Annotated in this window: 48 protein-coding genes and 9 pseudogenes (1 of these 57 running past the window's edge); 39 read left to right on the forward strand and 18 right to left on the reverse strand. The window is 41.5% G+C overall.

The genetic code is table 11. From position 1 onward, the window contains the following. Both R3X26_RS09120 and R3X26_RS09125 read left to right on the forward strand, forming a co-directional pair. Positions 1–121: pseudogene (locus R3X26_RS09120) on the forward strand (IS5/IS1182 family transposase); the annotation flags it as partial. Positions 122–844: 723 nt separating this feature from the next. Next, a complete protein-coding gene (locus R3X26_RS09125; protein WP_317716997.1) occupies positions 845–2,278 on the forward strand; it encodes a DUF1566 domain-containing protein in 1,434 nt (477 codons plus the stop codon). A gap of 258 nt (positions 2,279–2,536) precedes the next feature. Here R3X26_RS09125 and R3X26_RS09130 read toward each other — a convergent pair whose 3' ends face one another. Continuing rightward, entirely contained in the window at positions 2,537–3,481 is a 945-nt protein-coding gene (locus tag R3X26_RS09130) for an SDR family NAD(P)-dependent oxidoreductase (RefSeq protein ID WP_317716998.1), read from the reverse strand. Between the two features lie 59 nt (positions 3,482–3,540). Beyond that, positions 3,541–4,245 (reverse strand): fibrobacter succinogenes major paralogous domain-containing protein, encoded by a 705-nt coding sequence (locus R3X26_RS09135; protein WP_317716999.1) that lies wholly within the window; start codon positions 4,243–4,245, stop codon positions 3,541–3,543. 259 nt (positions 4,246–4,504) lie between these two features. Here R3X26_RS09135 and R3X26_RS09140 point away from each other — a divergent pair, with 259 nt between their 5' ends. From R3X26_RS09140 to R3X26_RS09155, 4 genes and pseudogenes are all read left to right on the forward strand, one after another. Then, complete coding sequence (locus R3X26_RS09140) at positions 4,505–5,677, forward strand: alpha/beta hydrolase (protein WP_317717000.1); 1,173 nt, start codon at positions 4,505–4,507, stop codon at positions 5,675–5,677. Between the two features lie 31 nt (positions 5,678–5,708). Next, on the forward strand, positions 5,709–6,626 hold the full coding sequence (locus R3X26_RS09145) for a helix-turn-helix domain-containing protein (protein WP_317717001.1): 918 nt from the start codon (positions 5,709–5,711) through the stop codon (positions 6,624–6,626). Positions 6,627–6,859: 233 nt separating this feature from the next. Beyond that, positions 6,860–7,537: pseudogene (locus tag R3X26_RS09150) on the forward strand (haloacid dehalogenase type II). 574 nt (positions 7,538–8,111) lie between these two features. Then, the gene (locus R3X26_RS09155; protein ID WP_317717002.1) at positions 8,112–8,408 is read left to right on the forward strand and encodes a hypothetical protein; all 297 of its coding nucleotides are present in this window, start codon (positions 8,112–8,114) and stop codon (positions 8,406–8,408) included. Positions 8,409–8,415: 7 nt separating this feature from the next. Here the strand turns inward: R3X26_RS09155 and R3X26_RS09160 are convergent. Beyond that, positions 8,416–9,201, reverse strand: a pseudogene (locus tag R3X26_RS09160) (IS3 family transposase); the annotation flags it as partial. Between the two features lie 81 nt (positions 9,202–9,282). Further along, positions 9,283–9,384 (reverse strand): annotated as a pseudogene (locus R3X26_RS09165) (type II toxin-antitoxin system YoeB family toxin); the annotation flags it as partial. On the opposite strand from R3X26_RS09165, the pseudogene R3X26_RS09170 reads away from it, so the two are divergent. The 7 genes and pseudogenes from R3X26_RS09170 to R3X26_RS09200 all read left to right on the forward strand — a co-directional run. Beyond that, a pseudogene (locus R3X26_RS09170) lies at positions 9,376–9,486 on the forward strand (IS200/IS605 family transposase); the annotation flags it as partial. The pseudogenes R3X26_RS09165 and R3X26_RS09170 sit on opposite strands and share 9 nt — an antisense overlap. 553 nt (positions 9,487–10,039) lie before the next feature. Further along, the gene (locus tag R3X26_RS09175; protein ID WP_317717003.1) at positions 10,040–11,116 is read left to right on the forward strand and encodes an efflux RND transporter periplasmic adaptor subunit; all 1,077 of its coding nucleotides are present in this window, start codon (positions 10,040–10,042) and stop codon (positions 11,114–11,116) included. 1 nt (position 11,117) lies between these two features. Continuing rightward, entirely contained in the window at positions 11,118–12,173 is a 1,056-nt protein-coding gene (locus tag R3X26_RS09180) for an efflux RND transporter periplasmic adaptor subunit (protein WP_317717004.1), read from the forward strand. After that, positions 12,170–15,232 carry an efflux RND transporter permease subunit gene (locus R3X26_RS09185; protein WP_317717005.1) on the forward strand — a complete coding sequence of 1,021 codons (3,063 nt, stop codon included), beginning with the start codon at positions 12,170–12,172 and terminating at the stop codon, positions 15,230–15,232. The genes R3X26_RS09180 and R3X26_RS09185 overlap by 4 nt, the downstream gene beginning before the upstream one ends. 627 nt (positions 15,233–15,859) lie before the next feature. Continuing rightward, positions 15,860–16,108, forward strand: a complete 249-nt coding sequence (locus R3X26_RS09190) for a type II toxin-antitoxin system Phd/YefM family antitoxin (RefSeq protein WP_317717006.1) — start codon at positions 15,860–15,862, stop codon at positions 16,106–16,108. 58 nt (positions 16,109–16,166) lie between these two features. Continuing rightward, positions 16,167–17,264: an RNA-guided endonuclease IscB gene (iscB, locus tag R3X26_RS09195; RefSeq protein ID WP_317717007.1), complete on the forward strand. Its 1,098-nt coding sequence runs from the start codon at positions 16,167–16,169 to the stop codon at positions 17,262–17,264. Positions 17,265–17,272: 8 nt separating this feature from the next. Then, on the forward strand, positions 17,273–17,596 hold the full coding sequence (locus tag R3X26_RS09200) for a type II toxin-antitoxin system RelE/ParE family toxin (RefSeq protein ID WP_317717008.1): 324 nt from the start codon (positions 17,273–17,275) through the stop codon (positions 17,594–17,596). Positions 17,597–17,650: 54 nt separating this feature from the next. Here the strand turns inward: R3X26_RS09200 and R3X26_RS09205 are convergent, their stop codons facing one another. The 4 genes from R3X26_RS09205 to R3X26_RS09220 form a co-directional block, all read right to left on the reverse strand. Further along, the gene (locus R3X26_RS09205; RefSeq protein ID WP_317717009.1) at positions 17,651–17,917 is read right to left on the reverse strand and encodes a hypothetical protein; all 267 of its coding nucleotides are present in this window, start codon (positions 17,915–17,917) and stop codon (positions 17,651–17,653) included. 223 nt (positions 17,918–18,140) lie between these two features. Continuing rightward, positions 18,141–18,440, reverse strand: a complete 300-nt coding sequence (locus tag R3X26_RS09210; protein WP_317717010.1) for a type II toxin-antitoxin system RelE/ParE family toxin — start codon at positions 18,438–18,440, stop codon at positions 18,141–18,143. Then, on the reverse strand, positions 18,428–18,685 hold the full coding sequence (locus R3X26_RS09215; protein WP_317717011.1) for a type II toxin-antitoxin system Phd/YefM family antitoxin: 258 nt from the start codon (positions 18,683–18,685) through the stop codon (positions 18,428–18,430). Before R3X26_RS09215 ends, R3X26_RS09210 begins: the two co-directional genes overlap by 13 nt. A 289-nt stretch (positions 18,686–18,974) precedes the next feature. Further along, a complete protein-coding gene (locus R3X26_RS09220) occupies positions 18,975–19,850 on the reverse strand; it encodes a LysR family transcriptional regulator (RefSeq protein WP_317717012.1) in 876 nt (291 codons plus the stop codon). 104 nt (positions 19,851–19,954) lie between these two features. Between R3X26_RS09220 and R3X26_RS09225 the strand changes: the two genes are divergently transcribed. Together R3X26_RS09225 and R3X26_RS09230 are read left to right on the forward strand one after the other, a co-directional pair. Continuing rightward, on the forward strand, positions 19,955–20,257 hold the full coding sequence (locus R3X26_RS09225; protein ID WP_317717013.1) for a putative quinol monooxygenase: 303 nt from the start codon (positions 19,955–19,957) through the stop codon (positions 20,255–20,257). After that, complete coding sequence (locus R3X26_RS09230; RefSeq protein WP_317717014.1) at positions 20,254–21,228, forward strand: Gfo/Idh/MocA family oxidoreductase; 975 nt, start codon at positions 20,254–20,256, stop codon at positions 21,226–21,228. The genes R3X26_RS09225 and R3X26_RS09230 overlap by 4 nt, the downstream gene beginning before the upstream one ends. Positions 21,229–21,382: 154 nt before the next feature. Here R3X26_RS09230 and R3X26_RS09235 read toward each other — a convergent pair whose 3' ends face one another. Then, positions 21,383–22,192, reverse strand: coding sequence for an SDR family NAD(P)-dependent oxidoreductase (locus tag R3X26_RS09235; protein ID WP_317717015.1), 810 nt, complete (start codon positions 22,190–22,192; stop codon positions 21,383–21,385). Positions 22,193–22,352: 160 nt separating this feature from the next. Then, positions 22,353–22,544 (reverse strand): 4Fe-4S binding protein, encoded by a 192-nt coding sequence (locus R3X26_RS09240; protein ID WP_317717016.1) that lies wholly within the window; start codon positions 22,542–22,544, stop codon positions 22,353–22,355. Between R3X26_RS09240 and R3X26_RS09245 the strand changes: the two genes are divergently transcribed. Then, positions 22,528–23,274, forward strand: a complete 747-nt coding sequence (locus R3X26_RS09245; protein ID WP_317717017.1) for an RNA-guided endonuclease TnpB family protein — start codon at positions 22,528–22,530, stop codon at positions 23,272–23,274. The genes R3X26_RS09240 and R3X26_RS09245 overlap by 17 nt on opposite strands. 220 nt (positions 23,275–23,494) lie before the next feature. Here R3X26_RS09245 and R3X26_RS09250 read toward each other — a convergent pair whose 3' ends face one another. Beyond that, a complete protein-coding gene (locus R3X26_RS09250; RefSeq protein ID WP_317717018.1) occupies positions 23,495–24,235 on the reverse strand; it encodes a PEP-CTERM sorting domain-containing protein in 741 nt (246 codons plus the stop codon). A 620-nt stretch (positions 24,236–24,855) separates the two neighbouring features. Next, entirely contained in the window at positions 24,856–27,126 is a 2,271-nt protein-coding gene (locus R3X26_RS09255; RefSeq protein ID WP_317717019.1) for an EAL domain-containing protein, read from the reverse strand. Positions 27,127–27,452: 326 nt separating this feature from the next. Here R3X26_RS09255 and R3X26_RS09260 point away from each other — a divergent pair, with 326 nt between their 5' ends. From R3X26_RS09260 to R3X26_RS09295, 8 genes and pseudogenes are all read left to right on the forward strand, one after another. Beyond that, positions 27,453–27,632: a hypothetical protein gene (locus R3X26_RS09260; protein WP_317717020.1), complete on the forward strand. Its 180-nt coding sequence runs from the start codon at positions 27,453–27,455 to the stop codon at positions 27,630–27,632. A gap of 56 nt (positions 27,633–27,688) precedes the next feature. Then, a pseudogene (locus R3X26_RS09265) lies at positions 27,689–28,072 on the forward strand (PfkB family carbohydrate kinase); the annotation flags it as partial. 9 nt (positions 28,073–28,081) lie between these two features. Beyond that, complete coding sequence (locus R3X26_RS09270; protein WP_317717021.1) at positions 28,082–28,711, forward strand: bifunctional 4-hydroxy-2-oxoglutarate aldolase/2-dehydro-3-deoxy-phosphogluconate aldolase; 630 nt, start codon at positions 28,082–28,084, stop codon at positions 28,709–28,711. Next, positions 28,708–29,115 carry a hypothetical protein gene (locus R3X26_RS09275; protein ID WP_317717022.1) on the forward strand — a complete coding sequence of 136 codons (408 nt, stop codon included), beginning with the start codon at positions 28,708–28,710 and terminating at the stop codon, positions 29,113–29,115. Before R3X26_RS09270 ends, R3X26_RS09275 begins: the two co-directional genes overlap by 4 nt. An 80-nt stretch (positions 29,116–29,195) precedes the next feature. Then, positions 29,196–29,333, forward strand: a pseudogene (locus R3X26_RS09280) (zinc ribbon domain-containing protein); the annotation flags it as partial. A gap of 176 nt (positions 29,334–29,509) precedes the next feature. Beyond that, positions 29,510–30,718: a J domain-containing protein gene (locus R3X26_RS09285; protein WP_317717023.1), complete on the forward strand. Its 1,209-nt coding sequence runs from the start codon at positions 29,510–29,512 to the stop codon at positions 30,716–30,718. Positions 30,719–31,392: 674 nt separating this feature from the next. Beyond that, positions 31,393–32,508, forward strand: coding sequence for an efflux RND transporter periplasmic adaptor subunit (locus R3X26_RS09290; protein ID WP_317717024.1), 1,116 nt, complete (start codon positions 31,393–31,395; stop codon positions 32,506–32,508). Further along, positions 32,505–35,594 (forward strand): efflux RND transporter permease subunit, encoded by a 3,090-nt coding sequence (locus R3X26_RS09295; protein ID WP_317717025.1) that lies wholly within the window; start codon positions 32,505–32,507, stop codon positions 35,592–35,594. Before R3X26_RS09290 ends, R3X26_RS09295 begins: the two co-directional genes overlap by 4 nt. A gap of 151 nt (positions 35,595–35,745) precedes the next feature. Here the strand turns inward: R3X26_RS09295 and R3X26_RS09300 are convergent, their stop codons facing one another. Further along, positions 35,746–37,023 carry a hypothetical protein gene (locus tag R3X26_RS09300; protein ID WP_317717026.1) on the reverse strand — a complete coding sequence of 426 codons (1,278 nt, stop codon included), beginning with the start codon at positions 37,021–37,023 and terminating at the stop codon, positions 35,746–35,748. A gap of 437 nt (positions 37,024–37,460) precedes the next feature. On the opposite strand from R3X26_RS09300, the gene R3X26_RS09305 reads away from it, so the two are divergent. The 5 genes and pseudogenes from R3X26_RS09305 to R3X26_RS09320 all read left to right on the forward strand — a co-directional run bounded on the left by R3X26_RS09305 (position 37,461) and on the right by R3X26_RS09320 (position 40,149). Beyond that, positions 37,461–37,703 (forward strand): type II toxin-antitoxin system ParD family antitoxin, encoded by a 243-nt coding sequence (locus tag R3X26_RS09305; RefSeq protein ID WP_317717027.1) that lies wholly within the window; start codon positions 37,461–37,463, stop codon positions 37,701–37,703. A 143-nt stretch (positions 37,704–37,846) separates the two neighbouring features. Continuing rightward, a complete protein-coding gene (locus tag R3X26_RS09310) occupies positions 37,847–38,455 on the forward strand; it encodes a transposase (RefSeq protein WP_317717028.1) in 609 nt (202 codons plus the stop codon). A 1-nt stretch (position 38,456) separates the two neighbouring features. Beyond that, complete coding sequence (locus R3X26_RS09315; protein ID WP_317717029.1) at positions 38,457–39,011, forward strand: RNA-guided endonuclease TnpB family protein; 555 nt, start codon at positions 38,457–38,459, stop codon at positions 39,009–39,011. A 311-nt stretch (positions 39,012–39,322) separates the two neighbouring features. Further along, positions 39,323–39,460: pseudogene (locus tag R3X26_RS19065) on the forward strand (hypothetical protein); the annotation flags it as partial. Positions 39,461–39,528: 68 nt separating this feature from the next. Then, complete coding sequence (locus R3X26_RS09320) at positions 39,529–40,149, forward strand: C39 family peptidase (RefSeq protein ID WP_317717030.1); 621 nt, start codon at positions 39,529–39,531, stop codon at positions 40,147–40,149. A 100-nt stretch (positions 40,150–40,249) separates the two neighbouring features. Here the strand turns inward: R3X26_RS09320 and R3X26_RS19070 are convergent, their stop codons facing one another. Then, positions 40,250–40,609, reverse strand: a complete 360-nt coding sequence (locus tag R3X26_RS19070) for a transposase domain-containing protein (protein WP_411572407.1) — start codon at positions 40,607–40,609, stop codon at positions 40,250–40,252. A 484-nt stretch (positions 40,610–41,093) separates the two neighbouring features. Continuing rightward, a complete protein-coding gene (locus R3X26_RS09335; RefSeq protein WP_317717031.1) occupies positions 41,094–43,493 on the reverse strand; it encodes a hypothetical protein in 2,400 nt (799 codons plus the stop codon). Between the two features lie 385 nt (positions 43,494–43,878). Here R3X26_RS09335 and R3X26_RS09340 point away from each other — a divergent pair, with 385 nt between their 5' ends. Beyond that, a complete protein-coding gene (locus R3X26_RS09340; protein ID WP_317717032.1) occupies positions 43,879–44,013 on the forward strand; it encodes a helix-turn-helix domain-containing protein in 135 nt (44 codons plus the stop codon). 309 nt (positions 44,014–44,322) lie between these two features. Here the strand turns inward: R3X26_RS09340 and R3X26_RS09345 are convergent, their stop codons facing one another. Further along, complete coding sequence (locus R3X26_RS09345; RefSeq protein WP_317717033.1) at positions 44,323–44,709, reverse strand: hypothetical protein; 387 nt, start codon at positions 44,707–44,709, stop codon at positions 44,323–44,325. A gap of 327 nt (positions 44,710–45,036) precedes the next feature. Between R3X26_RS09345 and R3X26_RS09350 the strand changes: the two are divergent. Next, positions 45,037–45,247: pseudogene (locus R3X26_RS09350) on the forward strand (LysR substrate-binding domain-containing protein); the annotation flags it as partial. Between the two features lie 233 nt (positions 45,248–45,480). Continuing rightward, positions 45,481–46,575 (forward strand): UDP-N-acetylglucosamine--undecaprenyl-phosphate N-acetylglucosaminephosphotransferase, encoded by a 1,095-nt coding sequence (gene wecA, locus R3X26_RS09355; protein WP_317717034.1) that lies wholly within the window; start codon positions 45,481–45,483, stop codon positions 46,573–46,575. Between the two features lie 407 nt (positions 46,576–46,982). Here the strand turns inward: wecA and R3X26_RS09360 are convergent, their stop codons facing one another. Beyond that, positions 46,983–47,279 (reverse strand): hypothetical protein, encoded by a 297-nt coding sequence (locus tag R3X26_RS09360; RefSeq protein ID WP_317717035.1) that lies wholly within the window; start codon positions 47,277–47,279, stop codon positions 46,983–46,985. A gap of 657 nt (positions 47,280–47,936) precedes the next feature. Between R3X26_RS09360 and R3X26_RS09365 the strand changes: the two genes are divergently transcribed. The 4 genes from R3X26_RS09365 to R3X26_RS09380 all read left to right on the forward strand — a co-directional run bounded on the left by R3X26_RS09365 (position 47,937) and on the right by R3X26_RS09380 (position 54,413). After that, positions 47,937–49,304, forward strand: a complete 1,368-nt coding sequence (locus R3X26_RS09365) for an L-cystine transporter (RefSeq protein WP_317717036.1) — start codon at positions 47,937–47,939, stop codon at positions 49,302–49,304. A gap of 144 nt (positions 49,305–49,448) precedes the next feature. Next, entirely contained in the window at positions 49,449–49,766 is a 318-nt protein-coding gene (locus tag R3X26_RS09370; protein ID WP_317717037.1) for an antibiotic biosynthesis monooxygenase, read from the forward strand. A gap of 292 nt (positions 49,767–50,058) precedes the next feature. Next, on the forward strand, positions 50,059–51,321 hold the full coding sequence (locus R3X26_RS09375; protein WP_317717038.1) for an MFP transporter: 1,263 nt from the start codon (positions 50,059–50,061) through the stop codon (positions 51,319–51,321). Continuing rightward, complete coding sequence (locus R3X26_RS09380) at positions 51,318–54,413, forward strand: efflux RND transporter permease subunit (protein ID WP_317717039.1); 3,096 nt, start codon at positions 51,318–51,320, stop codon at positions 54,411–54,413. The genes R3X26_RS09375 and R3X26_RS09380 overlap by 4 nt, the downstream gene beginning before the upstream one ends. A 73-nt stretch (positions 54,414–54,486) precedes the next feature. On the opposite strand, the gene R3X26_RS09385 is transcribed toward R3X26_RS09380, so the two are convergent. After that, positions 54,487–55,500 (reverse strand): SLAC1 anion channel family protein, encoded by a 1,014-nt coding sequence (locus R3X26_RS09385; protein ID WP_317717040.1) that lies wholly within the window; start codon positions 55,498–55,500, stop codon positions 54,487–54,489. Between the two features lie 215 nt (positions 55,501–55,715). Here R3X26_RS09385 and R3X26_RS09390 point away from each other — a divergent pair, with 215 nt between their 5' ends. From R3X26_RS09390 to R3X26_RS09400, 3 genes are all read left to right on the forward strand, one after another. Beyond that, positions 55,716–56,189: a Dps family protein gene (locus tag R3X26_RS09390; protein ID WP_317717041.1), complete on the forward strand. Its 474-nt coding sequence runs from the start codon at positions 55,716–55,718 to the stop codon at positions 56,187–56,189. Between the two features lie 150 nt (positions 56,190–56,339). Further along, complete coding sequence (locus R3X26_RS09395) at positions 56,340–57,140, forward strand: helix-turn-helix transcriptional regulator (RefSeq protein ID WP_317717042.1); 801 nt, start codon at positions 56,340–56,342, stop codon at positions 57,138–57,140. A gap of 421 nt (positions 57,141–57,561) precedes the next feature. Further along, positions 57,562–57,671 carry the 5' portion of a lipase family protein gene (locus R3X26_RS09400; RefSeq protein ID WP_317717043.1) on the forward strand. Its footprint extends 709 nt past the window's final position, so only the first 110 of its 819 coding nucleotides appear in the window; it begins with the start codon at positions 57,562–57,564; the stop codon falls past the right edge of the window.

Raw genomic sequence — 57,671 nt, forward strand, 5'->3', positions numbered from 1 at the left:
TACCTTTGCGAGAATTAAGCATTATCGAGCTATTTCAAGTAGATATGACAAATTAGAAAGGAACTATGCCAGCATGTTATCGCTGGCATTCATGTTGATGTGGCTACCGATGTATTGTTGAACGCGAAATGTACAGCAAAGATCAACAGGCCCTAGCTACTATTCTGACAAGCTGTTGCCCCTTTGTGTTTTGGTGATATTTTTAGCAGATACATTTCGTCATCAACCTTCCTAACTTTCCTACATGGCAGCAAGTTAAATCGTGGTGCTCGGAAACTCCCAATTTCCTTTAAAAACAGGCTCCCTAACCAGTAAATGCAGATTGCATCATTTATGCCCTTTTTCTGAAAAGCATAGCTCGGGATAGAACAAAAGCGAATTTGGAGTGGCTATCAACCCAAGACTTCTTCCACCCAAGTTGGTTACTTTGATACCAGCTCTTTGGTCTTGAGCACTGCACACATTGAATGGGTTGCTTTATCGTGTGTTGTTTGTTTTCCTGCTAAAGTTTATGAAAATTGTTTGTTCAATTTAGCCAGAAGCAACGGAAACTTCACCCCGCTCTTTAACTCAACAAGAACAATTTGTCTTATGTAGTTAGTTTTAGGGTATTCCCATTTAGAACCTGATGTTCAAAAATCGCATCAAATAATCATGGATGCTTAACGACTACGTGTTGGGATACAGGCAGGGGTGATAACTCTGTGGTAAATATCACAAGTCGAAGCCCTATTTCCTGCTAGGATTCGTCGCGTTAACATCTACGAAAGCCTAAAAAAAATGTTAAAGCGAATAATGTTGCGCACTACATTAAATGCCTAACATCCACCTCACAGGAGAAAACATGATTAAAAATCACTTAGCTTTATTGGTAATACCTATCGGAGTTATTGCCATCACGACTGGTTGTCAGAGCACTGTTACTGAGGCTACTGTTGAAACTCCTAAGGTACGTTTTGCTGTTACTGATGCCATGCAGACGAAATTTTATGACGTTAATGGCAACGTAATTGATGCGCCTGAACTAGGTGATACGCTCTATGGTCAGGATGCGCAATATCAGGGCCTTCAACCGTCTTATACCGATAATGGCGACGGTACAGTAACAGATAATAACACTGGCCTTATGTGGCAACAAACACCCCCTTCAGGCAAAATGTCATATGATGAAGCCAAAGCCTATGTTGAAAGTCTTAATATTGGTGGTTATACCGATTGGCGCCTGCCAACTATTAAAGAGTCTTTCTCTATTGCCAATCTGGGAGGGAGCTTAAACGTAGCCGATATTACAAAAGCTGTCCCTTATCTCGACACTGAGTATTTCGATTTTTTCTATGATGAAAAAAAACCTTATACTGGTTCTTACTGGACGAGTACGGTTACAAAAATGCTGCCACAGAACGAATATGAAAAACAAGAACTGAATTACGGCTTTAACTGGGCCGATGGTCACCTAAAAGCGTACGGTGACGGCTATTATCGCGATGGTACTTCTATGAACAACTCCATTCCGGCAGGTGTACGTGCTGTTCGCGGAGAGGAAGGCGTTTACGGCGTTAACGACTACGTCGATAACGCAGACGGAACCGTCACCGACCGAGCAACCGGATTTATGTGGTCTAAGCAAGACAGTGGTTACATCAACGATGATGCTTCAGTTCGACTGCCAGATGACAAAAACTTTGGCTTCGGTCGAACCTGGGTCGATACGTTAGCTTGGGTTCAAAAAATGAACAAAGCCAATTACTTAGGGTATAGTGATTGGCGTTTACCTGATGCAAAAGAACTACAAAGTATTGTTCAATACGGTAAAACTATGTTGCCTGCAACTGATGCTAATACCTTCGACCTAAGCCGTAAAGATGTCTATATGTGGACTAGTACAACCTGCGGTGATTTCCCGGATACAGCGCTGTATCTGGCATTTGGTAAAGCCTGGGGAATTAATTTAATGTCTGATGGTCCTGTTGGCGCTGATTCAGACGGTGAAAAATCTGAAAGCACATCGTCATTAGCAGCCGCTACTGCAACGGTTGATGATTTCGTCGACACTCACGGTCCAGGTGCCATGCGTAACGATTACAAAGACTTGACTGGCGTCGCGACCCAAACACCTAAACTTGCCCGTGAACTTTGGGCTCGTATTAATGGTCAAGAATTCCCTTACGAGTTCGACGTAAATGATACAACGACTATCTTTGATTTAAGCGCATCAGAGAATGCCGCTGATTATACTGTTCTGTTCAATCACGCTATGCTTGTGCGCGATGCAGACTAAGATTGAGGCAGGCTCTTAGCAGTCTGCCTCTTTTTTTGGGAATACGTGGGGAAATTGATCAGATATTTTTAATTGAGAGCAAGCGTAGTAGGGGAACTAATTTGGCCACGTCACTAGAGGTTTTTGCAATACTCTCAATTGTTGTTTAGGCTCTTTTTTCTAGACATTTGTTAAACTCAATGTAGCTATTCAAATGTATTTATTTGGTTTTGTACCTTTGGTGTATGTGTTATGAGAAAAACAAAGAGAACAACATTACTAGTCTGTTAGAAATTGATTGATGACAGTGTTAGCGTTGTTTTGGGCGGATTGGCTACCTATAATTTCAGGCCAGTGGTTTACCTGATTCGCCAATGTACCAGTCAACCCTTTCTTACTTCCCCACCAAGCACCTGTCTTAAATTCATCGCTGTTTAGTAGCACATCAACATAACGCTTAGCACCGACATCTACAGAGTGCGCCTTTCCAAGCTTTTGCATTACCCACATTGCAGATTCCATGACCCATCTTTGATGCCAAGGTAGTGACGCTGTACCGGAAGTGCCACGCGCCATACCAGGATCAACCGTGATAAATCTTTTATCTGTATGCTGTCGCGCCATGCTCATTGTCCATAATGCGCCCATGAGCTTCACCGAGCCATAAATATCCGTATAGTTTTTGTTTTCAGCAAACTTTTCACCATTAACTACGCTGATCCACTCTTCAATTGAACCCTGTTCAATAGGAGGGCGGCCTGCTCCCACTTCTGATGCCCCCCTTGCCGCAAAGCTTGCGACATACATAATTGAGCCATCAGTAGAGAGTTTATTGTTTTTAATCAGGTGATTAGTAAATTGGACATGTCCCAACACATTGACCGCAAAGATAAACATGACCCCATCTTTAGTCAGTTGAGTTGGCGTTGTTCCTCCGCCCCCTCCGGCGTTTAAAATGACCGCATCCACTGGCGTATCAAGGTTGTCGGCAGCTTGACGGCATGATTCAACGTCGCCAACATCAACAAGTAAAATCTCAAAAATGTCCTGACCTGTTGAATCTTCTAATTGGTGGCGCGCCTCTTCAGCACGTTTTTTATCACGGCATGCCAATACGATTCTCGAAATGCCGTCTTTTTCAGCGAATTGTCGTGCTGCTTCAAACCCAAGTCCCGAGTTTGCACCTGTAATTAAAACTGATGAATAGTTCATAGTGTTTACCATTATTAAAAAGTGTAAAGGTGGCGCAAGGCCATGAATTAATCGTTACAACGCTCTAAAAATCAGTCTTCAATTTTTACGCAACGAACAGAAAACATATAATCCTTAGTGCTTGTAGCTCGTCGGATCTCACCTTTATGAGCATTCCACCAAGAATAAGCAAGAGTTCGAATAATGGCCTTTTTATCAGTCGAAGCGGTTGCGGTCCAAAACTCAGTGTAAGCACCTTGAGTGATGTAAAATCCATTCCACTTCACTCCAGCAGGGCGAGCAAAAAAGCGATGTTTATTGACGATTGATGGTTCAAATTTCTTAAACAAGCCATTGCTTTGGGACTCTTTGAGTTGAGCGCCAAGGTTTTGCTCACCACCTCGCCAACCATCTTGGTCAACTTCCTCTTCTGGCATACCTATATTACGCTCTAACTGTTTCCAATCATCATCGGTTGCCATACGCCAACCCACAGGGCAGAGTTTTCGCTCATCAGAAACATCATGCCAATCGTATAGCCTGCCATACTTCAATAAGTTATCTGGTTCATCTTCAGGGATTACCCCTGTCCTTACAGCAGAGCCGTCTTGAAATGCAGTACTTCTAAGCCCCTCAGCTAACCAAGTTTGTTCGCCTATTGTGACGGTACGGTAGATATTCCCTTCGACATCTTGCACCATCTCTTCAAGTTGGTATAACTCTCTATTAACGTCGCTCGCTAATGAAGCTGTTGCAACAATCATGCAGACTCCTATGGATAATATGTACTGTTTCATTAATTACTCCTTGAGTATCAACTTTATACTTCAAGCGGCTGTAAAGATGGGATAAGTTTAATTGGTCGGCTTCAGATAAACTTATACATTTCTATAATTGTTAATATGGACGTGTAAATTTAATTTAATCAATGGCTTATTGGGGTTTTCTCTATTTCAACGCTCATTATTTTTTGAGATATGAATAAGTTTTTCTTGGCTGTTTTACTTAGAATTCCTTTAAGCGTAGTAAACAAGACCAGCAAAGGAATCCCTAGCATTGAAAGCCATAAAATCTTCATTGACGTTATTATTATCGACCTTAATCATGATTATCAGTGGCTGTGCCAACAACGATATATCTCGTGTGCCAATGTATGAATCAGAGCAGTACTACAATTATTTACAGCTTACTTTTGACCAATATGTGGAAACGACAACAGAATGGTTACGGGAGAATCGATCTTTTATTACTGAACATGACCAGCATGAAATAGAGTTAGCGATGAATGCACCTTACAGTAAGGGAGATCTTAGCTCAGAAAAAGCGATCTTACTCGCACATGGTCTTGGCGACTCACCTTTCAGTTTCAGTGATATCTCAGACTCTCTTGCTGAGCAGGGCTTTTATGTGCAGGTGGTACTTTTGCCTGGTCACGGCAGTAACCCTAGACATATGAAAATGGTGAACTATCAGGATTGGCAAATAATGATTGATCACTATGCCCAGCAGCTAAAACAGCAATACGATGAAGTTTGGCTAGGAGGCTTTTCGACGGGCGGCAACTTGGTTTCTATTCATGCATTAGATAATCAGGGTGTGGATGGCTTAATGTTATTTTCACCAGGTTTTCAAACCAGGACGCCAGTACTAGAAAAATTAACGCCGTTAGCAGCAATCTTTACTGAAGGGTGGTTTACAGAAGAGAACAACCTTGCCAAATATAACTCTGGGCTTCTAGTTAGTGCATTAGCCTATTCAGAAAGTGCTAAGGTTTTTCGCAATAAAATCGCAGATCAAAAACTGGACATTCCTGTTATGTTAGTTGTTTCCGAGGCTGATAGCGTGATTGATGCGCATGCTCTAAATAAATACTTTGAGCAACATTTTACTCATCCCAAAAGTAGGTTGGTGTGGTACGGGGAGAAAACAGAATTTAAACTTCCTGGCAAAGTAGAGCGTTACTCGATGAAAATAGACGATCTTAGAATTAGCACAGCTTCTCACATGAGCCCTTTATTTGCACCTGATAATAGCTACTATGGACAGGGTGGAGACAAAATAATCTGTGAAAACAGCCTGAGCTCTTCTGCTGTCGAGGCATGCAATCAGGGTGAGGAAATTTGGTTTTCAGCATGGGGTTACACTGAAGTCGATCGCATTCACGCTCGACTTACTTGGAACCCATATTATGCCGAATTGGAAAAAACGATGAAAGCTATCGCCCTATAGGCCAATTAGATAAATTATTTGAGAGTAGAAAATGACCAACACACTGCACATAAATTCTATTTCGGACCTACATACTGCGTTAGGGCTGGGTGCCCCAACTCATCCACTAGTGAGTTTTTTCAAACCATCTAAGGTTAAACAGGGAGTTAAGGAAGATATCAAAATCTGTTTTGACCTCTTTCTTATTTCTTTGAAGGATTCTGTTCATTGTAAGGTTGGATATGGTCACACGACCTATGATTTTGATGAAGGAACGATGACCTTTATCGCTCCCGGTCAAGAATTGATGATTGAAGCAACGGAGCCATTGGAAGATTCGTTGGGGTGGACCATTGCTTTTCACCCTCAACTGATAGCAAAGAGCGACCTTAGTCACAAGATGTCTGATTATTCTTTCTTCGAATATCAGACAAATGAGGGTTTACACCTTTCAGAGCGTGAGCGTGTGATGGTCACTGATATCGCTTCTAGTGTTGGAAATGAGACAGAAATGAATATGGATAAACATACTCAATCGTTAATCTGCTCAAGCATTGAGTTGTTGTTGAAGTATTGTACTCGATTTTATGATCGTCAATTTATTGTGCGCTCTGATTTAAACCACGATTACATGAGACGTTTTAATCAGTTCTTATACTCATATTACCAAAGCGACAAGCCTTTTGAAGAAGGAATACCTACGGTTCAATACTGTGGTAAAGAGGTTGGTTTATCGCCTTATTACTTAAGTGATCTACTGAAGAAAGAGACAGGAAAAAATGCATTAGAGCATATTCATCTATTTTTAATAGAGCGAGCAAAGCGTCAGATTTTACAAACGAATGACAGCATTACTGAGATAGCTTATGACCTGGGTTTTGAATACCCACAACACTTTTCAAAGCTTTTTAAATCAAAAACAGGAGTAAGCCCTCGGCAGTTTCGAAATGATCCAACGTCAACACACTAGTGATGTTTAAGCTAAGGGCGTTTGAGGGGCGGTAGGAGCTGTTTTTGATAGCTCAACCTCAGGTTTTACATAATAGAATAAGGAACACTGATTTATTGTTTGTATTTACTATTCACTTTACACAAACAAATCATGACCTATAATTGAACGACTGTTCAAGTTGGTCTCGCTTATTTAATTGCGTTAATAAAATCGATTACCATCGCCTTGTGAATAATTAATAGGAAAATATTATGACTACTCAAACTATTTTATTTGATATTAACGAAACAGTACTTGATTTGAGTCCGCTTAAACCTAAGTTCCTACAATATTTTGGCAACGAAATTCATACGAGCACTTGATTCTCAATTCTATTGCATTCATCTACTGTTTGTTTGATTACTGAAACAAACAGTGAGTTTAAAAGCCTTGCTTTAGCTGCATTGAAAACGTTAGCTGGTCGCCTTGATAAAACTATTACAGATGAAGGTTTCCAAGATATTTTAAGTACATTTGCACATTTACCTGCCCATGATGATATTAAGCCTGCACTGAAAATGCTAAAGCAGGCTGGTTGTAAAGTGGTTGCGTTATCAAATTCTTCATCTGAGCTTCTCAAATCTCAGTTGTCTTTTGCTGGTTTAGATGATTATTTTGATGCTGCAATTTCTGTCGAAGAGGCGAGTACCTTTAAGCCTGCTAAGGTTGCATATCAATACGCATTGCAGCAACTTCAAATTTCACCGATTCAAGCTCGACTCGTTGCTACTCATGACTGGGATACTCATGGTGCGCTTAGTTCTGGTCTGAAAGCTGCTCATATTGATCGTTCTAGTGGGCAATACAACGCGCATTATTTGATGCCTGATATATTAAGCAACAGCATGGCTGATATTGCTAAGCAAATTATAATTAAGGAAAATTTATAATTTTCATTAGGTTATAAAGAATAGCTATTAGGCAGAATGAAAAATCCTAATTTAGTAAAGGCGCTGGCACGTTTATGCCCCATTCCAATTCAGCGAGATTTTTCGCTGATAAATTTCGTCCCTACCTTCTCGACCATCCTAGCCTGAAAGTAAGCCGAGATGCGATGGAGAAGGTTTCTCCTATTTTCTTGCAAAGACGTAGCCCCTAATCTGAAATTATTTCCTGAGTTTCTGACAGACAAATTGGCATTGTTTTGCGAATTTTCACTACTAAAGATTTTAGGTATTACCATATAGCTTGTTTCACGGTGATTTGTCACACTATATAGTTATTTCTTGACCCTTCTTGATCTGGATCAAATCTATAAAACCATGTTTTTTTAATTAAGTTTCAGCCTCTTCAGAAATATGTTACATATGACAATCAAACATCAAAACACTGTGAAATTTAACCTATATCGGGCTCCTTTTTTTAATGTCAGCGCGATTAACTCTTGTTTGTCATGCTTCACCTCGTTAATTAAAATGTAACCCCCCCAAAATCAAAATTTTAATATTATGAAGGACTTTTTATATGAAACAACTAGGGCTGAAGAGATTACTCCTTATTTCAGTGGTTTTACTGGTCGGTTTTTCAGTCTCTATCTCAAGCTACATATCTTATGTTGAAGAAGAAGTTGCCATCAAGGACATCATTACTACTTCAACGAAAGAGTACGTTGCTAGCAAAGCACAGATGGTAGAAGTCTATCTAAAAGAAAAAGTTGATGGAGTTGGTGAGTTGGGGGAGCTGTACAAGAATAAAGAGTTTACAGGAAACAATGACGATGATTACATAGCGGTGATTTTCAAGCTACTTGTCGCCTGTTAGTTAATTTTTAAGCTGCTATAAAACCTTTATCCTCAGCTTTTACGTTCGATGGATTTAAGTAAACTGAACCCACCGGTTCCATATTCTTTATGTCGCCACTCCAGCGTTCTGGATGTCGTTTTTGTGCCTTTTTATAGACGATAACTCGGGCGGATAAAATCTCAATATCTTTGCCTGTATGACGTTCTTCTGGCGTCACTAACTTTATACCGCTATGTCTGTGTTCAGTATTATACCAACTCACAAATCCTTCTACCCAGCACCGCGCTGCGGTGATATTTTCAAACGCTCTTTCTGGGTATTCTGGTCGATATTTTAAAGTTTTAAATAGCGACTCTGAATACGGGTTATCGTTGCTTACAGAAGGACGACTTAACGAAGGCATTATCCCTAACTCCTGTAGTGTCGCCAACATAGTCGCCCCTTTCATTGGACTGCCGTTATCTGAATGAAGGACAACTTGCCCATACTCGATACCCTCTCGTTGGCAGATATCTGTCATCAAATCGGCCGCTAGGGCACTGGATTCATTGTCATGTACTTGCCACCCAACGATTTTTCTACTGTAAATATCCATTACCATGTAAAGGTAAAAAAAGAGTCCTTTTATACGTGTGGGAAGATACGTTATATCCCAGGTGTACACTTGATTAGGACCTGTGGCAACCAAAGGTTGCGGACGAGCAACTTTTCTACGTGGCTTATCGGCATTCCGATGAATTAACAAATTTTTCTCTTTTAAAATCCTATAAAATGTCGATTCAGATGCAAGGTAAATGCCTAAGTCGGCTAACGGATAAGCTCCAAATTGACTTAAAGCTGAACTCATGTGGCCAGCTAACACCCAATTAAATGCTAGATCGCTGAATCTGATTTAGTAGTGATAACGACACGAAATTATCGTTATCGCTTGATCATCGACTGCGTAAACAAGCCTATTAGTGTCATCAATACGACGAGACCAAAACGAGGTTATTTCGTTGATTCGGTAGGAGTAGGAGCGAATGAGGGAATAACCTGCAGGTATGCCAGGCATCAAGAACGTGTGGTAAAGGAAGATGCAGAGCATCAGATGTAACTTGGGTTAGAAAACTAGTAGTAGCCCTCTTTTAGAGGCAGTGTCAAAGCTACCTGCTACTGCAAGTAGTTTTTTACTACGTAACGTTTATGTAGAAACCTAAAGTCGTTACGTATAGCCACAGTACTCCTCAAACGAAACTTCCATTCCCCTGTAACGAAATCGTCCGGTAACGGTTCGGTCGTTGCTCTTTGACGGACCCCTTACCCCCATCAGAAACACCAACTACTTTTTTCAAATACGACCCAAGCTTGATTCCAATATTTGTCAAAATTTTTTCTATAGTGGGTTTATTACGATATTTAGTTCTTCAGCTTGTTTGGTTGGTCAATTGTCGTTTAAATTTCGCGGCTTTTAAGGCGATATTTTCCTCTTTGGCTAGAATTGGTGCATTTCACTGTAGATTTACGATGGCAATAATTCTGAATTTTTCATTATTTTTCAGTAGATTAGAGTTGATATAAAGTTATTGTACAAGTGGAAAATAAATATTGCGTTCAATTTTTTTTTCATTATACTGCACGAATGGATAATATAGTAAAATGTGAAGAATATGAATGTATCTCTCGTCAGAATAAAATTAGTTTCAAGGGCATTAGCAATTATCGCAATGGTATTGACTGTCTCTGGTTGCGATAAAGCCAATTCAGAGATAGTAGAAACGGTTATTAAACCCGTGAAGCTATTCGAAATATCAAATTCCGCTTCTAGTCAATACGACTCCTTCATTGCGAATATTGATGCCACTGATAGAGCAACGCTCTCATTCCAAGTAGCAGGAGAGATTGAAACCATTAGCGTGAAAATGGGCAGTATGGTGAAGCAGGGGGAGGTTATTGCTTCGCTAGATCCTACAGACTACCAACTGGCTTATGAGGCAAGACTTGCTGAATATAATTTGGCGAAAACGGCATACACACGTGCTAAGCAACTCAACAACAAGAAGTTGATTAGTGTGGATACATTTGATCAAACAGAAACTCAGTATAAAGCCACTGAAGCAGCATTAGAACAAGCGAAGGCCGATCTTCGTTACACACATATTAAGGCACCGTTTGACGGGGTAGTATCCCTTACTTTTAGTAAAGAAAATCAATTTATTGGTGCCAACCAACCGGTGTTGAACGTTATTAATAATCATATTTTAGATGTGCAGCTTACTATCCCTGTCAGCTACGCTGAACGTTATGGACTCGACCATATAGAGAATTCAGAGTTTTCTGTTGTTATGGATAATCATCGTGAGATGAGTATTCCTGCTGAGTTTAAGGAGATCTCAACCTCTCCTAATACTGACACCAATAGTTATTCGGCAAGTCTTACCATTGTGCGTCCTACTCTAGTGAATTTACTTCCGGGGATGACGGGTCAGGTACGCTTGCACAATCCCGTCAACGGTGATTCTGTATCCATCATGACTACAGCATGGGTAACAAAAGAACAGAATAAAGGTCAGTTATTTCGATTTGATGCTGCAACACAAACCATTTCATTAGTGGATGTTGAGCTCAATGAGCAAGGGCGAATCATATCAGGCATTGCTTATGGTGATCTTATTGTAGAAGCCGGAGTTGAGCAGTTAGTTCCGGGCCAACACGTAAAAGCATGGACGAAAGAGGGGGGTATCTAACATGCGGTTTCAACATTTAACAATCGCGGTACTTTTGACTGCCACACTTACAGCGTGTCTCCCTGAAGCGACATATCGTCAACAAAACTCTTTGATGGTTGATACATTTACGGTTCAATCTGCTGCTGACACTCAATTTCGCACGTTTAACGGACAAGTCATCCCCGCCGAACTCACAATGCTTTCATTTCGTCTAGATGGTGAACTTTCAGCAGTGTTGGTCAAGGAAGGTGATTCTGTCTCTAAAGGTGAAACATTAGCTTTGTTGGATGAAACTAAAGTAAAACAAAATTTAGCTGATGCGCAAGCGAAATATGAATTAGCATTGAAACAAGTGCAACGTGGTAAAGACTTACGTAATAGAAAAATGGTTTCTAATGCAGAATTTGATGAATTGACTGCTAACTTTGAACTTGCACAAGCGACTTTGGGGGCAGCACAGGCCCGTATGCGTTATACACGGCTTAAAGCGCCATTCGATGGCGTTATCTCATCGGTAAATAAGAAAAAATATGAGAATGTTACACCCGGAGAGGAAGTACTCAGTATATATCAAGATGATCAAGTATATGTAAAGATCGAATTGTCAGATTCGGTACTTGCGATGCTTAATCCAGAATCAGGCTCTGCTGATTACTCACCGCAGGCCACGTTTTCTGGTCACGTAGGGAGCTACCCTCTTACTTACTTGGAACATACGAGTGAACTTCACCCACAAAGCCAAACTTATGAATTTTGGTTAGAGATGGCTCAAATTGAACCTAGAGTATTACCTGGTACAAGTGCAAAGGTATCGGTTGACCTTGTTAAAGCAGGGCTCCACTCATTAAAAGCGTATCAATTGCCTATGACTGCGATTGATGCGGGTAAGCATCGCCAAGGTTTCTATGTATGGAAGCTCGAAAATGGTAGCGCTAATCGCTACCCAGTGAACATCGATCAAGTAACAGGTAATGGCGTATTAGTTGTCAGTGGAATAAAAGAGGGTGATGTATTGATCAATTCGAACTTACGCAAGCTTCGTGATGGCATGAATATTAAAGGAGCGGAGCTGTGAATATTGCTGAATACTCAATGAAAAACAAAGTCATTAGTTGGTTATTTTTAATTATACTGGCTGTTGGTGGTTTCACTTCTTTTATGGATCTCGGTCGCTTGGAGGATCCTGCTTTTACCATCAAAGATGCAATGATTATCTCAACCTACCCAGGTGCAACGTCACAAGAGGTAGAAGAGGAGGTCACTTACCCATTAGAAAAAGAGATACGTAAGCTGCCTTATTTAGATAAGATCACCTCAACCTCTTCTGATGGTATGTCTCAAATTATGGTGAGTATGGACATGATCTATGGGCCTGATGAATTGCCGCAAATTTGGGATGAAATGCGCCGTAAGATCAATGATCTGCAACCAAACCTACCTAGCGGTGTAAGTTCTATTCAAATCATTGATGATTTTGGTGATGTATACGGCATCATGCTTATGATCACTGGAGAAGGTTTTGATTTTGTTGAACTAAAACGTTACGCAGATTACTTGAGTCGTGAGTTAGAGCTTATCGATGGCGTCGGTAAAGTCGCCATTTCTGGAGACCAGCAAGAGCAACTGTTTGTTGAAGTCTCGCTTGAGCGTTTAGCCGCACTGAATCTAGACATGAACACCGTTGTCGGCTTGCTTAGTCAGCAAAACAGCGTTCAGTCGTCAGGAGAGGTGATGGTTAATGGACAATCCTTAATGATTCGTCCTAACGGAACAATGAGTTCTGAGCAAGAATTGGAAGAGTTGATTATTCATGGCCGTGATACAGGTAATCTTATTCGCCTTAAAGATGTGGCGACGATTAGCCGTGGTATTCAAGAAAAACCATCTAATGTGCTTATGTTTAATGGTGAGCCCGCCATTAACTTAGCGATTTCATTTAGCTCTGGTGTGAACGTAGTTGAAGTTGGTAAAGCACTTGACGCCGAACTTGAGGCATTAGAGCGTATCAAACCAGCCGGTATCAATATCAACTACTTCTATAATCAATCTGCGGAAGTTGAAAAATCGGTGAATGATTTTATTGTCAGCTTAGGCCAAGCAGTCGCGATTGTTATCATTGTGCTTCTATTTACTATGGGTTTACGTAGCGGCATTATCATTGGTGCGGTTTTATTGCTGACCGTTTTTGGTACGTTTATTTTGATGCAGAGAAACGGTATCGAGTTACATCGAATCTCGTTGGGTGCCTTGATCATTGCACTTGGTATGTTAGTTGATAATGCTATTGTTGTCGTTGAAGGGATCTTGGTTGGTTTGAAGCGTGGTAAAACAAAAATGCAGGCAGCTTTAGATATTACCAAGCAGACACAATGGCCTCTATTGGGCGCGACCGTTATTGCAATCACTGCATTTGCACCTATTGGTTTATCGAAAGATGCAACGGGTGAATTTATGGGCTCGTTGTTCTGGGTACTGTGTTATTCCTTGTTTTTAAGTTGGGTCACCGCATTAACTTTAACGCCTTTCCTTTCAGAACTGCTGTTGAAAGAAGAAACGAAAACCGAAGGACAGCAAGAAATTGATCCATATAAAGGTATGCTATTTTCGGTATTTGGTGCAAGTCTCAAATTTGCTCTGCGTTTTCGCTGGTTAACTATAGCAAGCATGGTGGGGTTATTAGTGGTTGCTGTGGCAGGTTTTGGAATGGTTAAACAGCAGTTCTTTCCACCATCAAATACACCCATGTTCTATATCGATATGTGGATGCCGGAGGGAACGGATATACGTGAGACCTTACAAGAGACTAAGAAGGTAGAGAAATACATCCGCTCTAAGGACAACGTCGAGTTTGTTTCTACCACAACAGGTCAAGGGCTTCAGCGTTTTGCTTTAACCTACCAACCCGAGAAGAGTTACGAGGCTTATTCACAACTTCAGGTTCGAACTGAAAGTCGTGAGACAATGTTTGCCTTGCTGGAAGAGCTTGATCGTACGCTTGCGGTTCAGTTTAACAAACCAACATTCCAGTTCAAATTGATAGAGTTTGGTCCGTCCCCGGCATCGAAAATTGAAGCGCGAATTATGGGGCCAGATCCACAAGTTTTACGTGATATTGCGATTGAAGTAGAAGATGTTCTACTTCAAGATCTGGGCGCTCGTAATGTTCGTCATGATTGGCGTGAGCGAACTAAAGAGCTCATTCCTCAATTCAATGAATCAAAAGCTCGTCGTTTAGGTATTTCTAAGGCTGATGTGGCGAATACGCTTCAAATGGCTTTTGGTGGTACATCAATTGGTTTGTTGCGTGATGGTACACACATGTTGCCTATTATTGCACGCCTTCCAGAGCAAGAGCGTGTTGATTTTGAGTCATTAGCCAATGTAAAAATTTGGAGTCCATCTTTACAGACATATATTCCAGTAGATCAAGTTATTGATGGTGTTGCGTTGGATTGGCAAGAACCATTGATACAGCGTCGTGACAGAAAACGCACGTTAACCGTTTTGGCCGACCACGACATTTTAAGTAATGAAACACCAGCTAGCCTATTCAGTCGTGTGCAGCCTAAAATTGACGCGATTGAGTTACCCGAAGGTTATCGTATATCTTGGGGGGGTGAGTATGAATCGTCGAAAGATGCTCAAGCAATGTTGTTCGCGTCGCTGCCAATGGGCTACTTGTTTATGTTTATCATCACAATGCTGTTGTTTAATTCCGTTCGTAAGCCTTTAATTATCTGGTTCACTGTACCATTGTCTATTATTGGTGTTTCGGTTGGTTTGTTGGCAACCGATATGCCATTTAGTTTTACCGCTTTTTTAGGTCTGTTGAGCCTAAGCGGTATGATATTGAAGAACGGTATTGTTCTGCTTGATCAGATTAATATTGAGCTCGCATCAGGTAAGGATAAATATCAAGCGGTGTTTGATAGTGCAATCTCAAGGGTACGTCCTGTGAGTATGGCTGCTGTCACGACCATACTTGGTATGATCCCACTTGTATTCGATGCTTTTTTTGGGTCGATGGCAATAACAATTATGGCTGGGCTTGGCTTTGCTACGGTTCTTACACTTATAATTGTACCGGTGTTGTTTGCTATCTTCTACCGAATCAAACCTTCTACCGAAGGATGATCCACTGCCGGATTAATTCAAGGAATGAATAACGATTCGTTTAAACCCTGCCTAGATTCGTCTGGGCTTTTTTATTTTTGATTTACTGAGGATTACTGTTGACAATCGGGAGCCCACATAAAATGCCTACTATAGTGCGAAGAGTATTTTGATCACGAAAGGACAATGTCCAACCCCTTTCCAACTCTCATTGCAATTTTGGCCACAGTGTATTAGCCACTTCCGATGCTTCATGAGTAAAAATTATACTAATTGGTAAGTTGTGCATTTGTTGAAGATTGTAGGAACGGTTAACTGCCGCCTTTCACTTGTAGATGCTGAGGTAGTATGAAACTTTATTACTCTACTTGATCTGTTTTTGGCAGGGATGACAGTTTCAGTATGATAGTTTATTTTTCTGAGGCGCTTTTCATTAACAAAAAAATCAATGAGTTAGCCGAATTTTATTATGATGCTGTTTTACTCATGTGCAGCTTTCTACACGGAAACTATCCGGATTTTGTGTTTTCAAAATAACGTTTTTCATGGCTATGTTAACGTTAGATGAAACTCTATAGTTAAACTTGACCGAATCGTTCGATTCGTTAATTTTAAAATGCATGTTAACGGTTAGATTGAGTGAAACCTATGCAAACTTTAAACGCCAATGAAGCAAAAAACAAATTTGGAACAATGCTTATTAATATTCAGAGCGAACCTGTTGAAATTTTGAAAAATGGTACGTCTGTCGCTGTAGTTATGTCTTCTAAAGATTACAAGGTAATTGAAGAACTAAAAATGGAACTTGTTAAACTCCGTTTTGCTAATATCGATGAAGATGATTTGGTCGATGGTGATACCTTTTTTGAAGAGCTAGAATCAGGTAAGTACGATTAGTCAACTACTCACCCCTAAAGGGGCGAGCTTGTAAAGAGCTCTGGTTGACCAGAATGGTATGGATACAGGCAGTCAGCATGTCGGCTGCGCCATTATCGGACTTGGTAAAGTGATTTACCAAAGCCAAATTGCCTTGCGCCAAGACGTGTCTAAAAAGATGCAGCAACGCGCCATGTATCGCAGAAGCCGTAGAGGGCGTAAGTGCCGCTATCGACCCGCCAGATGGCGTAATCGCGCTTCTATGCGTAAAGAAGGTCGGATTGCATCAAGCATTAAAAGCAAACTGGACGCACATTTAAAAGAAAGACGATTTGTCGGATCCATACTGCCTGTTGCACGCTGGAAGGTGGAGCTTGCCAGTTTTGATATTCACAAACAAAACTTACCTGATGTGAGTGGTTCAGGCTATCAACAAGGCCAGCAAAAAGACTTTTACAATGTGAAAGCTTGTGTGCTTCATCGGGATAACTACCGCTGCCAGTCAGGACAGAAAACTAAGCATTCAAAGGCATTGCATGTTCACCATAAAGTGTTTCGTTCGAACGGCGGCACGGATGCACCAGATAACCTGATTACTTTGTGTAAGACATGCCATGATGCACTGCATATCGGTCAGTTTGAGCTTAAAGCCAAAAGGTCGAAAACCAAACACGCAACGGAAATGGGTATCCTTAAATCCTTGTTGAAAAAGTCCGATTGGAATTTTGAGGAAACCTTTGGTTATGAGACAAAATTCAAGCGTGAAGCTATTCTATCTTTACCCAAAACGCATTATTACGATGCAGTCGCTATTGATTGTGAAGAGGGCGAAGTCGTCAAGCCAAACAAGGCGGTGTACTTTAAGCGCCATGTAGCAAAAGGTGACTACCAGCAAACCAAAGGCGCACGCTCAGAAAAGCGTATTCCTGTCGGTAAGCTGTTCGGACTAAAGAAACACGATTACGTGCAAACCCCTCAAGGCAGTGGGTTCTTTAAAGGTAAACGCAGTAGTGGTTATTTTGCCTTAGAGACCATTTTGGGTGAGAAGGTTCACGCGAGTGCGAATGTAAAAAAGAACGTGATCAGGCTATCGGCCAGATCATCCGTATTAATTGAACGAATGGAGGCGGCAATTCCTCCCACAGCTAAAGCAACGGGTATCCATGCCGCAAAATGATGAAAAATGTGAAATTCTACCTCAGAGGACACGCCAGTACTGACATAGCAAAAATCAGACAGTATACGATAAAAGAGTGGGGGCATAATCAGTGGGACAAATATAAAGTCGCCTTGTTTAAAAAACTTCAATCACTAGCTAATAACCCACATATGGAAGCTAATATTGAAGAAGTTTCCAGTAACGCCTTTCGATTCCCAATAAAAAATCATGTTATCTATTATACAAAAAGAGAAGATACGATCATTTTCGTAGGCGTTATATCATCTGACATGTCGCCTCAAAAACATATGATTCGAGCGAAAGAGATAGCCAATGAACTCGACAAGTAAATCCTGCTACTGATCATTCCAGAAGTGCGTTTTTGTGATATTCAAAACTTATATTCAACTTCTTACCCAACCACCTTCTTCGTAAGCGGACTTTTCAAAACAGTTATCTAAAATGAGACTTAATTTCTTATAAGCTAACTCAGCCTCATACAGCTCACGAAGGGCTTCAAATGCTTGATCTTCTGGTGTTGTCTCTATTTCATCTGTTTGGTTTTGAGAGTGCCACAAGTCAAAAGACCTTTTTACAAGATCGATGTCTTGCTGTAATTCCTGAGCACTCTTCCAGATTTCTGTGATAACCATCCCCTTTGTATTAACCATAATCTTCGACCTAAGGATATTTCAATGCAAGTATAAATTGAGAAAGTGCCAAAAGCAAAAATCACAGCTGACATGTGATCGTGCTAGCTCGTCTTTGGAGAACTGGGACAAATGATACAGCGAAACAGTTGTGAGTAGTCACCATTTCATTAATAATTACAGGTATTGAAACTCGATTATACGGATGTCCAGTATCAGTGGGGTCGATCAGTCTCAAAGGTTATTACTTATTCAACAGGAATTTACGCAAATCTCTTTCAACACGCATGACAAACAAAATGAATACTTTGTCTGCGTCTTGTTTATAGAATACACGACATGGAGCAACAACAACCTCACGGTAACTTAAATGTTCTAGTTCCGGTGGAATACGCCCTGATTGCGAAAAACGCTCTAGACGTTCAACTTTAGAGAAAACCGTGTGAACTAATTGCTTTGCTGCAACGAGATGTTCAAGTGCGATATATTCAGCAATATCATTAAGGTCGGATAATGCTGGTTCCGTCCAGATTATTTCAGCCATTTTGACATTTTGTCCTTGGCTTCTTCGTGACTCACCGCTTTACCATCAGCTAGTGCACGTTCACCTCGTGCAATACCCTCAAGAATTGATAAACGGTTTTGCATAAACTCGTAATCATCCACATCGATCAAATATGCAGATGGTTTACCGTGCTCTGTAATTAATACTGGTTCTTTAGTATCGTGGAGTTCAGCGAGGATCTTAGTTGCTTGACGCTTGAGTGATGTGACTAATTCTACTTTCATGGGACCGGTTCCAAAGGAATACTAAAGTGATACTATTCTATCACTTTATTCATAGCAAGCGCCATGACGGCTAACGCTTTCTATACGACTTTTAGCCGCCTTTCATAGTAACAAAGACAGATAATTGTCAAAAATTCAATAGACTAAGCGAGGTACGAAGTTACCTCGCTTGGAACGCTTTACAGATCCAGTTTCGGCTGAATAAAATCGATACAAGCAACATGTGTGAAAATTTCAGGGCGAGACAATATTACTCGGTACGAACACTATATTCAGATGAAAAAAGTGGCTAATTCACTTTTCGTAAAACGAAGTCGACAAAAGTACGATTTTTTAATGACAATTGTTTAGAGCGATAGAGTAGATGGATCGGTTTAGGTCTTGGTGTGTACGTTTGAAGCAACTCTATTAGCGTCTCGGATTGGATTTCTTCTTCAACCAGAATTCTAGGTTGCAATAAAATGCCTGCCCCATTTATTGCCGCAAACTTAAGGACATCTCCATTATTTGAGGTGAGACGAGTATTATTGAGATCAAAGGTATTCGATGGCATGTTTATCACTTGTTGGCTCTCTCCTTGGTGGTATTGAAATCCTAAGCAATGGTGTTGGTCGAGATCTTCTATACAACTGATTTCGCTATGTTTCATCAAATAGGAAGGTGCGGCGCAGTAAGTCATCTCGTAATCACCAAGCTTTCGTACAACAAGGGAGGAGTCGACTAAATCCCCGATGCGAATAATGATGTCCGCATCGCTGAGATAAGGGTCAATTAGATTATTATCTAGCTGTAACTCCACATTCAAATCTGGATATTCTGCGAGAAACTCCGCTACGATTGGTGCCAGTATCATCTTTCCGTAAGTTACTGGGCAGTTGATCTTCACTGTACCCGTCGGTCGATTGACTAGCGTTTGAATCATGTTTTCAGCGTTGGTAATGTCTTCAATGATACGCAAGCATTCTTGGTAGTAGAGTGTGCCAGCTTCAGTAAGCGATTGCTTACGAGTCGTTCGGTGAATGAGTTGTGTACCTAAGCTTTGTTCTAAAAAGCTTATATGTTTGCTAACCATCGTCGGTGAAATATCAAAATGATGGGCAGCGTTGCGAAAGCTGCCATGTTCTACCACATAAGTGAAGACTTTCATGCTGGTTAGTTTGTCCATTATGCACTCAAGGTTTATAAATAAATAACTAAAGTAGAGTTTATCAATCAATAGAGGTTAATTATATTGGTTTGCATGATTAAGTATGAAGAAAGAGATCTATCATGAACCAGACTATTTTTGTCACAGCCGAGCTTAAAATGAATTCAGGTAAACCGAGAGAGCAAGTAGTTCAAGCTATTGAGCAATTCTGCCTTGATATGCAAAGTGAAACAGGTTGTTTACAAGCCATTGCCACTTATGATGAGAAAGAACCACAACGAGTCATTTTGTGGGAGCGATACAAGGACCGTACCGCAATCGAAGCTCATTTTACAATGTCTCACACCGAGTTATTCATCGCGACTGAAATGGCAGAATTGGTTCAAACCTTTGAAACCCAAGCTCAACAGGAGGCGAAATCATGAAGTGGGGAATTTTAGGAACCAGCTTTATTTCTGGCGTCATGGCAGAAGCGATCAAAAGTGATGATAAGAGTGAACTCTATGCCGTTGCTGGGCGGTCTAAACAAAACTTAAAAACGTTTTCCGAACAATATAGTATCGAAAAGACCTTCACCGATTATAGTACTTTAATTGAGGATGAGCAGGTTGAAATCATTTATATTGCGCTCCCAAACCATCTTCATCATGATTTAATAATTAAAGCGGCAGAGAAGGGTAAAGCCATTCTGTGTGAGAAGTCGCTCTCTGTTGATATGGAAAAAACCGAATTGGCACTAAAAGCTGTTGAATCGCACGGGGTGTTCTTTGCAGAAGGTTTGATGTATCTGCACCACCCGTTGGTTAGAGAGTTGGTTTCGGTACTAAAATTAGGAGAAATTGGCGAGTTGCGTTCGATTCATACTTCATACATTGCGTCGATTGCTCAGTTCGTCAACCCAGATAGTAAAGGCGCATTATACAACCTAGGCTGTTACCCAATGTCACTTCTGAATCTTGTAGTGAAAGCGATGCTTGGTGAACAAGCATTAGAAGATCGCACAATTACCGCTATTGGTCGTAGAGGGGAAGATGGTAACATCCACGAATCGAGCCTGTTAATGCAATTTGGTAAACAACAGACGGCAAATGTTCACACAGCAGAGGATCATGGTCTAAAGCATCAATTCACTATTCTTGGTAGCAAAGGTTGTATTACTCTGGATTCCAATCCGTGGTTACCCACGCAAGAAAACCAATTCAGTGTCGAAATCTACGAAGACTCAAAACGTACGGTTTCAGTTTTTGCAGAAGGCGATGCTTTTTTCTACCAGGTTCGTAACATTCGTGACGCGGTAGAGAAGGGGTACAAAGAACTAGAAAGTCCATGTACAACATGGGGAGATTCGCATCGTATCATGCAACTACTTACAGAATGGGAAACAGCTGTCTCATAGAACGTAAAACTGGTAGTTGAACAGCAAAGCTGCGCCAAAATTAGTGGGCGGTTTTACGATCGTTTGAATTAAATATACAGGTACTTCCCAATTTTTCAATATGAGAAGTTACCTGCAAAATCATAGTTTCCAGAGTGTAATAAATACCTAGAACTCAATGAGTGGTGTATTTTGTTATCAATGTTTCGATCGTTGTTAAAACTTCATTGCTCTTTTTATCGTTAAGCGCATCAGTATGCGGGGACGCGAAAGCTGTAATATCGTTATCAAAGTAAGCACCATGTGCTTCAGAAAATTCTTGTGAAAGTGCTGCTTTGACCAAAATATCGGCTCCTAGTTGAATATCGTGACCAGGAATGTTGTATGCGTCGCGAACCATTTTGCTGCCAAGAAATGATTTAGGATTTACAGAAACCACTAATGGCCCTTTATCTTTTAATTTCAGTCCCAATACTCGTGACCACATTGTTAGCGCCAGTTTGCTTTGAGCGTAAGCTTCTCCATCACTAAGCACCTTAGTTCCCTGGAGAGCTAGTAAATCAACGGAAGATTGTGCAGCCGAAGAAAGGTTAATAATACGACCAGACTCATCAAAAAGCGCCAAGAGTGATTTAACGAGAAGGTATGGAGCAATAGTATTTACCATAAATCGAATATCAAGATTTTCTTTTGTTTGGGTTTGTTGAGTTGAGTACACCCCTGCGTTATTGATGAGTATATCCAGTTTACCAAAGCGTTCAGCAATTTCTCTAATCATACTGTTGAGAGCATCAAAAGATGAAAGGTCTGCGACTATGGTGTCAATTTTACCAGTGCCAATCATGTCTAAAGATTTTTTTACATTCTGAACTTTTTGGTTGTTGCGACCATGGATAATGACATGATGACCTTGATGGGCTAATGCTTTCGCGGTTTCTAAACCAATGCCATCAGTTGACCCCGTGACTAATATAATTTTCTGCATAACTGAACTCTTTATCTGACCGTTAGTAATGCAACCAATTATAGACATTAGGCTTCATTACACTAGTGAGTAAAAAATCAAAACAGTTTATTGATAATGTTGAAAGTCCACTGAGTTTAAACCGTACCGATCTAGGATGGAAATCACGTAATGCATTTTATTAATAGTGTTTATTATACAGCTTCATTAAAATTGCGTTTGAATAACAACTGGAGCGACATTGTCCGCAGCCATTGCAGAGCTCGTTGTTTAGGCGTGGCAGTTCATCATCTTGAATCGAGATGGCATGCTGTGGGCAGGTGGAGGCGCATTGCTGACATTCCATCTGAAGATAATTGTTTGATGCCAACATTCATCGTGAGATCACAGGTAAGGTTAAAAGTATGACTCTCAGTTTGAGTCAAACGGGTAAGTTCTATGCGTCCATCCTTGTGGGTGATGGTATTGAAGCCCCTAGCTTGATTCACTCAATCGATAAAGTGACGGGTGTTGATTTGGGATTGTCACACTTTGCTATTCAGTCGAATGGCAAGAAAGAAGCCAACCCACGATTTGTAAAACGTGCGGAGAAGGATCTCAGACGCAAACAGAAGCAGCTTTCGCGTAAGGAAAAAGGCAGCGCAAACAGAGCGAAAGCTCGTTTGCTTGTGGCAAAGTGCCACGAAAAGACGGCGAACGCTCGCGCTGATTTTCAACATAAACTATCTCGAACACTCGTAGACAAAAACCACGCTGTGATTGTAGAGACATTGAAATCGGCCAATATGATGAAAAACCGCAAACTAGCGAAACACATAGCAGATGCTTCATGGCATCGCTTTGTTGTTAAGTTGGAGTACAAGTTGAAAGAGCAAGGCAAACATTTTGTTAAACTCGACCAATGGTACGCCAGCTCTAAAACATGCCACTGTTGCGGCCATAAAATGGAAGACATGCCCTTATCGGTTCGCAAGTGGGATTGTCCCTCTTGTGGTACGACAGATATAGATCGGGATCTCAATGCCGCTCTTAATATTCGTGATAAAGGTATTCTAGAATTAAAAGCGGCTGGACAGTCTTTTCTGCTTATGGAAGCCGCATAAGACTCGATACTATCGAGCACTGGCTAACGAAATAAGAAGCATCGCCCAACGGGCGGTGAGTAGTCACCTTATATAGCAAGTTATGGAGTCAATGTCGTTTAAAGAACGATATCAATCAACTCATTCTAGAAAACAGACAAAAATGAAGTGTATAAACGAGACGGTTGTACACTTCATTTTCGGGTTTTAACACTTACATCTTAAACAACAAAAGCTTATGTTAGCCTTTTTGTTGAAATCGACGACGATAACCAGCAAAACCTAGTAAGGCCACCGAAAAAATAGCTAAAGTAGAAGGTTCAGGAATCACTGCTGTTGTTTGGTTAATGCTTGCGTATTGAACATCAGATTGACTATAATTGTAGAAACCAAAAGAGCCATTACTAAAAGTACCAGTAGCACTCAATTCCAATATATCATTAACGTAAACTTCAACTAGCTCGCTAGTAAAAACCAAATCGAAGTCATAGGTTACACCGTCTCCCCACCCAGTATTACCAAGCATCGTCGCTTCCGCCAATTCCGTAACAACACCAGTATGTCCCCAAAAATCAGCGAGTGAAGAAAACGCGCCTGTCACTTGAGATATAGCGAGCCCAGCTTCCCCTGTGGTGCCACTATAATTTTGATTACTTTGCTTCCAATCAATCAACAAATAATTCGCCGAACTATTTGTCAAGTCTCCAGCATTATAACCCAACACAAATCCTATAAAGTCATCATCAGAAGTCGTTTCAACTGTAATTTGTCCTGATAATTGTTGACCTTGAGAGTCTTCGCCGTTAATAAAGACCGTAGGATTCCCATTTTGTGTTTGAGTGACACTGTTGTTATCAGCGGCAAGATACCAAGTACCATTTCCTTCAGAAGTCCATGTTGATAGATCGATTAATGCTGCGTTTACAGAAGTCGCTGTTAAAACCAACGATATTGCTCCAAACGATTTCAAATACTTGTTCATATGACCATACCTAATTTTTTGAATACATTATACCAAGCAAAAATCAGACCAATAAATATTACCATTATAATCAATAAGTTAAGTTATAAAAACTAACCAGTGTAAAAATAACTGACATAAATTTAACATACCTTGTATAAGGTTTTAACAGGTTTTAACATATAATAAAAACCTTCAACTTATTGATTATTATTATTAAAAATCAAAATAACACTGCTATAACATTTATATCTAGGTTACATACTCGTTGTAAAAATAACTGACAACGGATGTATTCTGGGTTTTAGCTTACACATCAACTTCTATTTTCTGGGTGGAAGTTGATGTGTATTTATTATAAGAAACGGTAAAACGTCATATATGGAACCACCTAGCCGTTAGTTTGCAAGTGATTTTGAGCGCTTAATAAAATAACCTGAACTCGGAATAAAAATAAAAGGGAAGTCACTACTCATCGCCTGGCGCTAGTTTTGAACTGGATCTTCTTGATAATTTACAGAGTATTATTAAAAATAGAGCTTGCGATATGCTTAGGATGTGTCCACGCAATGTAGAACTTACTTGTAATATCGCTTTAAGTAACGCATTTGCATTTCATCTGTGGCACCAATGAACCCGATTCAGTGTTTCATTAAAAACTGATCAAACTCGTTAATGGGTAGTGGTTCACTGTAAAAATAACCTTGATACAATAAACACCCTTCTGTTTCTAGGAAAGCTCTTTGTTGCGCGGTTTCAACTCCTTCTGCTATCGTTGATAAATTTAATGATTTAGACATAGAAATGATAGTTTTTACAATGGACTGGTCACTTGTATTTGATTCTAAATCATCGATAAACGACTTATCTATTTTTAATTGACTAAGTGGTAATTTTTTCAAGTACCTTAAAGAAGAATAACCGGTACCAAAATCATCAAGAGAAAAGTGAATGTTTAGCTTTCGAAGCTCATTCATACGTCTAATGGTCATATCCATCTCTTCTACCAGCATGGTTTCGGTCAGTTCTAAATGAAGTTTTCCTGGTTGAATTTTATAGCGTTTAACTAAATCGCTAACAGAAGACACAAAATTGGGTTCTCGAAATTGTTTGTAACTGACATTGACAGAAAGCGATAGATGATTTTTATCGGGCTGCATCTGCCACTCACATAATTGCTGGCAAGCAGCTTTCAGGACCCACTTGCCAAGAGGCAGAATTAATCCAGTTTTCTCTGCAATTGAAATGAAGGAGTTAGGCGTAATTACCCCTTTTTGAGGGTGTCGCCAACGAACTAAAGCTTCTGCTGCTACAACTTTGTTTAACTGATTGACTTGCGGTTGGTAAAAAAGCTCTAACTGCTCTTCGGTAATAGCTAGGCGCAATTCGCTTTCTAGTTCAAATATAGCGGTTACTTTCTCTTGCATATTAGGGTCAAAAAAGCATATTGAGTTTTTACCTGAGCGCTTGGCTTTGTACATTGCAATGTCGGCTTGTTTCAATAGGTCTGATTTTTCTCGTGAAGAGTCATTAAATAATACGACGCCAATACTGGCACTGCATGTATATTGATATTTTCCGAGTCCATAGGTATTGGAAAGTACGGATAGTAATTTCGCTGCCATCTGTTCCGCTTGCGCGGTCGCTTCTTTATAAGAGTTTGTTAATTGAGGCAATAGCACAACAAATTCATCACCACCAAATCGAGCTACTGTATTGTGAGTCTTGATGCAACGTTGGATGCGCGATGTGGCTTGTTTGAGTAGATCATCCCCATATTCATGACCATATGTATCATTGATCGCTTTGAAGTTATCAATGTCTAGAAATAATATGGCATGATAATTATTACTGCTACTATTATCTGAAAGAATTTTTTGAAGTTTTATTAATAATAACGAACGATTTGGCAGACCCGTAAGGATATCGTGATGAGCCATTTTAAATAAATCTTGTCGTCTTTCTTTTTGTGAATTAGCAATAGAACGTGTCAGAGATAATAGAACAATATTGTATCCAATAAAGGTCAAAAAAATAAACCAAAATTGATTGATAAAAGAATCGAAAATATAGTGTTTACTTATTTTAGAGATAAACCAGAAATTGAGATAGGAATCATAATGTGAAACAATTTGAAAGGTGTCATTCGAACTACGTGGGGAAAAATAAAATATACTGAAAGGTTGCTCACCCATAATATGGTTTTTTAAAGCGTTATAGTAATCCTCTGGTATAGGTTTTGTATATTCAATATTGTCATCAGTGCTAAAAACAGGATATTTATCACCTCGGATGATTTCAATCTGATGGTAGCTTTCGGTTTCGTGACCGCTAAAAATAGGTGTATAGTCTAGCTTAATTCCAGCGGTCATTACGGCTATGGCTTGAGACGCATCATTCGGTATATAAATGGCTCTACGAATCGGCATAGCGTAACTTTTCTTTTCAAGAGCCTTAATTATATAAGTGGGCCCAGTATGGATTTTTCGGCTTTCTCTGGCTTCACTAAACGATTTTTTGGTTTGATCAAGTTCCATCAAGTTAGGCACTTTATTAAGGTCAAAGTTAGAACTTACTACAAGAGCTCGCCCGTCATACGCGGCTAACCCCAACCCCAAAAAATCAGGATAAGTACTCATCATGTGATCTAGCACTGTATCGTGAATTGGTTTGTTAGGAATTTGATGTTGCATAATGAGATGAATACCGAGCACTTCAAGTAATGAATCTTGAGATTTCAAATAAGCTTGAACTGAATTACTAAGTAATTCAACGTGTGTTTGTTGTTTGTTTAACACAACTTTATTAATTGATGTCCAACTATAATAGTTAACTCCCAAAAAAAATATCAATGAAGAAATAAAAACCATGATGTATATCATCCAAATATTATTTTTTACATTTATATTCATTGATATATTACTCTAGTAACTGATTTTTATTGTCTATTTAAGGTTTAAGTGACAAAGCAATTTTTAAAAATAAAGTGTTGGTCTGTAAGAAATTTACGATTTTCACATAAAAATTGTCTCAAAAGACAGTTATCCATAAATTTTTGTAGTCTGCAGGAGTATAATTTTGGAGTACTTCTATTGTTATGACAAGTCTTTTTTAAAGTTACAGTATATTATTCGTGGAATTGTAGAGGTAAAAATGCATGTGAGCTCACGACAGCATAGCTCAACTTAATCAACCAATTCGAATTTACTGAGTGCATATCCAACATAAGGAATGCATCATGCAAAACCAAGAAAAGCTGAATCAGGCCATTGCTGACTTTGAGCACTGGCGACAAACCCGCGCCAGTAAACACGTCAATATCCCTGATGAACTTCGTCAGCAAGCGGTTAAGCTACTTGAAAAGTCAGATCACCAAGGCATTACGGAGCTGCTCCACTCAACTCAATACCTGGCGTAAACAGTTTTTAGTCGAGCAGGCTATGACACCGAACTTTATACCACTGCCTGCCCCTTGTTGCCTTAGTGACTTTTGACGACGAGCAATTGATCTGGGGTGACGAAACACCAGAGCAAACCATTGAACGCCTGACCTCTCTTGGCGTGGGTAAATGCATCGTCAAGCTCGGCGCAGATGGCTGTTTGGTTCAAGACTCAACAAATCAGGGATCGATCGCGGCTCAGGCTAGACAAGCCGTGCCAACCCAACCTGTCGCTCAAGTGGTCGACACCACATCGGCGGGCGACTCATTCAATGGTGGCTTTTTATCGGCATACCTTGCTGGCGAAGATTTAGCGACCTCATGTCAAAGAGGCCACGCACTGGCAGGGGCTGTGATTCAACATCGCGGTGCCATCATTCCCAAAACATTCACACAACCGGCGCTCGGCGTCGTTTAAGGAACACTCATGTCTAGCATTAAAGAACAATTGAAAGCTCTGAAAGTCATCCCTGTTATCGCCATTGATAAAGCAGAAGACATTATCCCATTGGGTAAAGTACTGGCAGAAAACGGACTTCCAGCGGCTGAAATTACCTTCCGTTCATCAGCAGCTATAGAAGCAATCCGCCTACTACGTGAAACCCAGCCAGACATGCTGATTGGCGCAGGCACGGTACTCAGCCGCGAGCAAGCAATTGCAGCAAAAGAAGCAGGCGCAACCTTTATCGTTTCGCCTGGCTTTAATCCAAATACCGTTAAAGCATGCCAAGAAATCGGAATTGATATCGTACCGGGTGTAAACAACCCAAGCACAGTTGAAGCCGCACTGGAAATGGGATTAACCACCCTGAAGTTCTTCCCTGCGGAAGCCTCTGGCGGCATCAACATGGTGAAATCACTGCTCGCGCCATACACCGACATCGAACTGATGCCTACTGGTGGCATTAACCCTGCGAACATAAAAGATTACTTAGCTATCCCACGCGTACTGGCATGTGGTGGTACGTGGATGGTAGACAAGAAGCTGATTGAAGAAGGTAACTGGGAAGAACTTGCACGCCTAACTCGCGAAGCCGCTGATTTGGTGAACCAATGAAAGTAGAAACCAGCACGATATTGAATTGGAATGATGAACAGATTCCTCATCAAATATACATAGAACAACTTCACTCTGGCTGTCGTATTGTCATGAAAATAGTAAAAGACATTGAGCCTGAGATATTGGTGTGCAATCTAAATAATATTAAAAAAAGCGATCTAGAACAAAGTTGGATAGGAGAAGCGTTTTCGGTTAGCCCTGCCTATAACGATGGTACATTGTTTAATCAGGCTCGCGTATTATTCAATTTGACATCAGGTTGTATTGTTTGGGTAGTCACGCACATTAAAATGCCAAGTGGTAATAAGATGTCTGCCGACCGCTTGGTGTTTGTTCCAAATATGAACGCCGCAGAAGAAAAGCTAGTCGCCGTAAAATCTGGGGCAAAAGAATGTTGCTGAAATGAAGTTTATTATAAAATCCTTTAACAAATGCCCCTAGTGGACGTTCGTAAACTCACCCCACTTAGTCAAAGCGTTGCAATGGTTGCGGTTTTGTACATGAGTCAATACCGTTAGATATTCGTGAGTGGTTCTGTCCTGATTGTGGGCGTACCAATGACCGCGATATTAACGCAGCACAGAATATAGAAACCGTCGGACTGGCGGGGTTAGTCTAGGGAGCGACTGGATCGGGGAATTGGAGCAATCTAGTCTAGTGAAAGTGTGGTGAACTAGGAATGTGTTCTCGTAGCGATATGAGAACCCTCGCCCGAAAAGGGCAGGGACAAGTCACACACCAATGTTTTCAAAATGACGCGTCTTACTTTTTCGAACCATGAATATGCGATAAACTGTGTTCATCATTCTCAACTTCTCAAGTGCTATGACAACTGTCCCTCTTTCTTTTCTAACGACCACCTCATCTTCTCCGAAACAAAAGAATAAACTTAATCAGTTATGGGAGGACGTCGAGAAAAAACAACGCCGTATCGAGCGTTATCAAGCCAAGTTGGATGATTTTTATCATGAATTTAAAGCGTCGACTGAAAAGCAAGAGCACGCAGTATGCCGAGCGACAGAGAAATGGATCCATTGCTTAATTTCTTTTATCCCGCGCAAAACGATTAAAGGGTCACAACGTGAAGCCCTGTACGACTGGATACAAGAAGAGTTAACCATTTTAGAATCAAATCCCTTTAACCCTGTCGACTCGAGAGTGTTACGTGAGGCGTTCAATCAAGCGCTTTTGGCACAGCCATCAAATCAAGCTGATATAGACATGATAACCGAAGACCAAATCGAGGCGTTTCGCGAAGAGATATCCATGATGCTGGGCTATGAGCTTGATGTCAGCGATGACGAATTAATGGCCATGTTCAAGGATCCTCAGAAGTTTCACGATTATCTGCAAAGCGTGATGGATGAAAAAATGGAAAAGGAACACGTTGAAGAGGATGACACTGATTGGGGAGGTGAGGATTTTTTCTCTCAAACCGATGACCAAGCGCACATCGAGCCGTCACATCATCAAGTGAGCGACGTGCTTTACAGCGATAAACAGATAACCAAGTTGTATCGTCAACTGGCCAAACAGTTACACCCAGACAAAGAAACGGATGAAGAGAAGAAGTCTGCGAAAAGCGCGCTCATGCAGCAGCTATCACAAGCGAAGAAAGACAAAGATGTCGTGGCCTTATTCATGTTGGCTCAGCAACATCTTCCTGAGCATGAGATGGTGATCGATGACGGTATGCTTGAACGCTTAAAGGTGACGCTGACTGAAAAAATTGAGCAATTAAATATCGATTATCAAGATCTTAAGTATAGTGGTGATATCAAAAGTATCATTTGGCAACGATTTGGTGGGGGGAACAAAGCATCACGCGAAAAAGGGTTACGCGAGTATCGCGATAATTTGCAAAAAGCGTCACAAGAGCTCCTCGCCCAATCCCAAGAGATCAAAACGGTTAAGCAAATACAGGAGCGTTTAAAACAGCGAATGGAGGCGTCTTGTTTTGACAATCCGTTTTTTAACATGGATCTGTCTGAGCTGTTTGCCTGATTGTATTTGAAACGGGCAAGTAAAGGATAGTATTAGCATGTTGGACTAAGAATAACATAAGGGCGAGAAACTCTCTTTCGCCCTGGGGTCATGAGGGTTACGTAAGATCGGCGAGGCAGAGTAGTCCTTAAATTCGCCTAATGATTAAGATAGTTGTGAAAAGTGATTGGCCGGATACATGTGCTGACCAAGCACGGCTGTAATAACAATGTGCTTTTGCTTTTGGATCTAATTTAATTGCATGTCCGTAACGTTGTATCTTTATGGATTGATCTTACTAACGAAAACAGTAGAGAAGCTTTTTAGTCAATCGATTACGAATATAATAAATAAGGATTAAGGTATTGTGCTGCCAACACTAAATCCCGAACTTTGAACCAGGCTGAAGTTGTGTCTCAAATTTAGATTAAGGCTAATTTTAGAGCCTTTAATCGCCCACCTCAGATAAGTTGACAATACCTTTGCGCAACAATGGGAGGCGTTTGTTTTGAGTTCTGAAATACGTAAAAACGGTTGAATAAAAGACTAAAAACAACCGATTTTCACTCCCTCAAGGATATAAAATAGAGGTAAATATGGCAAATATGAGGCAAAATGTATTTTCATTTTATGAAAAATAACGTTTTATTTTACCTATACACGAAACCGAATTTTAACTGAGAAGGGAACAAACATTGCGACAATTCCTCATCTTTCTTGCCTCAGCCGGCATTCTTTGTACCGCGTATCTCTTTTCGTTTGGGGTGCCGAATGCGCTTAAAAATGTGGTCGGTCTGGATTCAGCCCAAACCGAGGAGCAAAAATCAAACAGTGCCGAGCGTTCTGAAAGAGGGGCACAGGAAACAATCGTCGTAATGCAACCCTTGGCCGAGAGACATTACAATTTGTTCTTAACCACCATTGGGACGGCGACGTCTTTGCGCAGCATCAAGGTTGTGTCGAGCGTGGCCGGTAAAATCACAGACGTATCAATTGATGGTAACAATGTGGTCGAGGCAGGCGATGTTCTTGTCCAGCTAGATAGCCGGTCCGAACAACTCGCATTGAACGTCGCAGTGACGGAGCTGGAACAGGTGCAAGGCCTGTATGATCGCTACAAGGTGCTTGGCAGCAACGGCAACACGACGATCACCGATCTTACTTTCGTCGAAACAGAAGCCGCTTTGAAACTGGCGCAATACAATGTCGATCTCGCGCAGAATGCGTTGGATGAACGCACAATCAGAGCAGAGATTGGCGGTACGCTTGGCCTAAGTGATGCGCAGGTTGGTGCCTATATTAATGTTGGCGACACAATTGTTACAATCAACGATTCCTCGGCTATCGTCGCAGAATTTGAGATCCCAGAGCGCTCGATTGCATTTCTGGAAGTGGGAAAGCCGGTCCAGATTAGTACACCCACCTACGACGGGCGTTTTTTTGATGGCACGATTATAGCCTTTGATAGCGAGCTCGACCCAGCGTCGCGTAGTGCAACAGTGCGTGCGCAGATTGATAATCCGGATGGAGCCTTGATTGCTGGCATGACATTTTCTGTTCGTATCGTTGAGCAGACAGAACCCCTTCCGGTAGTGCCCGCCACGGCTGTCACTTGGAGTCGGGAAGGAGCCAATATCTGGACGGTTGAAGATGGCGTCGCAGCACCGCATTCCGCCGCTATCCGTTACCGCAGTGGCACACGCGTTTGGTTGGAAACAGACCTGCCACTTGGTGCGACGGTCATCACGGAGGGGGCCGCAAAGTTGCGGGCAGGTACCGTAGTAACTGATGCCGAAGGTGCCGCAAGATGAGTGTAGAACGCAGGTTGCAAGCGACAGGGTTGGCCAGCCTTTTTGTAGGACGTCCGATCCTTGGACTTGTTCTGAACCTTTTGATTATCATCGCGGGACTGGCTGCGCTTAGCAACATTGATGTCCGCGAAATGCCGGATGTTGACAGCCCAGTTTTGTCGGTTAGCACCAGCTATGACGGCGCGGTTCCGGCCACTGTCGACAGCGAAATCACGCAACCACTTGAAGATGCGCTCAGCGGTCTTGAAGGGCTATCGTTCATGGAGTCTACCTCCAGCTCAGGGGCTAGCCGGATTACCATTGATCTGTCTGACGGAACGGATGTGGATATCGCGGCCAATGAAGCCCGGGAAATCGTATCAGCCACTACGAGCTCTTTGCCTGATGATGCCGAAGAACCGACTGTCTCAAAAAGTGACAGCAACGCGGACGCGATTGTCCGACTTGCCTTGTTAGGAGACGCCAGTCTGGATGAGCTGACCCAAATTGCCGAAGGCATAATCTATGAGCGGCTATCAACAATTGACGGTATCGCCGAAGTCATCGTGCAGGGCAGCCGCTCGAATGAATTTCAAGTTCAACTGAACATGCCATCGCTGCTCAGTCGTGGATTGACAGTGTTTGATGTAAGTTCCGCGCTAGCCACATTGCGCGATGACACGGCCCTTGGGTCACTGGAAGGGGCCAGCCAGACCTTGGCCCTAAGCGTTGACAATCAAGAGGTCACCGTTGAAGCTATTGAAGCGATCCAGATAGATAACACGACTCAAGTGGCAGACGTCGCTTTGGTCCAACTGTTGCCCGAAGAAAGCACTGTCTTTACCCGCGTGAATGGTCAAGCTGCCATCAGTGTGGACATCACACGGCAATCCGTTGGGAATACGTTAGAAATATCAAAAGCCGTAAACGTAGCGGTCACAGAACTGCGGCAACAGATGCCAGAGGGTGTTGAGCTTGTCATCGCATCAGACGATGGTGTGTTCATCGAATCATCCATTCAAGAAGTCGTGACCTCAATCTTACTGGCAACGCTGATAGTAATTGCCGTGATTTTTCTGTTTTTGCGCTCGCCCCGTGCCACATTGATCCCTGCTATCACAATCCCAGTGGCCTTAATCGGTACCTTAGCGGCCATTTGGCTGACAGGATTTTCGGTGAATACCATCAGCTTGTTGGCGTTGGTATTGGCCACGGGCATGGTCGTTGATGATGCGATTGTTGTCGTTGAAAATATCGTGCGCAAGCGTGCAGAAGGCATGGGGGCTTTCGCTTCGGCGGCTGCGGGCACAAACGAGGTGTTCTTTGCCGTCATTTCAACCACCGCAACGCTTGCGGCAGTTTTTATCCCTATTTCCTTTCTACCGGGTCAGGCGGGCGGCGTTTTTTCTGAATTCGGGTTCGTTTTGGCATTCGCTGTTACGTTGTCGTCCATTACGGCATTAACCCTAGTGCCAGTGCTATCGGCATTGTTGGATCCTGGGAAATCCAAGGCATCACCAGACAGTGACGCTGCAACACAAGGCGTGTTGGCCCGCGGTTTTGATGCGGTGATGGACTGGTCAATTCGCACACCTGTTTTGGTTATGTCTATCGCCGGGGCCATTGTCATCTACGCGATCAGTGCTGCAATCACCTTACCATCAAGCGTGACGCCAACTGAGGATCGCGGTTTCTTTGTTATACAGGCAAGCGGTGCCTCTGACACAACGCCGGAATACTTGGATACGCAGGTGATCTTGGCCGAAAAGATCCTTACTCCTTATCTGCGAAGCGGTGAAATTGAAACGATCCAAAGTATCGTCGGTGTGAGCGGTGGTACAAGCGCTCAGATCATTGTACGGCTGCCAGATTGGGAAGACCGTGATTTCTCACAGGCTGAGTTAGTTAAAGAATTAAGCGGACAACTTGCAAAAATTCCCGGTGTGCAGATCAGTGTGCGCTCTTCCAACAGCTTGAACATTCGTGGCGCCGGTAGCGGGCTTGGCCTTGCGGTAACTGGGAATAACCTTGAAGATCTAACCATCGCTGCAGAAACATTGGTTGCAGCCATGTCTGAAAATGCTGCATTCGTGAACCCGCAACTTTCATCAGCCCTTCTCAATGCGGAATTGAAGGTACGCGTCGATCAAGCCGCCGCTCGCGACATGGGCCTTACGCCTGCGTCTGTGACCAGCCTAATCAGCGCTCTGGTTCGTGGTGAAGTCGCAGTCAGCGTCTTTGAAAATGACATCGAGGTTGACGTGAACGTTATACCGGGTGGCCCGAAAATAGATGACCCTTCTGATATTTCATCGATCTCAATCAGACTGGATGATGGCTCATATGTGCCACTCTCCGCTGTCGCGACGTTGCACACTGTTGTCACCGACGCTCAGGTGGCCCGTCTGGGTGGCGCGTTGTCGGTCGCCTTGCAAGCAAATCTTGCTGAGGGTCTAAGCCTCTCTGATGGGATAAACGCGGCACGCGACTTGGCAGCAGACGTGCTACCAGATGGCGTTGGTTTGACGTTCACAGGAGAAGCTTCAACGCTAAATGACAGCACCCAAGCCATGTATATTGTTTTCGGAACCGCCTTGCTGATTATCATGTTGGTTCTGGCAGCGCAGTTTGAAAGTTTCGCGAGCGCGGTTGTGATCATGCTGACTGTGCCCTTCGGACTTGCAGCGGCACTGTTAGCGATTTCGCTCAGCGGAGGGTCTTTGAACTATTACAGTCAGATCGGTCTTGTGATGCTGATCGGCGTGATGGCCAAAAATGGCATTCTGATTGTCGAATTTGCAAACCAGCTTCGCGAAGCCGGCCAAGACATTGATGCGGCTATTCGTAACGCACTGCGCTTGCGCATTCGACCCGTCATGATGACGATGGTTTCCACTGTACTGGGTGGTTTGCCGCTTGTGCTGACATCAGGTGCCGGCGCTGAGGCGCGTCGGGAAGTCGGTTGGGTCATTGTTGGCGGTTTGGGATTTGCTACAGTTTTCACATTGTTTCTAACGCCAATTTTCTATCGCTGGGTTGCCAATTGGGGCAGCATGCCAGGTGCTGCATCACATCGGCTTGCAAACGAACTAGCGGCGGAGTCTTAGCTTCGGTTATAAAATTGCTCGAGTGACAGAGCTAAATTTGTGATCGGTTTCGGCGAGCGGTAATTGGAATTATTTGAAAGACTCTCACCACCTCTCGTTTACTTATAGGGATAGGAGCGGATACGGCTTATCACTCAGATCTTCAGATAGTTTATTTATAAAATGTAGGTGACGATATAAGTACGCTTCTGTTTATCTGTTTTTCTTTGAGGCTGGATAAGGCGAACATCACTGTATATCCCAAACAAAGAGCGATGATGATAGCAACCACGTTGTCTGTAAAAGCAGAAATTAGGTAGAACATCACGATAAGCGTTGCTATGCCTGTTAAGCGAATTAGCAGGCTAGCCTTAAAGTATCCGTGTGCTTTTATATATGCGAGTTGATAAGCGTTAAGCATCATAAAAATAAAGAATATGGAGAAGTGGAACAGTACTGGAATAGATCCACTGTACTCTTGCGGATAAAGCCAGCCAATGATCTGTGATCCGAACAGTAGCATGGTCAGAAAAAATATACCGCTGACTATAAATGAAAGCTTGTAAATCCAGCTTCGAATAATTTTGATCTGATCGTATTCGCCGTTTCTCACTTTTACAGAGAGTTCTGGTAACACGAATCGATATATAGGAAAAACAAACAGCATTGTCATATAGGTAAAAACAGGGCGTACGACAACCTGAAAATCCCCCAGTTCGTTGATACTGAAATAGCGGATTGTCAGCAGTACTGCAATGTAGATCATTAAGATACTGGCACCCGCCTCCAGAGTAGCGGTAAAGCTCTTCTTAACGTAGCCAACCATATTCGAGTCTAAACAGACGGACGATAGTGGCTGAGTGGAAATGACTTTCCGGCGGCATATGTACATGTAGAGTGCGATGATAAGCGAAGAAAGGGTCAACCCGTAAAAGAGAGCGTTCATGGTGTCGTATTCAGCCACAAAACAGAACAACAAAAATAGGGTGGCATTCAGTGCCGGGTCCAACCAGGTAACACGGTTAGTAGTATCATAAAGACGATACATGGCGATCAGGTTAGTGAAATAGAGTTTTAATCCCAGAGCCAAGATAATCCCAACTAACTGTAGATAGTCTACCCCAATATGCAGGTTGTGTTTTATGTATGGAATGGCACCGCCCCAGGTCACTAGTACCACCAGGGCAAGAGTTATTCTGAAAATGTTAATAATGTCTTTGTCGTTTTGGGTTTGCGAGAAGGTAACCACCATAGAAGAGCGAAATCCGGTCATCAGTATCATTGAAAGGGATATGATATCAACAACGGTATGAAACAGAGCCAGATCACTTTTCGCGACCCAACCTGCCAGCCAGATTTTAAAAGTAAACCCAATACAGATACTTATCAGTGTTGCCCATATACCTGCTAGAAACGTTTTTTTTACTTTAGATACCGATTCTGACTGCATGCCCAAAGTTATCCGTCTTGACTAATTAATATATGTTAATTAAAGCTATTCTCGTTTACAACGGAAATCGGCTTTATAGAGTTGGTCATGATATCCTCATTAAAAATAGTTATCATTTGCAACAGTCTAAATGAGACAGATAAAAAGGAGAAAAGTCATGTCACATCAATTCCCGGAATTAAAGTGTTTCAGAAAAGTAGTGTACATATTGAGTAACCAAGGTAATTGTTATGCCTTGCTCTGATCGCTATTTGTTTTAAAAGTTCAATTTATAATGATCTTGCCGTGGGGTATGCTTTATAGTGTTTTGGGCGAGAAAACTCGGTGATCAGGCTCTGTCGCTGAGTAGTTCACTATCATAGACAACTCTGATTTGATTTTGATTTTTAGTTCATCTATTTTTGCTGTGTTAAATATTAACACACATAGGTGAAAATATGTCACGCACAACTAGTGTTACGATTGGCTCTCAGTTAGATGAGTTTGTCGGTCAACTCATAGCGAGTGGTCGCTATGGTTCAACAAGTGAAGTAGTTCGTTCTGCATTACGGTTACTCGAAAGGCAGGAGAAACAAACTACTGCTTTAAAAATGGCAATTGAAGCTGGTGAACAAAGTGGCGAGTGCTCATTATTACTTTATGACATCGCGGCCAAAGTAAAGCAAAAACACAATGTATAAACTGTCCAACCTTGCCGCAGAGGACTTTGAGCAGATTTTTGAATACACGTTACTGAACTTTGGCATAGAACAAGCTGATGTTTATACAGACAGGGCATATCTGAGATGTATAATACTGGTTATTTATACAGTTAATAAGTTTAATGTTAAGAGCAACCAAAGTACGTATTTACCCAACGCAAGAACAAGCAGAGTATTTAATCGCTCAGTTTGGCGCGGTGCGTTTTGCGTATAACAAAGCTCTACATTTAAAGTCTCATATGTACCGGAAACATGGCGTAACACTGAACCCTAAAAAGGACATAAAACCACTGCTTGCCGTTGCCAAGAAGTCACGAAAATACCACTGGCTTAAACAATATGACTCGATTGCTTTACAGCAATCTGTCATTAACCTACACACTGCTTTTGATAACTTCTTTCATCCCAAATTAAGCGCTAAATACCCAAACTTCAAACGTAGACACGGCAAGCAATCTCGCTACCATTGTGTTGGTGTTAAGGTTCTTGATGGCGCCATCAAGCTGCCCAAGATGAGTCCTATTGATGCCAACATTCATCGTGAGATCACAGGTAAGGTTAAAAGTATGACTCTCAGTTTGAGTCAAACGGGTAAGTTCTATGCGTCCATCCTTGTGGATGATGGTATTGAAGCCCCTAGCTTGATTCACTCAATCGATAAAGTGACGGGTGTTGATTTGGGATTGTCACACTTTGCTATTCAGTCGAATGGCAAGAAAGAAGCGAACTGAAGTGGTCAAGAATAATTGGCCACGATTTGTAAAACGTGCGGAGAAGGATCTCAGACGCAAACAGAAGCAGCTTTCGCGTAAGGAAAAAGGCAGCGCAAACAGAGCGAAAGCTCGTTTGCTTGTCACAAAGTGCCACGAAAAGACGGCGAACGCTCGCGCTGATTTTCAACAAAAACTATCTCGAACACTCGTAGACAAAAACCACGCTGTGATTCTAGAGACATTAAAATCAACCAATATGATGAAAAACCGCAAACTAGCGAAACACATAGCAGATGCTTCATGGCATCGCTTTGTTGTTAAGTTGGAGTACAAATTGAAAGAGCAAGGCAAACATTTTGTTAAGCTCGACCAATGGTACGCCAGCTCTAAAACATGCCACTGTTGCGGCCATAAAATGGAAGACATGCCCTTATCGGTTCGCAAGTGGGATTGCCCCTCTTGTGGTACGACAGATATAGATCGGGATCTCAATGCCGCTCTTAATATTCGTGATAAAGGTATTCTAGAATTAAAAGCGGCTGGACAGTCGTTTCTGCTTATGGAAGCCGCATAAGACTCGATACTATCGAGCACTGGCTAACGAAATAAGAAGCATCGCCCAACGGGCGGTGAGTAGTCACATTGATGGCTATTACTTTTAATCCTTCTCCTTGGATAAGTTGACAATATCCAAAAAGCGCCTTAGCAAAATCACACTTTCCATTGAATTTGTATTTATTCAAACCATGCAATAAATTTAAGAGTGATTCACCACGCTTGGTATTTTTGGTTTGAGTTTAGCTCAGTATTTACGGTGTCCAAATTGAGTGTAGTGGTAGCGTGGCTCATACCTTATTTTGGCGTTGATATGACCCTCAACTTTTTAATTGTTGTTCAAAATTTGTAAGAAAAGTAAGTAAAATAACATCGACTTTGGATGATGTTGAGCTGATTGATCCTCATGACCCAAATCAGTTAATAGAGACGTTTTGCGCAAGCTTAATGCTTAAAAAGTGTTATTAAGATTACATTTATCATCACTTTAAATAAGCTATACTTTTTCAATTTTAAATATTTCATTAGGATTGGGAATGAAAGTCATACCTTCAGTAATTGTAGCGGTGTATTCTTTAGTATTGGGCGGTTGTATGTCTACGGTAAATATTCCTGAAAACTATCAGGAAAATCTTCCAGAAAGCGCAACCTTAGATGTGAATAGGATCGGGCAGTATGATAGCTATTCTTGTGCTACTACGTCTTTGGCAATGGTGATTTCCTACTATGATAAAAACAAAGTTATCAGAAAGCAGGATGTATGGGATGCCTCCAAGTCATCTGTTTATGATGTGACTCAACGATGCGGAAATGACATGAACGGTTTAGAGAGGGCTGCTGAAGCATATGGTTATACAAGCTATGAGTTTGTCAATGGGTTATCAATAGATGAGCTAAAGTACTTCGTTTCAAATGATACTCCTGTTGTCGTAAATATCAGAAACTTTTTTATGGAGTCATCTCATGCTGTAGTTGTTACTGGTTATGATAACGAAAATATTTATATCACTGATCCTGCGAGGGCTGGTGGTGGTAAGTATTCAGTTTCTTATGAAAAATTCTTAAAGCATTGGTACGCTTATTTGTGCACGCCGCGAAGAGGTAAGTATAAACGCTCCGCATTTATTCTCTATAAAAATACTAATTCAGGCATTTGACGCTACACAAGTCCAAATATTGCGCTTTTTATGTAAGCCAGAAAGGAACTAAAGAGTCAGCGCTCATTACTCAGCATAATTGATCGCCAACCACAACGATCTAGTCTCTAGCCAAGTTCCAAGGTAGTCGCACTTCTATTTGCTCAAGATTTTCAGCGTAGGGTAGCCGAGTAAGAAGAGTATGGAGGTAGTTGTATGGTTCCAGTCCGTTCAACTTAGCCGTTTCAGCCATGATGTTACTTATACACAGCTCGGGATGACCGGAGTAAATGGCCAGTTTCGACCATTGGTTGAGCGTAGAGTTTATGGCTTTGTAGATTAAGCTATCTTTGGGGCACTTGTTGATATTCTTCTCCAAGAATGCTTTCAACTTATCTAAGAGTGGAACACTAAGCTCTTGGCGGTAGGCCACGATTTCTTCAGCCGTTATCTTGGGCTGCTTTTTCTTTAGGTCAGCCAAGTGCCTCTCAACACGGTAGAGCTAGTTGATGGTGTTAAGCGCGATATCGGCTTTACTTACCTGAACGTTTTTACCTTTTTGGCTGAGCTTTTTGCGCTTCCAATAACCGAATCTAATAACTGAACTGAGATTGATCTAGGTCGTAGGTTCGGTGGTATTGGGCTCGAGATAGTTTGGTGGTTTGTCAAACGTCGACATGACGCTGCCAAGTTTGCTGTAGAGATGACATAAAAGCCTCCATACATAGGTAATGACTGTTGTCATTATTAGGGCTTGGGTTTAAATGGGAATGATGTCGAGAATTAAGCTTACAATAAATACTGCCAGATGAAGTGAGTGGTGCAATAATGCCGCCAGCAACAGGAACCTGTCACCAAAGCAATTTGGTGATCGCCCAGTAATGGGAATCCCCTAGCGATTTAGCTAGGGGAGGATGTCAAGCCATCATTTTTACACAAACGGATTGATGGCATGGCATGTGTCATTATTTCGCTTTTTTCTGATCCCTGGGAGGCGTTAATACGTGATCCAATGATACGGTTTTAACTCGGTTGACATTATGTTGATGAGTACATTGCAACATGATTGTCTTTTTGGATCCTTTGCTCACTAAAGGTTGGTCAATCGTCCCATGAAATTGAGCGCGTAACTCAGCTTCATTGTTCCAAACCCACCCGGCTTGTTTTAGTTTGTCTTTCGCCACATTAAATTGCGCCTGACGCTGACATGCCCAGCAGTGCGCCTCATCGTTTTCTTGTTCCAATGGACCCAATAAATAGGCTTTGGAGAGGGAGACTTGAAAGGCGTGTTGTTGGCGACATGAGATGGTTATGCGAGGACGTCTTTTGACTAACGAGTGCCGTTGTGCGATCAATTCGCCTTTATAGCGCTGGTTTAAGCGTTCCAAGATACGTTGACTATTGGACTTATGTTGCCAACTTTGAGTCATGAGCGCCTCTTTATCTATTTCACGTGGGTCGGCGCCATAGAGCGCAACATAGATGCGCTGGCATATATCGAGCGCCGCATCAAACTGCTGGGGAAAAGTATAAGGTTGATATTGATCCGGTCCTGTTATGGTATAGCACGGGATGCGTATGAGCGTAGTCTCGGGGTCCTTTTTAAAGTAGGCATCGACCAGAGCGTCACGACGTTGTTGTTTGGTGAGTTTTTGTTGACGATCCGCTTTTTTTAAGATTTGTTGATTCAAACTTTTATGTTGTACACCGTCGATTTCGATGGCCCATTTTAGCGTGGGTTGATAAAAGTCAATCGACAAAGAGCGCGTGGTGTGTTCGCTTTTCAGCCCATCAAATTCTTGCTCCAAACGCAGATCCAATTGCCATAGATGCCCAAAATATTCAACGAATTTAGCCAGAAAAGACACATTATTTTGGTTAATGAACCCTCTTTTCCCTTTTTTAAACGCTTTGTAGAGGATGGAAATGGTGGTGGGGGTGGGCAAGGGCAAGCCAAGCGCTGCGTTGACGGTCTGTTTGATGTTCACGCGTATGGATAAGTTATCATAAGGCGTGTGATGGGTCTTTTGGATTTGGGTTATCTGTGTATTGATCTCATCGTCTGTGGATACCAGTTCATAGAGGGCGCCGTGGGTGCGCCATCGTTCGGCTGACTCAACGAACGCACGGACACGAGCCGCAGTTAATGGCAAACCCGAATTGGGCTCGCAATAGGCACATGGATTAGCGTGTCGGTTATCTCGAACATATCGGATCAATTGATAACTGGTGTACGTGTTGGTTAATGGTCCATGAGTGAGGCAGCGAAGATGAATGGCGACATTACTGTGGATAAGTGTTTGGCCAGTGGCGAGGCCAGAAGCGCGAAGATCGACACGCAGGTCAATACCTTTGTCTGAAAATAACCCTTCGAAATACGCGGCGGTGTACTTGCTTTTTTTCTCAGCTGAGCACGCGCGACATGAGCTCTTGCTTAACTTGGCGTGGAGTGAACTCACTCGTTGTGCACGTCTTTGGTCAGGGTGGTACTGGCATTGTACGTGCATTTTAGCCTCGGCCGGTAAATCGTGACGCAGAGCAAAGCACGCTTGATTTTGTTTGACAAGGGCGGGATCGGTCGCTAACTGCCAGGTGGTCGTGGCGCGGATGAGTATGTCAAAGTCGTCAAGCGAGGGCATAAGGGTGATAGGTCTTGCGCCATTGGTTCCACATTGCACACATTGACCGTGTTCGGCGACTTGAGGTATCCATTCATGGCGCTGGCCGCATTGGCGGCAGGTTAACAAACTGGTTTTTGAGATCCCTTGATAATGATTGGGATCAATATCAAAGCGGGTGATACGTTGCTGCGCTTTCTCCCATGAGATTCGTTTCGTTTTTCCTTTGCGTCTGCGCTCACAATGTTGACAAAAAAGGTGATCGCCACGCGATAAATGGGTCTTGATATTATTAACGCTATGAGAGGTCGACTTGTGGCAGTGCGTGCATTTGGCCTCAACGTACGCATTATGGTTAATAAAATCCTCAGGGGCGAGTTCGTGGGGCAGGGCGAGCACAAAGCCAAGCTCGGGACGGTTGATAAAATCAGCAATCAAATCTTTGTATTTCCATCGATATTTTCGGTTTTTCTCACTTTTATCAAACTCATAGTGACACTCTTTACACAGGGTATGACGGACTTGACCTTGGTGTGCAAGATAACGCCACTTGGAATCAAACGTACATTGATGTCGCATGCATTCCACCGTGAGTGTGTCACGTCGTGGGGTCGTTATTTTTTCAGGGGCGACAATGCGATAATACGCATACCAGGCAAAGTGAGGGGGCGACTTGGGATCGCGGTCGTGATGCAGTGTTGATAAACGGGCATTGAGCGTATCGCGTGATAAAGAGTCTTCCGTCATAACAGGTCCTCGTTAGGGGGTAAAATGGGGTGCTCTAACAAGATACAATGCTTGTAAGATTAATTCAAGTCATTGAATTTTAAGGTGTTTTATCGATATTTTTTAGGCTGAAACTGTCTCAAAATCCCTTTGCATTGTCTAAAACTGTCTCAGCCTTTTTTAGCGGAAGTCTAACGGGTTGTTTTGTATTGGAAATATACCGATACAAAAAAAGGTTCGAATAGGGAAGACCTATTGGGGCAGACGGACTCGAGCCTTGGTGACAAAGGACGTATTTATTTACCGTTCTTAGCGAAAAGCATCACTCAATGCTGGCGGTGATATAAGCCATTATCGCGCTGGCGATAACTTTACAAAATGGTGCAATTTCCGCAAACTCTGCGCTATGAAACGAGCATTTAAAGAACGATTCTACCCAACCGAGCAGCAAGCCGAACTATTAGCACAGTCGTTTGGCTACAGTCGTTTCGTTTTGAATAACGCGCTCAAGTATCACAGCACCGACATTGCTGATGCTTGAGCACAACATTAGTGAGCCCCAGTGTGGTGTTCCTGAACTAGATCATTGGGTATCTAGTTCAGGAACAATATAACCCACATCCGCTCCCTGGATCTCAAGTTAGTAATATATAGATGACTGAGAAACCTAAGAGCTAGAGAACTACCTACCAGTGATCCCAGAACAGCAGCGACTAAGGGAACAGGTAGGATTAAATCAAGACCAATTGCCATGAGCGGTAATGGGACGCAATACCCACCTAAATGTTAAGCAAAGTTTACAGTCAATTCAGGTAGACCCTATGGAACAATGTTTATAGAGAACTGCTTTTCAGTTTTTTTTTCGATGCAGAATATAAGAAAGCATAACAGTGACTAAAACATGAAACCCGAGTATGCGCCAAACTACTTTATGATGATAACTGTCAAAAATATTTTTGAAGTTGATATCAGTGTTAGAAAAAGTGCTAGTCTGTATATTTTCGAGAACGACATTGAAGTGAATCATGTTTTGGTGCATTGCGATGAAATTTGAAACCGAGAAAGCAATAAAACCCAGTAGTATGAGATTTTTCTTATATTTAGCTAAATTGACATAGGTTTCTGAAAACCGAAATCCAAGTAATCCAATGACTACTACTACATAAAACATCCATATTTGATAGTGCAAATTATTGCTTGAGTCTAGTAAACTAATTGCTTCACTCAGTCCATTCATCTGACGCCCTCCATGGAATGGTAACGCTTCTTATACAACCTCCTTGCGTATACCCACCTTAAACTTGTTCTTCTATTACACGAAAAAGTGAATGTCTATTTTTCATAACCAGCTTATTAATATGCAATATCCAGTGTTTTAATTCACTTTCTAACAATTCTAGTACACATATCAACCTTACATCACATTAAATACTACTCAAACTGCATAACTCGAGAACTAATTAGGTAGCGTCAAGTTTAAATTGGGCACTAAGTAGCCTTATTTTACGTTTAGTCATAATGTCAAATAGGGCTGATACCGTTACTGCAAGCGGGAGATGAGGTCATGTCCTATGGCGAATTACCTCAAGGACGATGGCGTGTTGATACCGCTAGTCCGTTTGTGTTTCATCAGCTAGTCCAACTCGTTCAGCCATTAAATCAAGCTTATCCTGATATTGAGTTGGAGCGGACTTCTAATGGAGGGTTTTGTTGATTTACTAGAAAAGAAAACCGATATCGCGATTTGTATCTGTACATTAAGTGATTCAACCGTTTAGGCCAACATACCATTGAAGAGATTGAGATGGCGTGTAATCGTTTTGCACGATCTGATATGGATGTGAAAGGGAGGACCTTTACCGGTTTTAGTTTGAGTGATGTAGTTAAGTGGATATTTATAATTATTAAATAATGCAATTATAAGTTATGATATGCATCACTAGGCACCCCGTGCTGAATGTATAATAAATAAAAAACTATTACACTTCGTCAGATGTTAAATAATATTATGTTTTTAGAACTATTTTTTGTGTTTATCTATTCGTTTTTATTGCTATTTATGTTGCGTAAAGCGGCTAGGAAAGTTGGGCTGGTTGATATGCCAAGCCCGAGAAAACGCCATAAAGGTGCTGTGCCTTTGGTTGGTGGGCTGGCGATATGTGTTTGCATAACGCAGTTGTTAGTGTTTAAACCCGATCTGATCTCTCACAGTGAGATCTTTATCGGTAGTATCGTTACGCTGGCTGTAATAGGCGCGTTGGATGATATGTTCGATATTAGCGTTAAGATTCGATTGTTTGTTCAAACGATGCTGGCGATTGTCATGCTGAGCCTCGCTGGTATCGAATTGCTAGATATTGGTAATATCATTGGCGAAGGGAACGTTCATTTAAACCTGTTAGCTCCTATCGCGACCATTGTTGCTGTGGTTGGTGCAATCAATGCATTTAATATGATTGATGGCATTGATGGTTTGCTTGGCGGATTATCCATGACGGTGTTCGGCGGCTTGTCTTTTTTACTGATTGACAAAGACCAAACCGGTTTAGCTTACCTTTCTATTGCCTTTATAGTTGCAATGATCCCATATGTTTGCATGAACCTTGGCGTGTTGGGACGGCAACGAAAAGTGTTTATGGGCGATGCTGGTAGCATGGTGATTGGTTTTACCGTTATTTGGTTATTACTTGAAGCGAGTCAAAACACTCAGCAAGGTACTGTTGAACCCATTATACGACCCATTACGGCGTTATGGATTATTGCCGTACCATTGATGGATATGGCGGCGATTATGATCCGCCGCATGCGTCGTGGCGTGTCACCATTTAAACCCGATCGAGAACACCTTCATCATATCTTCCAACGTTTGGGTTTTTCTTCGCGTGAAACATTACTTATCATCTGTTTGATATCAATCGGCTATGTTGGCTTTGGTATTTATGGTGAAATAAACGCGATCGATGAATCAGTGATGTTTGCACTGTTTATGATCTGCTTTGTTCTTTATGCGGTTGTATTAAGTTACGTGTGGCGTATTACTCATTTTTTACGTAAGTTACGTGGATCGCGAGTTGAAGGTGTGTTTGAAAATGACAACGGGTAAGTAGGCGACAACATATCAAGCTGATGACCATCTGATTGCATTTGATGCTATCTCACATTACTAACATATAGATAGTAATACAGTGGATAGTTTTAATCTTTTACTTTACATCTAAGTCGTACTTTATTATTAGTACTGCCAAGTTAACGAATGCTATGGCAGTCTCTTCATATGAGCCGATATAAAAGACCTTGATTTGCTCCGGAAATCATCCGACATCTCGTTTGATTGTATTACCGTTTTAGCTTGATTTTGAGATATGGTGAAGCTCTGCTAGTAAAGCGGAGGTATTACCGCCAGTTACAAAACTATTCGATATTGGTGCAATAAATTCGGGCGTATTTATCGTAAGCGTCTCAGAAAACACGGTCGATGTGGTGATACGTGATTCATGGGAGAGATGTATATTAACATTCGTGGCAAGCGTGCATTTTTCCTTCATTTTGACATTTATGCTCAAAGTTATTCAGTTCTTCAATTGGGAGCGCATCTAAATCGGCACGAAAGGCAATCGTTGGCCCTGGTCTGTTGGTATTGAGTACTGCCTTCACCCCCGTTTTTCCTATTCCAGTGGTGACTTGGTAGCCTAGGTTAGTTAAATGTTCAGCGACTAATTTACTTGTGTCGAATTCCTCATATTTCAGTTCAGGATTGCGATGAAGCGCTTTCCTCATTTCGATGTATTTGTTTACTTCTATGTCCATAACCCTCCATGTTGTTGATTTAATGTTATTTTATTTTTCATGATGTTAATCCATCCAGTTTTACTTAACAATGTTCTATATAAAATAAAAAGATACGTTTTAAATGTAAATGGTGAGTAGTAGAGGTTATTAGAGGTTATGTTTGTTATCAATATTAACCTATTCTTTTTTAAGAGATGGTAAACGTTATTGTATGAAATATACGCGAGCGGTACTGATATAAAAGGCAGGCTAAAGAAATGTTAAAAACGCCTTGAGTTTGTGACTAATAAACAGAGAATATTGGACATATGAGTAGAAATGAATTGAGTGAGTTCGCATTAAGCTTCAAGTTAAAACATTGAAATAACAATCGGCATAAAGGATCTTATTTATCGATAAATATTTTTACTGGAAATAATATAGTTTCATATTATTTGATAGTGTAAGCGTGTTGATACCAGCTCAGTTCAGAAAATGAATATAGCGATAGTTGATAGTTTTGTAACTATATATTCCAGTATTCTTGCTTTATTCTTGGTCATAATTCTGTTTTTAATACTATTTGGTTCTATTTAATAAATAAATGTTCTTTTCCCTCCCGTTATAAAGCGTTATGTTTCCGGCCCCAAGCCTTGTTTAGGTATTCACACATTTATTTTTTGTAAGGAACTCACTATGTCGGTTTCAATATTGGCAGCCTTAGCGGTTTTTGTTGGTATTTTATTCTTCCTATTTAGCCAGCAGCAAAAAGCGTACTCTTTATCACGACTTGTTTTCTTTGGTTTGATATTGGGTAGCTTATTTGGTCTCGCGATCCAACTTATATTCGGTGAAGGTGACCCTGCCATCAACTTTATACTTGATTGGGTTAAAGTAGTGGGTAACGGTTATGTCGGATTGTTGAAAATGGTGATCATGCCACTTGTTTTAGTGTCTATGATCTCCGCAGTAGTGAAGCTTGAAAAAGGCGGTTCACTGGGTAAAATTTCCGGTTTAACTATTTCAATCCTATTATTCACCACTGCGATTGCTGCATTAATTGGTATTTTGGTTGCACAGGGTTTTGGACTGTCTGCTGAAGGGCTTACCGAAGGTGCTCGCGAAACGGCGCGAATTTCAATTTTAGAGACTCGCTCTGAGGCCGTGAGTGATTTGACCATTCCACAAATGCTGATTAGCTTTATTCCGACTAACCCATTTGCAGATCTAACGGGCGCGCGTTCAACTTCTATTATCGCGGTTGTTATTTTTGGTGTTTTAGTTGGCATCGCTGCGCGTAAAGTTATGGCTGAAAAAGTAGAATACGAAGACGTGATTCGTCGTAGCGTTAACGCGATTCAATCGATTGTGATGCGTCTTGTTAAAATGATAATGGCGCTGACACCATACGGGATTGCGGCGTTAATGACCAAAGTGGTGGCCACATCTAATGCGTCAGATATTCTGAATTTATTAGGCTTTATTGTGGCTTCTTATTTGGCGATATTATTGATGTTTGTTGTCCATGGGTTGCTTGTTTCTTTAGTTGGTGTGAGCCCGAAAGAGTACTTTACGAAAATTTGGCCTGTCCTTACCTTTGCATTTACTTCTCGAAGCTCGGCTGCAACCATTCCGCTAAATGTGGAAGCGCAAATCACTAAATTGAACGTGTCGCCTGCTATTGCAAACTTGTCGGCTTCTTTTGGTGCAACTATTGGGCAAAACGGATGTGCAGGGATTTATCCTGCTATGTTGGCTGTCATGGTGGCGCCAAGTGTGGGGATTGACCCAACTGATTTACATTTTATCGTGTCATTAATCGCCATGATCACTATTAGTTCATTTGGTATAGCGGGTGTTGGTGGCGGGGCAACATTTGCGGCCTTAATTGTTTTACCTTCAATGGGCTTACCTATTACCATTGTCGCGTTATTGATTTCAATTGAGCCGTTAATTGATATGGCAAGAACGGCGTTGAATGTGTCTGGTGCGATGACAGCAGGCACCATTACTAGTCGAGTATTGGATCAGAAAGCGACAGAAAGCGAAATGCAAAACGCATAAAAACCGCTAACAACATTGAATAAAAGCCGTCATTTATTGCTATTAAATGACGGCTTTTTTATGACCTAAGCATTAATTTTTAGGGTTTTATGTTAATTGTTCAATTAAACTCTTTGTGTAGCTTGCCTGTTTTAAGGAGATGGAATGTCAGCAATCGCAAATACACCAAACCCACCATATTATGCCGTGATTTTTACTTCTACGCGGACAGAAGGCGATAATGGTTATGGTGAAATGTCAGTTAGAATGCTCGAATTAGCAAGACAACAATCCGGCTTTCTAGGTGTAGAGTCTGCACGAGAAGACATTGGAATTACGGTTTCATATTGGTCAAATCTTGATTCAATCAAACAATGGAAAGCGAATTATGATCATATAGAGGCTCAAAAGGCTGGCCGTAAGTTGTGGTATGAATCCTTTAAGGTTCGTATCTCAAAAGTTGAGCGAGATTATGGGATTTGAAAGTATAAAAATAACAATTGAACAGCGCCGATTATCTATGGTCAGAATGTAAATTGATTCGATTGATACCGATTAGATTCCTGACTAACCATCCTCTAATTCAGAGGAAAACACTACTCCCAAGGGATTCTATGTTAGTAAAAGTGAACACAGTCTAAACATTTGAAGATAATAATATGCTACCTTTATTTAGTGGTTGCTAATATAAACCACATTAATCTATATGAGGTATTGCATGACACGATTTAAATGGAAGCAAAGATTGTTATTTATTCCTCCCGTTTTGCTTGGGGTGGCAATACTCATATTAGCACCAGCAATGAAAGCCGAACCGCCAAAGGCTAGTGACAGTACTGGAAAAAAAGTGGTTAGGGTACTTAAAGTTGAGCCACGAAAAATCCAACCATCTGCAGTTGGCTATGGTCATACCCAGCCTGCTAGAGACTGGGAAGCTCAAGCTGAATTAGAAGGTGCAGTAGTCTGGGTTGCGAATAATTACCATGATGGCAGCATCATCCAACAAAACAGCGAAATTCTTAGATTGGATCCTTCTTTTTATGAACTTTCTATTGCCCGTCTGGAAGCTCAACTCGAAGTAGCAAGACTCACCGACCAAACTATTTTGGAAACATTGAAAATTGCTGAACAAGAGTATCAGGTTCAGAAATCAGAATATGATCGTGCGATACGTTTGAGTAAAACTGGCTATATATCCAAAACAGAGAAAGATAAAGCCACCAAAGATCTTCTCAATAGCCAGCAACAGTCTCAGGTACAAAAAAATAACTTAGCCATTAATAAGGCGACACAAAAAGTACTTCTGACAGAACTGGCTTTAGCCAAACGCGATCTGGAACAAACCATCATTAAAGCTCCTTTCGATATACGAATCACAGATAAAGTGATAGGCCTGGCAGAATTCGTCAACAAAGGCGAGATCATGTTAAAAGCTGATGGCATAGATGCAGTTGAGATCAGTGCTCAGTTTCCACTTGGTAAAATGCGTCCTCTGAGAAGAGCTGAAGGACTAAGTAAAACAAACAATCATGGGCATGTAGACCTTGAAGCAATCGTCGAGTTGAACGTCGGAGAGCATCTTATTTCTTGGGATGCGAACGTCAGTCGTTCGGGAGGGCACATTGACGCACAGACTCAAAGTCAGAGTATTGTGGTGAAAATTGATAACCCTATCAAACAAGCGTCTCCGGGTAAAAGACCGCCCCTTATCAGAGATACTTTTGTTAAAGTGACCCTAAAAGCACCAGCGATGAACAATCAAATTCTACTTCCATTGAATGCCATTCATAACGACCAGGTATTCTTGGTTCAGGAGGGGAAACTGAAAATTCAGCCCGTAAAGGTGGATTTCGTGCAAGGGCAGATTGCCGTTATCAAGTCAGGTATTCAAAAGGGTGATACTGTTGTATTAAGCAAGCTTTCACCGGCAGTGGAGGGGATGCTACTTAAACCGCAACCTGATAAGAATATCAATAAATGGTTAGATAAAGAAACTGGATTTAAATTAGGGAAACTAATGAGTGAGGTCAAATCATGATTTCATTCTTCGCCCGTCACGCAACCGGTGCGAATGTGCTGATGGTAGCTATACTGTTACTTGGTGCTTTTGCGCTGCCTAAGCTGCAAAAAGACACGTTTCCGTTAACCCAAACCAAAGATATCGAAATTCGGGTCACGTATCCGGGCGCTTCTCCTTTAGAAGTGGTTGAAGAAATTTGTACTCCGTTGGAAGAGGCGATCGACCAGCTTAACGGTATCAAAGAGTTAACCTGTGATGCCCGAGAGAATATGGCCATCGGGAATGCGGAAATCGATGCCGGTGAAAATATCGACGTTCTTACCTCTGATATTCAGCAGCAAGTAAATGCTATCAGTGATTTTCCTGACAGAGTAGAGCAAATAACGGTTACTAAACTAGATAGGATCGCTACAGTAGCAAGTGTCGCAATAACTGGAGATATGTCTGCGACCGATCTCTATCTCTATGCGCAGGATGTTAAACGTAGGATAAAATCACACCCATTAATTGCACAGGTTTCCGTCGGGGGCTTTTCTGAACAGGAGATAGAAATCCGTGTTTCTCAATGGAAACTTAAGCAATACGGTCTTAGCATTTCTGACTTGTCCAACCTTGTTCAGCAACAGAGCATCACTACTCCTGCTGGTGTGTTTACCAATGATTTGGAAGCAGTAAGTGTACGCTTTAATCAATTGGGCAGTAACGTAGAGGATTTTAAGAACATCATAGTGAAGTCTAGCGAGCTAGGTACTCAAGTTAGACTTGGTGATATTGCTGAAATTGAACAGAAGTTCGCTAATGAAGAGGATAAAATTATCTTCCAAGGCAAGCGAGCAGCTCTACTGCAAATATCTAAAACCTATTTCCAGGACTCACTGAAAGTAAAAGATGCGCTTGTTAATCTAGTTGAAAAAGAGCAGCTGGATGCGCCACAAGGTGTGGCATTTACCATTACCCAGGATGTCAGCGTTAATATTAAAGAGAGGCTGAGGATCCTCACCAGCAATGGTATTCAGGGGCTCGCATTGGCTTTTCTCATGCTCTGGGCTTTTTTTAATATTCGATTTAGTTTCTGGGTAGCGTTAGGGCTTCCTGTCTCATTCCTTGGCGCAACCTTTATTATGTACATGTTGGGTTACACTCTGAATATGATGACTATGGTCGGTCTTATCGTTGCTATCGGCCTATTAATGGATGATTCCTTGATCATTGCAGAAAATATCGCCGCGAAAAGGCAGGCAGGTATGCCAGCATTTGAAGCTGCAATTCAAGGTACCTCACAGGTATTCCCTGGCGTGATAGCCTCCTTTGCCACAACGTTGATGGTCATTGGCCCGCTTATGTTCCTGAGCGGAAATATGGGTGAAGTACTACGCTATATTCCAATAATCTTGCTCATTACTCTTTTAGTAAGCTTGATTGAAGCCTTTTTTATCCTTCCGGCACACCTTGCGCACAGTCGTCTGGAGTCAGGCTCAAACTCTGTGAGGGACAGATTTATCCGCAACTTTGAAAGAGTAAGGGACAAATTTTTTGTACCTCTGTCTGTAAGAGCAATGAAAGCACCTTACTTGACCTTGGGCGTGCTTACTATGGTCGTGCTGCTTTCAACCGCAACTTTTTCAGCAGGGCTTCTAAAGTTTAAAGCTATGCCATCACTGGAAAGTGACACACTTCAAGCGCGCGTTTTACTGCCCCAGGGAAGTTTACTTTCTCAAACAGAGGAAGTAGTTGCGAAAATATCTAAAGCTCTGAATAAGATAAATCAGGGTTATTTGGATAAATTTCCTGATTCAGAGCCATTGGTGAGAAGCGAAACTATTATGTACAACACTAATATTGACGCTAATGAATCTGGGCCTCATATGGCGACAGTTAGTGCAGATTTACTTCCGGCGCAGTTTCGCCAAGAGAGTATCAAATATCTGGTGCAAAGCTGGAAAGAGAATACCGGACCTACTGCCGATGTCGTTTCACTTAAGTTTACCGATAAGGAAAGAGGGCTTGCAGGTAATGGTATTGATATACGAGTTCAGGGCAGCTCTCTTGAAGAGCTGGATAAGGCAAGTCGCTCTCTTATCAAATGGCTGAAAGGTTTTGATGGCGTGTTTAATCTTTCTAGTGACCTACGTTATGGTCGATCTGAAATTCACATAAAACTTAAAGACGAAGCTGGTGTTATGGGAGTGAACTCTGCGCAGTTAGCCCAGACACTTCGTAGCGCGGTAAAAGGCAGTACGGATCTGACCGCTTTCCAGAGCGGTGAGATTATTGATATTACGGTGCGTCTTGATGAGTTTACTCACCAAGCCAGTTTGCAGGAGCTAAAGGACCTTATGGTGACCGCTTCAAACAGTATACTCGTTCCGCTGTCTGTTGTAGCTGATTTTGAAGTTCGGCAGACATTCTCTAGAATCAACCGAATAAACGGTATCAATACAGTCTTGGTTCAAGGCAATATCAATGCTCAAATTGCCAATTCCAGAGAAATTATGCAGCAGTTTTATACTACGTTTGTCCCAAATGCTAAAAAGGATTTTCCAGCTGTGAGTTTTATTTCTCAGGGACAAGATAAAGAAAGCGCCGCTACCGGTTCATCTTTGCTAACTTTCTTTGTTATGGGCGTAATCGGTATTTATCTCATCCTGACTTTTTTGTTCCAAAGTTACACTCAACCGATTGCTGTTTTACTTGCTATTCCTATGGGGTGGATAGGTGTTGTATGGGGGCACTTAGGAATGGGCATCGACCTGACGATCCCAAGTCTTGTGGGCTTTGCTACTCTTGCTGGTATTGTAGTAAACGACAATATTCTGTTAGTTAACTTTATTAAAGAGAATACCGCTAAAGGGGTCAGTTTGGTGGATGCGTGCCGTGAGGCCGTCCATGATAGATTCCGAGCGATCTTTATTACCTCGCTAACCACCTTTGTAGGACTGTTACCTTTACTAACCGAGAGCAGTACTCAGGCGCAGTTCCTGATCCCGCTGATTGCTAGTATCGCTTTTGGCTTGATATCGGCAACTCTTCTGGCATCTATCATTGTCCCTTGTGTGTTACTCATTCTCGATGACTTGGGTTTAACTAAATTATCAGAATCAAATTTATAAAACACGTCATGATGCAATGATAAGGCACAAGAGGCACGAGAACGCTTAGTTTTCCTTATTTAGGTTACATTTATTATTCTGGTTTACAAATTTTGCCCGTTTTTATAGCTTTAATTGTATTTAATGAAAGCCAAAGAATGAGCAAGGTCAGCCCGGCTAGTACCCCTAGACTAATGTATAAGCATGTTGGGGATTGAGTTAGTTCTGCATATCTCAGCAAGGCAACATTAAAGGCGGCAACTGGGAATGAAAAAGCCCAGGAGGAAAGATAAAATTTGCTTTTCCTAAATTGATTGATATTAAGCATCAATAACACAGCGATGAAGAGTGCGATGTACACAAGAATTCTTGAGAAATCAGTCAGCCCTGGTACCAGCGAGGTATAAGAGACAAATCCAATTGATGGCGGGGCTAACAGTATAAATAGCATAGGTTTAAAATGGTCTGGTAGCGCTTCATGAAAAATTAAACGATTGATAACAATAGTTAATAATACCATCCAAAAAATAATTCCAACGCTGAAAAAAAACCAGCCTATTTCAATAAAGCCAAATTTAGCCGCGGTGATCGGTGCAATGATATTACCGACAACAGGGATAAACCAACTTGGGTTAGCGTGTTCAAGACGGTAGTGATCATGGTGTATCCAACTATGCATAACCAGCAATGTTAGTGAGAGCTGAATGATCGCACCAAGACTCCATAAGACAAAGGAAAGTGACTCTAAACGATGCCACACAATCGACAGTAATAAAAGGCTAATCGAGAACGCGGCAAAGAAATTAATTTTTACTGGATGTTTTGTTTCTGCAAGAACGGCATTCGGATAACGAATTAATTTTATTAGATAAATACCACTGATCAACATCATTGCGATACTGGCTAGAATAGCGACAAACGTTGTGATTATAGGATAGGACATGCTGAGTGATTTTTGCCATGCAATCGATAGTCCACTCAAGCCCATTACGATAGAAAACATAGAAATAGGGAAGTGTTTTAGTCGACTATGATTTTTAGCTGCTTCTGGGTGATTTATGGATACATCTTTCATATCGCGCCTCTGTCCTATTTTTAGTGTGGCCATGATTTAGAACCAATCTACTCCTATCGAGCTGGCGTTTTAAGTGGGCAATATGCCAGAATATATTTCCAATACGACAAATCATCTCTTTGTAAAATTATCTAATGTAGAGTACCAATAATGTTAATCGTCGATCTTTTAATGAAAAGATCAGGAACAGAACAGACAAGCCGATCGACACTAAAATATAGAAATATTTGATTTAATTAGGAGTAACTATGGATACTATCAATATTGGAATTAATGAATCCGATCGTATTGCGATTGCAGAAGGCTTGAAGCGCTTGCTGGCCGATTCTTATACTCTTTATCTGCAAACTCATAATTTTCACTGGAACGTCACTGGGAGACAATTTCGTGATCTCCACTTAATGTTTGAAGAACATTATACAGAGCTTGCAACCGCAGTTGACGATATTGCGGAACGTATTCGAGCTTTGAATATTGTCGCTCCAGGTACTTATAAATCGTTAGCCGCTTTAACTTCGATTAAAGAGGTAGAAGACATTCCACCAGCAATGGAAATGGTGAAAATTTTGACACAAAGCCATGAACAAGTGATTCGAACTTGTCGTGAAATATTAAAATTAGCTCAGGATGCTGATGATGAATCCTCTGCTGCACTTATTTCTGATCGTATGCGTGAGCATGAAAAAACAGCTTGGATGCTAAGAGCAATGCTAGTTGCTTAAATACCATTGGTTATATTGTAGGGTTAATTGAATAGTTAACCCTTTTTTTGGTTTTAGCCATGGTGGGTGGTTTGGTAAAGGAAAACATTATTAAAATGGATCTGCTATGTTTTCTAACCTATCGTTTTTCGGGTGTTTAAATGAGGCATTGTGACAAAAAATATGCATAAGACGTCGATATTATCACCTAGTGGGGTTGCTTATATTTTAGACCCCTCTCAGCCTGTTCTAACCCACAGTCGCAGTATGGTTTCTGAATCCGCTATTGAGCCTCATGCTCATCCTAGAGGACAATTGCTATGGGGAGCGAAAGGAATATTGCGGGTAACCAGTGAGAAAGCTATTTGGGTAGTTCCTTCGACCCACGCGGTATGGATCCCTGGAGGTCACTTTCATCAAATGAGTAGTGAAACCGCAACGCAAATACGGAATTTATATATTGATCCATCGTATTGTGTTCGTCAGAACTCTAACCAAGTTACAATGGTGAAAATGAGCTCCTTAATGCGTGAAGTCATACTCAAACTTACAGAACATACCGAACAACTTGATAAAAAAAGAGTACAAAATTTAGGTTTAGTGGCTTTAGATGAACTTGATTCATTGGAGACGTTGGAACTTTATATTCCTTCAGGACATGACCCTCGTCTTCAGCATTTAATCAGTATTATTATTAATCACCCAGACTCATCTCTGTTGCTGCTTGATACGTTAGCAAAAGAGGTTGGGGCAAGTGTGCGTACGATTGAGAGGCTCTTTAAAGCTGAGACCGGACTAACGTTTCGTCAGTGGAAAAGTCGTTTTCGATTGATGAATTCATTGGAGAAAATCATTCAAGGCAAAAAAACGACTTTAGTGGCGCACGAATTGGGCTATAGCAGTGTGAGTAGTTTTATTGCTTCTTTTAAAAACTTATTCGGATGCACGCCACAGGAATATACTCAACAGTAGTGTTGTTACTCTTACAAAGATTGTGATGAAGGCCAATATTAACAAACGTGTCGTCACTATTTTTGTTATCTATGTACTTCTATTTAAAAGGTAATGTGACGATAAAAAGTATGACATCTTATCAATTACTTATTGATCTAAATATAAATTGATTTGATTGATACCGATTAGATTCCTGCCGAACCTGTAATTTTAATGTGTATAACCCTGCCAAGTAAGCCTCTTTTAATATGTTTTATGTGACGAATGTCTTATCCATTTATTGGAGTGATGACTAGTCTTTTAAGTGTCTTTTATCTTGGGTTAGGCATTTGTATCGCTAGTGTAATGCAGCTGCTATTTGACGCTGATGATGTTATCTAAAGCCTATTAAATTGAGTCAAACCAAACGAGTTTTATTTGGGTCAATAGGAGCTTTATTATGGATGTTTATGATCATTTTACTCGTTTGTCTGGCATCGAGTACGATAAAGAAACATCGCTATCCTTAGCCGTTGCATGCTTACTTGCGTATCAACCAGATGAATCTGA

It is taken from the genome of Vibrio sp. TH_r3 (assembly GCF_033101115.1).
In the GTDB taxonomy this organism is placed as follows: domain Bacteria; phylum Pseudomonadota; class Gammaproteobacteria; order Enterobacterales; family Vibrionaceae; genus Vibrio.

Bases quoted from the DNA above. Each gene is read 5' to 3' on its own strand.
- R3X26_RS09125 (WP_317716997.1), top strand. From the start codon at position 845: ATGATTAAAAATCACTTAGCTTTATTGGTAATACCTATCGGAGTTATT.
- R3X26_RS09130 (WP_317716998.1), bottom strand. From the start codon at position 3,481: ATGGTAAACACTATGAACTATTCATCAGTTTTAATTACAGGTGCAAAC.
- R3X26_RS09135 (WP_317716999.1), bottom strand. From the start codon at position 4,245: ATGAAACAGTACATATTATCCATAGGAGTCTGCATGATTGTTGCAACA.
- R3X26_RS09145 (WP_317717001.1), top strand. From the start codon at position 5,709: ATGACCAACACACTGCACATAAATTCTATTTCGGACCTACATACTGCG.
- R3X26_RS09155 (WP_317717002.1), top strand. From the start codon at position 8,112: ATGAAACAACTAGGGCTGAAGAGATTACTCCTTATTTCAGTGGTTTTA.
- R3X26_RS09175 (WP_317717003.1), top strand. From the start codon at position 10,040: ATGAATGTATCTCTCGTCAGAATAAAATTAGTTTCAAGGGCATTAGCA.
- R3X26_RS09180 (WP_317717004.1), top strand. From the start codon at position 11,118: ATGCGGTTTCAACATTTAACAATCGCGGTACTTTTGACTGCCACACTT.
- R3X26_RS09190 (WP_317717006.1), top strand. From the start codon at position 15,860: ATGCAAACTTTAAACGCCAATGAAGCAAAAAACAAATTTGGAACAATG.
- iscB (WP_317717007.1), top strand. From the start codon at position 16,167: ATGGATACAGGCAGTCAGCATGTCGGCTGCGCCATTATCGGACTTGGT.
- R3X26_RS09205 (WP_317717009.1), bottom strand. From the start codon at position 17,917: ATGGTTAATACAAAGGGGATGGTTATCACAGAAATCTGGAAGAGTGCT.
- R3X26_RS09210 (WP_317717010.1), bottom strand. From the start codon at position 18,440: ATGGCTGAAATAATCTGGACGGAACCAGCATTATCCGACCTTAATGAT.
- R3X26_RS09215 (WP_317717011.1), bottom strand. From the start codon at position 18,685: ATGAAAGTAGAATTAGTCACATCACTCAAGCGTCAAGCAACTAAGATC.
- R3X26_RS09220 (WP_317717012.1), bottom strand. From the start codon at position 19,850: ATGGACAAACTAACCAGCATGAAAGTCTTCACTTATGTGGTAGAACAT.
- R3X26_RS09225 (WP_317717013.1), top strand. From the start codon at position 19,955: ATGAACCAGACTATTTTTGTCACAGCCGAGCTTAAAATGAATTCAGGT.
- R3X26_RS09230 (WP_317717014.1), top strand. From the start codon at position 20,254: ATGAAGTGGGGAATTTTAGGAACCAGCTTTATTTCTGGCGTCATGGCA.
- R3X26_RS09235 (WP_317717015.1), bottom strand. From the start codon at position 22,192: ATGCAGAAAATTATATTAGTCACGGGGTCAACTGATGGCATTGGTTTA.
- R3X26_RS09240 (WP_317717016.1), bottom strand. From the start codon at position 22,544: ATGTTGGCATCAAACAATTATCTTCAGATGGAATGTCAGCAATGCGCC.
- R3X26_RS09250 (WP_317717018.1), bottom strand. From the start codon at position 24,235: ATGAACAAGTATTTGAAATCGTTTGGAGCAATATCGTTGGTTTTAACA.
- R3X26_RS09255 (WP_317717019.1), bottom strand. From the start codon at position 27,126: ATGAATATAAATGTAAAAAATAATATTTGGATGATATACATCATGGTT.
- R3X26_RS09260 (WP_317717020.1), top strand. From the start codon at position 27,453: ATGCAAAACCAAGAAAAGCTGAATCAGGCCATTGCTGACTTTGAGCAC.
- R3X26_RS09270 (WP_317717021.1), top strand. From the start codon at position 28,082: ATGTCTAGCATTAAAGAACAATTGAAAGCTCTGAAAGTCATCCCTGTT.
- R3X26_RS09275 (WP_317717022.1), top strand. From the start codon at position 28,708: ATGAAAGTAGAAACCAGCACGATATTGAATTGGAATGATGAACAGATT.
- R3X26_RS09295 (WP_317717025.1), top strand. From the start codon at position 32,505: ATGAGTGTAGAACGCAGGTTGCAAGCGACAGGGTTGGCCAGCCTTTTT.
- R3X26_RS09300 (WP_317717026.1), bottom strand. From the start codon at position 37,023: ATGCAGTCAGAATCGGTATCTAAAGTAAAAAAAACGTTTCTAGCAGGT.
- R3X26_RS09305 (WP_317717027.1), top strand. From the start codon at position 37,461: ATGTCACGCACAACTAGTGTTACGATTGGCTCTCAGTTAGATGAGTTT.
- R3X26_RS09310 (WP_317717028.1), top strand. From the start codon at position 37,847: ATGTTAAGAGCAACCAAAGTACGTATTTACCCAACGCAAGAACAAGCA.
- R3X26_RS09320 (WP_317717030.1), top strand. From the start codon at position 39,529: ATGAAAGTCATACCTTCAGTAATTGTAGCGGTGTATTCTTTAGTATTG.
- R3X26_RS09335 (WP_317717031.1), bottom strand. From the start codon at position 43,493: ATGACGGAAGACTCTTTATCACGCGATACGCTCAATGCCCGTTTATCA.
- R3X26_RS09340 (WP_317717032.1), top strand. From the start codon at position 43,879: ATGAAACGAGCATTTAAAGAACGATTCTACCCAACCGAGCAGCAAGCC.
- R3X26_RS09345 (WP_317717033.1), bottom strand. From the start codon at position 44,709: ATGAATGGACTGAGTGAAGCAATTAGTTTACTAGACTCAAGCAATAAT.
- wecA (WP_317717034.1), top strand. From the start codon at position 45,481: ATGTTTTTAGAACTATTTTTTGTGTTTATCTATTCGTTTTTATTGCTA.
- R3X26_RS09360 (WP_317717035.1), bottom strand. From the start codon at position 47,279: ATGGACATAGAAGTAAACAAATACATCGAAATGAGGAAAGCGCTTCAT.
- R3X26_RS09365 (WP_317717036.1), top strand. From the start codon at position 47,937: ATGTCGGTTTCAATATTGGCAGCCTTAGCGGTTTTTGTTGGTATTTTA.
- R3X26_RS09370 (WP_317717037.1), top strand. From the start codon at position 49,449: ATGTCAGCAATCGCAAATACACCAAACCCACCATATTATGCCGTGATT.
- R3X26_RS09380 (WP_317717039.1), top strand. From the start codon at position 51,318: ATGATTTCATTCTTCGCCCGTCACGCAACCGGTGCGAATGTGCTGATG.
- R3X26_RS09385 (WP_317717040.1), bottom strand. From the start codon at position 55,500: ATGGCCACACTAAAAATAGGACAGAGGCGCGATATGAAAGATGTATCC.
- R3X26_RS09390 (WP_317717041.1), top strand. From the start codon at position 55,716: ATGGATACTATCAATATTGGAATTAATGAATCCGATCGTATTGCGATT.